This is a genomic window from Pantoea sp. AN62 (assembly GCF_050432985.1).
Classification (GTDB): Bacteria; Pseudomonadota; Gammaproteobacteria; order Enterobacterales; family Enterobacteriaceae; genus Pantoea; species Pantoea brenneri.
Genome location: NZ_JBNPYB010000002.1, coordinates 113,710 through 171,380, shown reverse-complemented (window position 1 = coordinate 171,380; position 57,671 = coordinate 113,710). Strand labels below are relative to the sequence as shown.

General features: G+C 54.8%; 49 protein-coding genes, 1 pseudogene and 1 riboswitch (2 of these 51 only partly in view). Of the genes and pseudogenes, 18 read left to right on the top strand and 32 right to left on the bottom strand.

The features are described from left to right. Window positions 1-1,091 (top strand): annotated as a pseudogene (locus FHW04_RS03765) (MFS transporter) (it extends 78 nt beyond the left edge of the window). 63 nt (window positions 1,092-1,154) lie between these two features. Here the strand turns inward: FHW04_RS03765 and FHW04_RS03760 are convergent. Next, complete coding sequence (locus FHW04_RS03760) at window positions 1,155-1,370, bottom strand: YdgH/BhsA/McbA-like domain containing protein (protein WP_031375549.1); 216 nt, start codon at window positions 1,368-1,370, stop codon at window positions 1,155-1,157. Window positions 1,371-1,476: 106 nt separating this feature from the next. Further along, complete coding sequence (locus FHW04_RS03755; protein ID WP_089561828.1) at window positions 1,477-2,394, bottom strand: LysR substrate-binding domain-containing protein; 918 nt, start codon at window positions 2,392-2,394, stop codon at window positions 1,477-1,479. A gap of 161 nt (window positions 2,395-2,555) precedes the next feature. Between FHW04_RS03755 and FHW04_RS03750 the strand changes: the two genes are divergently transcribed. Then, complete coding sequence (locus tag FHW04_RS03750) at window positions 2,556-3,236, top strand: type 1 glutamine amidotransferase domain-containing protein (RefSeq protein ID WP_069729704.1); 681 nt, start codon at window positions 2,556-2,558, stop codon at window positions 3,234-3,236. Window positions 3,237-5,214: 1,978 nt separating this feature from the next. Next, window positions 5,215-5,394 carry a general stress protein gene (locus tag FHW04_RS03745; protein ID WP_031377499.1) on the top strand — a complete coding sequence of 60 codons (180 nt, stop codon included), beginning with the start codon at window positions 5,215-5,217 and terminating at the stop codon, window positions 5,392-5,394. 324 nt (window positions 5,395-5,718) lie between these two features. On the opposite strand, the gene FHW04_RS03740 is transcribed toward FHW04_RS03745, so the two are convergent. After that, window positions 5,719-6,645, bottom strand: a complete 927-nt coding sequence (locus FHW04_RS03740; RefSeq protein WP_089561827.1) for a LysR family transcriptional regulator — start codon at window positions 6,643-6,645, stop codon at window positions 5,719-5,721. A 168-nt stretch (window positions 6,646-6,813) separates the two neighbouring features. On the opposite strand from FHW04_RS03740, the gene FHW04_RS03735 reads away from it, so the two are divergent. After that, window positions 6,814-7,329, top strand: coding sequence for a polyketide cyclase (locus FHW04_RS03735; RefSeq protein ID WP_089561838.1), 516 nt, complete (start codon window positions 6,814-6,816; stop codon window positions 7,327-7,329). A 59-nt stretch (window positions 7,330-7,388) separates the two neighbouring features. On the opposite strand, the gene FHW04_RS03730 is transcribed toward FHW04_RS03735, so the two are convergent. Further along, window positions 7,389-8,993: a bifunctional aspartate transaminase/aspartate 4-decarboxylase gene (locus tag FHW04_RS03730; RefSeq protein WP_089561826.1), complete on the bottom strand. Its 1,605-nt coding sequence runs from the start codon at window positions 8,991-8,993 to the stop codon at window positions 7,389-7,391. A 45-nt stretch (window positions 8,994-9,038) separates the two neighbouring features. Then, on the bottom strand, window positions 9,039-10,730 hold the full coding sequence (aspT, locus tag FHW04_RS03725) for an aspartate-alanine antiporter (RefSeq protein WP_089561825.1): 1,692 nt from the start codon (window positions 10,728-10,730) through the stop codon (window positions 9,039-9,041). 449 nt (window positions 10,731-11,179) lie between these two features. Here aspT and FHW04_RS03720 point away from each other — a divergent pair, with 449 nt between their 5' ends. Next, window positions 11,180-11,704, top strand: coding sequence for a phenolic acid decarboxylase (locus FHW04_RS03720; protein ID WP_089561824.1), 525 nt, complete (start codon window positions 11,180-11,182; stop codon window positions 11,702-11,704). 9 nt (window positions 11,705-11,713) lie between these two features. On the opposite strand, the gene clcA is transcribed toward FHW04_RS03720, so the two are convergent. Together clcA and FHW04_RS03710 are read right to left on the bottom strand one after the other, a co-directional pair. Then, window positions 11,714-13,114 (bottom strand): H(+)/Cl(-) exchange transporter ClcA, encoded by a 1,401-nt coding sequence (gene clcA / locus FHW04_RS03715; protein WP_031377514.1) that lies wholly within the window; start codon window positions 13,112-13,114, stop codon window positions 11,714-11,716. A gap of 107 nt (window positions 13,115-13,221) precedes the next feature. Further along, complete coding sequence (locus FHW04_RS03710; protein ID WP_181955978.1) at window positions 13,222-13,521, bottom strand: YicS family protein; 300 nt, start codon at window positions 13,519-13,521, stop codon at window positions 13,222-13,224. 165 nt (window positions 13,522-13,686) lie between these two features. Between FHW04_RS03710 and FHW04_RS03705 the strand changes: the two genes are divergently transcribed. Continuing rightward, window positions 13,687-14,898, top strand: coding sequence for an FAD-dependent oxidoreductase (locus FHW04_RS03705; protein ID WP_089561823.1), 1,212 nt, complete (start codon window positions 13,687-13,689; stop codon window positions 14,896-14,898). A 165-nt stretch (window positions 14,899-15,063) separates the two neighbouring features. Then, window positions 15,064-16,836: a sensor domain-containing phosphodiesterase gene (locus tag FHW04_RS03700; RefSeq protein WP_089561822.1), complete on the top strand. Its 1,773-nt coding sequence runs from the start codon at window positions 15,064-15,066 to the stop codon at window positions 16,834-16,836. A 36-nt stretch (window positions 16,837-16,872) separates the two neighbouring features. Here FHW04_RS03700 and FHW04_RS03695 read toward each other — a convergent pair whose 3' ends face one another. From FHW04_RS03695 to ascF, 6 genes are all read right to left on the bottom strand, one after another. Further along, on the bottom strand, window positions 16,873-17,808 hold the full coding sequence (locus FHW04_RS03695; RefSeq protein WP_089561821.1) for an ABC transporter substrate-binding protein: 936 nt from the start codon (window positions 17,806-17,808) through the stop codon (window positions 16,873-16,875). 22 nt (window positions 17,809-17,830) lie between these two features. Next, complete coding sequence (locus FHW04_RS03690; protein WP_089561820.1) at window positions 17,831-18,595, bottom strand: ABC transporter permease; 765 nt, start codon at window positions 18,593-18,595, stop codon at window positions 17,831-17,833. After that, window positions 18,592-19,332 (bottom strand): ABC transporter ATP-binding protein, encoded by a 741-nt coding sequence (locus FHW04_RS03685; RefSeq protein ID WP_089561819.1) that lies wholly within the window; start codon window positions 19,330-19,332, stop codon window positions 18,592-18,594. Before FHW04_RS03685 ends, FHW04_RS03690 begins: the two co-directional genes overlap by 4 nt. Then, complete coding sequence (gene tenA / locus FHW04_RS03680) at window positions 19,329-20,024, bottom strand: thiaminase II (protein ID WP_031377518.1); 696 nt, start codon at window positions 20,022-20,024, stop codon at window positions 19,329-19,331. Before tenA ends, FHW04_RS03685 begins: the two co-directional genes overlap by 4 nt. 81 nt (window positions 20,025-20,105) lie before the next feature. Then, a riboswitch (TPP riboswitch) is annotated at window positions 20,106-20,208 on the bottom strand. 123 nt (window positions 20,209-20,331) lie between these two features. Further along, entirely contained in the window at window positions 20,332-21,762 is a 1,431-nt protein-coding gene (locus FHW04_RS03675; protein WP_089561818.1) for a 6-phospho-beta-glucosidase, read from the bottom strand. Between the two features lie 31 nt (window positions 21,763-21,793). After that, window positions 21,794-23,248 carry a PTS cellobiose/arbutin/salicin transporter subunit IIBC gene (gene ascF, locus FHW04_RS03670; RefSeq protein WP_089561817.1) on the bottom strand — a complete coding sequence of 485 codons (1,455 nt, stop codon included), beginning with the start codon at window positions 23,246-23,248 and terminating at the stop codon, window positions 21,794-21,796. 253 nt (window positions 23,249-23,501) lie between these two features. On the opposite strand from ascF, the gene FHW04_RS03665 reads away from it, so the two are divergent. Beyond that, window positions 23,502-24,515 (top strand): LacI family DNA-binding transcriptional regulator, encoded by a 1,014-nt coding sequence (locus FHW04_RS03665; protein ID WP_089561816.1) that lies wholly within the window; start codon window positions 23,502-23,504, stop codon window positions 24,513-24,515. A gap of 3 nt (window positions 24,516-24,518) precedes the next feature. Here the strand turns inward: FHW04_RS03665 and FHW04_RS03660 are convergent, their stop codons facing one another. Both FHW04_RS03660 and FHW04_RS03655 read right to left on the bottom strand, forming a co-directional pair. After that, entirely contained in the window at window positions 24,519-25,268 is a 750-nt protein-coding gene (locus FHW04_RS03660; RefSeq protein WP_179420062.1) for a DNA-binding transcriptional regulator YciT, read from the bottom strand. Between the two features lie 75 nt (window positions 25,269-25,343). Then, on the bottom strand, window positions 25,344-26,606 hold the full coding sequence (locus FHW04_RS03655; RefSeq protein WP_089561815.1) for a DUF1479 domain-containing protein: 1,263 nt from the start codon (window positions 26,604-26,606) through the stop codon (window positions 25,344-25,346). A gap of 255 nt (window positions 26,607-26,861) precedes the next feature. Between FHW04_RS03655 and FHW04_RS03650 the strand changes: the two genes are divergently transcribed. Further along, a complete protein-coding gene (locus FHW04_RS03650; protein WP_143811584.1) occupies window positions 26,862-27,683 on the top strand; it encodes a Cof-type HAD-IIB family hydrolase in 822 nt (273 codons plus the stop codon). A gap of 78 nt (window positions 27,684-27,761) precedes the next feature. On the opposite strand, the gene FHW04_RS03645 is transcribed toward FHW04_RS03650, so the two are convergent. Beyond that, on the bottom strand, window positions 27,762-28,154 hold the full coding sequence (locus FHW04_RS03645; protein WP_089561813.1) for a winged helix-turn-helix transcriptional regulator: 393 nt from the start codon (window positions 28,152-28,154) through the stop codon (window positions 27,762-27,764). Between the two features lie 110 nt (window positions 28,155-28,264). Between FHW04_RS03645 and FHW04_RS03640 the strand changes: the two genes are divergently transcribed. Beyond that, window positions 28,265-29,314, top strand: a complete 1,050-nt coding sequence (locus tag FHW04_RS03640; RefSeq protein ID WP_089561812.1) for an NAD(P)-dependent alcohol dehydrogenase — start codon at window positions 28,265-28,267, stop codon at window positions 29,312-29,314. Window positions 29,315-29,582: 268 nt separating this feature from the next. Here the strand turns inward: FHW04_RS03640 and FHW04_RS03635 are convergent, their stop codons facing one another. Both FHW04_RS03635 and FHW04_RS03630 read right to left on the bottom strand, forming a co-directional pair. Continuing rightward, the gene (locus tag FHW04_RS03635; RefSeq protein ID WP_031377527.1) at window positions 29,583-30,329 is read right to left on the bottom strand and encodes an SDR family oxidoreductase; all 747 of its coding nucleotides are present in this window, start codon (window positions 30,327-30,329) and stop codon (window positions 29,583-29,585) included. A gap of 109 nt (window positions 30,330-30,438) precedes the next feature. Next, window positions 30,439-31,533: an NADH:flavin oxidoreductase/NADH oxidase gene (locus FHW04_RS03630; RefSeq protein ID WP_089561811.1), complete on the bottom strand. Its 1,095-nt coding sequence runs from the start codon at window positions 31,531-31,533 to the stop codon at window positions 30,439-30,441. Between the two features lie 193 nt (window positions 31,534-31,726). Here FHW04_RS03630 and FHW04_RS03625 point away from each other — a divergent pair, with 193 nt between their 5' ends. After that, window positions 31,727-32,629: an AraC family transcriptional regulator gene (locus FHW04_RS03625; protein ID WP_069729294.1), complete on the top strand. Its 903-nt coding sequence runs from the start codon at window positions 31,727-31,729 to the stop codon at window positions 32,627-32,629. A 92-nt stretch (window positions 32,630-32,721) separates the two neighbouring features. Here FHW04_RS03625 and FHW04_RS03620 read toward each other — a convergent pair whose 3' ends face one another. Together FHW04_RS03620 and FHW04_RS03615 are read right to left on the bottom strand one after the other, a co-directional pair. Beyond that, window positions 32,722-33,420 (bottom strand): hypothetical protein, encoded by a 699-nt coding sequence (locus tag FHW04_RS03620; RefSeq protein ID WP_046289328.1) that lies wholly within the window; start codon window positions 33,418-33,420, stop codon window positions 32,722-32,724. Between the two features lie 210 nt (window positions 33,421-33,630). After that, window positions 33,631-33,852: a hypothetical protein gene (locus FHW04_RS03615; RefSeq protein WP_031377530.1), complete on the bottom strand. Its 222-nt coding sequence runs from the start codon at window positions 33,850-33,852 to the stop codon at window positions 33,631-33,633. 241 nt (window positions 33,853-34,093) lie between these two features. On the opposite strand from FHW04_RS03615, the gene FHW04_RS03610 reads away from it, so the two are divergent. After that, window positions 34,094-34,402, top strand: coding sequence for a hypothetical protein (locus FHW04_RS03610; protein ID WP_031377531.1), 309 nt, complete (start codon window positions 34,094-34,096; stop codon window positions 34,400-34,402). Between the two features lie 58 nt (window positions 34,403-34,460). On the opposite strand, the gene map is transcribed toward FHW04_RS03610, so the two are convergent. Together map and FHW04_RS03600 are read right to left on the bottom strand one after the other, a co-directional pair. Continuing rightward, on the bottom strand, window positions 34,461-35,246 hold the full coding sequence (gene map, locus FHW04_RS03605; RefSeq protein WP_069729297.1) for a type I methionyl aminopeptidase: 786 nt from the start codon (window positions 35,244-35,246) through the stop codon (window positions 34,461-34,463). Then, the gene (locus tag FHW04_RS03600) at window positions 35,243-35,488 is read right to left on the bottom strand and encodes a ParD-like family protein (protein WP_031377533.1); all 246 of its coding nucleotides are present in this window, start codon (window positions 35,486-35,488) and stop codon (window positions 35,243-35,245) included. The genes map and FHW04_RS03600 overlap by 4 nt, the downstream gene beginning before the upstream one ends. A 796-nt stretch (window positions 35,489-36,284) precedes the next feature. Between FHW04_RS03600 and FHW04_RS03595 the strand changes: the two genes are divergently transcribed. Then, window positions 36,285-38,276, top strand: coding sequence for a BCCT family transporter (locus tag FHW04_RS03595; RefSeq protein ID WP_089561810.1), 1,992 nt, complete (start codon window positions 36,285-36,287; stop codon window positions 38,274-38,276). 223 nt (window positions 38,277-38,499) lie between these two features. Here FHW04_RS03595 and FHW04_RS03590 read toward each other — a convergent pair whose 3' ends face one another. Continuing rightward, entirely contained in the window at window positions 38,500-40,677 is a 2,178-nt protein-coding gene (locus tag FHW04_RS03590; protein WP_143811583.1) for a TonB-dependent siderophore receptor, read from the bottom strand. A gap of 432 nt (window positions 40,678-41,109) precedes the next feature. On the opposite strand from FHW04_RS03590, the gene FHW04_RS03585 reads away from it, so the two are divergent. The 4 genes from FHW04_RS03585 to FHW04_RS03570 all read left to right on the top strand — a co-directional run bounded on the left by FHW04_RS03585 (window position 41,110) and on the right by FHW04_RS03570 (window position 45,290). Next, window positions 41,110-42,027, top strand: coding sequence for a LysR family transcriptional regulator (locus FHW04_RS03585; protein ID WP_089561808.1), 918 nt, complete (start codon window positions 41,110-41,112; stop codon window positions 42,025-42,027). Between the two features lie 132 nt (window positions 42,028-42,159). Beyond that, on the top strand, window positions 42,160-43,371 hold the full coding sequence (locus FHW04_RS03580; RefSeq protein ID WP_089561807.1) for an MFS transporter: 1,212 nt from the start codon (window positions 42,160-42,162) through the stop codon (window positions 43,369-43,371). Between the two features lie 443 nt (window positions 43,372-43,814). Continuing rightward, window positions 43,815-44,006: a LysR substrate-binding domain-containing protein gene (locus FHW04_RS03575; protein ID WP_238585850.1), complete on the top strand. Its 192-nt coding sequence runs from the start codon at window positions 43,815-43,817 to the stop codon at window positions 44,004-44,006. A gap of 189 nt (window positions 44,007-44,195) precedes the next feature. Further along, window positions 44,196-45,290, top strand: coding sequence for a tyrosine-type recombinase/integrase (locus FHW04_RS03570; protein WP_240493213.1), 1,095 nt, complete (start codon window positions 44,196-44,198; stop codon window positions 45,288-45,290). Between the two features lie 17 nt (window positions 45,291-45,307). On the opposite strand, the gene pagP is transcribed toward FHW04_RS03570, so the two are convergent. Next, entirely contained in the window at window positions 45,308-45,874 is a 567-nt protein-coding gene (gene pagP / locus FHW04_RS03565; protein ID WP_179420065.1) for a lipid IV(A) palmitoyltransferase PagP, read from the bottom strand. Between the two features lie 458 nt (window positions 45,875-46,332). On the opposite strand from pagP, the gene fhuE reads away from it, so the two are divergent. Continuing rightward, the gene (gene fhuE / locus FHW04_RS03560; RefSeq protein ID WP_089561806.1) at window positions 46,333-48,549 is read left to right on the top strand and encodes a ferric-rhodotorulic acid/ferric-coprogen receptor FhuE; all 2,217 of its coding nucleotides are present in this window, start codon (window positions 46,333-46,335) and stop codon (window positions 48,547-48,549) included. Between the two features lie 73 nt (window positions 48,550-48,622). On the opposite strand, the gene FHW04_RS03555 is transcribed toward fhuE, so the two are convergent. The 8 genes in view from FHW04_RS03555 to FHW04_RS03520 are tightly spaced (at most 20 nt apart) and all read right to left on the bottom strand, a layout consistent with a single transcriptional unit that may run on beyond the window. Continuing rightward, the gene (locus FHW04_RS03555) at window positions 48,623-49,468 is read right to left on the bottom strand and encodes a VOC family protein (RefSeq protein ID WP_179420061.1); all 846 of its coding nucleotides are present in this window, start codon (window positions 49,466-49,468) and stop codon (window positions 48,623-48,625) included. 20 nt (window positions 49,469-49,488) lie between these two features. Next, window positions 49,489-50,628, bottom strand: a complete 1,140-nt coding sequence (locus tag FHW04_RS03550; RefSeq protein ID WP_089561805.1) for an amidohydrolase — start codon at window positions 50,626-50,628, stop codon at window positions 49,489-49,491. Window positions 50,629-50,630: 2 nt separating this feature from the next. Beyond that, complete coding sequence (locus FHW04_RS03545; protein WP_089561804.1) at window positions 50,631-51,740, bottom strand: alkylhydroperoxidase domain protein; 1,110 nt, start codon at window positions 51,738-51,740, stop codon at window positions 50,631-50,633. 12 nt (window positions 51,741-51,752) lie between these two features. Then, entirely contained in the window at window positions 51,753-52,757 is a 1,005-nt protein-coding gene (locus tag FHW04_RS03540; protein ID WP_031378073.1) for a putative FMN-dependent luciferase-like monooxygenase, read from the bottom strand. Next, window positions 52,754-54,388 (bottom strand): dipeptide ABC transporter ATP-binding protein, encoded by a 1,635-nt coding sequence (locus FHW04_RS03535; RefSeq protein WP_089561803.1) that lies wholly within the window; start codon window positions 54,386-54,388, stop codon window positions 52,754-52,756. Before FHW04_RS03535 ends, FHW04_RS03540 begins: the two co-directional genes overlap by 4 nt. Continuing rightward, window positions 54,385-55,236: an ABC transporter permease gene (locus FHW04_RS03530; RefSeq protein ID WP_089561802.1), complete on the bottom strand. Its 852-nt coding sequence runs from the start codon at window positions 55,234-55,236 to the stop codon at window positions 54,385-54,387. Before FHW04_RS03530 ends, FHW04_RS03535 begins: the two co-directional genes overlap by 4 nt. Beyond that, the gene (locus FHW04_RS03525) at window positions 55,233-56,174 is read right to left on the bottom strand and encodes an ABC transporter permease (protein ID WP_089561836.1); all 942 of its coding nucleotides are present in this window, start codon (window positions 56,172-56,174) and stop codon (window positions 55,233-55,235) included. The genes FHW04_RS03530 and FHW04_RS03525 overlap by 4 nt, the downstream gene beginning before the upstream one ends. Window positions 56,175-56,187: 13 nt before the next feature. Beyond that, window positions 56,188-57,671, bottom strand: partial view of a TIGR04028 family ABC transporter substrate-binding protein gene (locus FHW04_RS03520; RefSeq protein ID WP_089561801.1) — the 3' portion only. Its footprint extends 151 nt past the window's final position; only the last 1,484 of its 1,635 coding nucleotides appear in the window; its start codon lies off the right edge, out of view — the gene reads right to left on this strand; its stop codon occupies window positions 56,188-56,190.

The window sequence follows — 57,671 nt, the reverse complement described above, 5'->3', positions numbered from 1 at the left end:
CCGACGAAATCGGGCTGGTGATGACCTGCGGCGGCATTGCCGGGCTGCTGGCCACGTTGCCTGCCGGGATTGCGGCGGATGCCAGCCGGTATAAAAAAACAATCGTGCTGCTGGGATGTCTGGTCATTACGCTCGCCACGCTGCTGCTGTGGTACAGCGATCAGAGCTGGACCGTCATGGTATCGCAAATCGTGGCGGGCATTGCTGCGGCGTTTATCGGCCCTACGGTAGCCGGTATCACTCTGGGACTAAGCGGTCAGGCAGGGTTTAACCGGCAGATGGGCCGTAACGAAGCCTTTAACCATGGCGGTAATACCGTTGCCGCGCTGCTGGCTGGCTTTTCGGCTTGGTACTGGGGAATGGCTGCGGTGTTTATTCTGATGACGATGATGGCAATATTTGCCGCCGTCGCTACGCTGGCGATCCGTGGCGATGAGATCGATCATCAGGTGGCGCGTGGTTTTGAAAAGCATCAACAAGCGTCTCCGGCTCAGGGTTTATGGATGCTGGTGCGGCAACCCGCGCTGTTGATCGCCGGGATTACTCTGCTGCTGTTTCATCTGGCTAATGCCGCGTTATTGCCGATGCTCAGCATGCGTGTCGCGTCTGCGGGCACGCAGGCGGCGGTCAGTCCAGGTCTGTATGCGGCGGCAACGGTGGCGATATCACAACTGGTGATGATTCCGGTTGCGCTATGGGTATCAAAGCGGATTGGGACAGTCGGTTATCGCCCACTGATTATGGCGGCGCTGTTGATTTTGCCGCTGCGCGCGCTGCTGGCCGCCAGCTACTCCGAACCGATATTTGTGATACCGGTGCAGATACTGGACGGCATTGCCGCCGGAATACTGGGCGTGGCGGTGCCGGGCTATATTGTTTCGTTGTTACGCGGTACCGGCCATGTCAACGCCGGCCAGGGCGTGATTATGCTGATGCAGGGAACAGGCGCTTCACTCAGCCCGGCCCTGACTGGCGCCATCGCCGCTCGTTACTCCTACAGCATCGCATTTTACGTACTGGGTGCCATTGCACTCTGCGCATTCATTCTCTGGTGGCGCGGCGGCTCAACCTCTGACACCCGCCTTGCCTGAGCAGACACAAAAAAGGCTGCCCAGTGGGCAGCCGTTTCTGGCAAATCCGTTTGCGACCATCCGTTATTTATACAGTTCAGCGGTCATGTGAACACGATTGTTGGTGTTCGCTTCGGTAATTTTGTACTGCGCGCCCTGTTCCTGAGCCTGTGCGGCGATTTTCGCTTCTGCGCCATCCAGCGTAGAAGAGGTGACAGAGACGCTCTGTGCAAAGCTGCCGAATGAAATCAGCGAAAGAGCGGCAAGCGCAGCGATTGAAGTAGCTTTAATGGTTTTCATGGTCATATTCCTGTTGGTTGTGAGGAGGTTGTTGCCTCCGATGGGAATAATGATAACCATAGTTACCATATCAATAGTGACAATTAGTGCGGTAATTATGATCGCGCTAACTAAGCGACTGACCGGATGAGAGCGTCTGCGCCACTTCCATCATTAAGCTGCGCAACCAGCGGTGAGCCGGATCGTCGCGATAACGTGCGTGCCAGCCCATCTCAACCGGAAAAGTGCCCAGATCGACCGGGGCAGGCAGTACCTTAAGCCGCGGATCTTTTGCCAGTTGCTGACAGATCAGCCGGGGCAGCGTCGCGCAGTAATCGGTTACCACAATCATCTCCGGCACCGCCAGAAAATGCGTCACTGAAACCGCGACCTGGCGGCGTAGTCCGCGCTGTTCCAGTGCCTGGTATAAACCGGCTCGCATCCGGCCGGGCGGCAGTACATTGACATGCCGGAGTTGCTCATACTGTTCCGCGCTCAGCTCGTCAGTAACCTCAGGATGATCGGCCCGGACTACGCATGCCAGACCTTCATCCATCAGATGCTGTACCACCAGATTATCCGGCGGCTCAACGATACGACCCAACACCATGTCCGTGTTACCGGAGATCACCCCGGTTTCGGCAATGTCATTGCCAAACGGCGTCAGTCGCAGGCGAATGCCCGGGGCGGTGGTGCGCAGGCGTGCCACGATGGTCGGCATCATGACGAATTCAACGTAGCTGTTGGGGGCCAGTGTAAAGAGCCGGGTAGCGTGGCGTGGGTCAAAATCCTGCTGACCGAGGATAACTTTATCAATAGCGCCCAGCGAAGCCGCAACCACTTCGGCCAGCTGTTCCGCCATTGGCGTTGGGCGCATACCATAGCGCTCGCGAATAAATAGCGGATCGTTGAGCGTTTCCCGCAGCCGGTTTAACGCATTGGAAAGCGCCGGCTGGGTAATCCCGAGCCGCTCCGCAGCGCGGGTGACGTTGCGCTCCTCCATCATCACCAGCAGGACAGGCAGTAAATTCAGATCGTATTTCATTGAGCTATAATGCTATGTGAATAGCTGAAATTGAAGAAATAAATTTCAGAAATATGTCCAGCCAGGTAATGATGGTCCGGTCAACAGAGAATACGGCTGAACAGCGGCCGGTTCCGAACCCTAAATTTTAGCCTGAACCGATACACAGAGACGGAGCAAATATGAAAATTTTAATGGTACTCACCTCGCATGATGAACTCGGCAACACCGGCAAGAAAACTGGCTTCTGGCTGGAGGAGTTTGCCGCCCCTTATTACGCTTTTACCGATGCGGGCGTTGAGGTCACACTGGCATCACCAAAAGGCGGTCAGCCGCCGCTCGACCCAAAAAGTGATGAGCCTGGTTCACAAACTGAACAGACACGTCGCTTCCATGGTGACCAAGAGACTCAGGCAGTACTGGCTGCTACCGTCCGCCTCGATTCAGTTTCGCAGGATGCGTTTGACGCTGTTTTCTATCCTGGCGGTCACGGTCCGCTGTGGGATCTGGCCAACGACAAAAATTCAATTGCATTGATTGAACAAACTCTGCAGGCGGGTAAACCGGTAGCGCTGGTCTGTCATGCGCCGGGCGTACTGCGCGATGTCAAAAGCGCCGATGGCGAACCACTGGTAAAAGGTAAGAAAGTGACCGGCTTTACTAACACTGAAGAAGAGGGCGTTGGCCTGACCAACGTGGTGCCGTTCCTGGTGGAAGATGTGCTGAAACAGAATGGCGGCATCTACTCTCGCGGTGATGACTGGCAATCTTATGCGGTGCAGGATGGTCTGCTGATTACCGGTCAGAACCCAGGTTCCTCGGTTGAGACAGCTAAACTGCTGATGACCCAGCTGTCGAACTAATTCGCTGATTGTATTACTAAAGATGGACCGCTAAAAGGCACCGATAAGGTGCCTTTTTTCGTGTCTCACAGGTCGCTTATTGTACAGTGCTCTGTGCACTTCGCTGAGCACTAGAATGGCTAAGCGCGCAGTCCCTGAACGGAGAATGTATCGACGGTTCGTACCCGAAGGCAGGGGGGCAATAATGATATAATCACCAGGCTAATTATTCAGTATAAATAGATTAGAATTCTATTTTTAGTCGTAGTGATAATAAAACAGCGGGGGTTCTCATCCTGCCTGAGAATGATTATTAACGCTATTGCTAAGCTACTGAAGATATAAACATGTTTTTAAAAACAGTGTTGACTTTGAAATTTAAAACCGTAAAGTAAGACACATCAGCGGCAAACAAGACGTCACTGATAAAGTAATATGAAGTTGAAGTTTGAGCTAAATTAGTAAGCACTCCTGTTAAATTGAGTTATGTATTAATAGCACTGTTGAATGGAGTAACGTTAGTAACAAAGCAGTAACCTGTAGTCAGTAAAGCATTTTTAGTAAGTTGATGTTATTGCAGTAAAAAGTATTCGCGATGATGTAAGGCCTCGTAGTTCTGAACGTTTACGTTACGACAGGATACGATTGCGGTTTAAACGTCGTAATGAAAGTAAGGCAACGCATCAAAGAGTATATATCGCGATGGGGGTGTGCAGGTTTATCCGGGCCTGACCTGTCTTTGTCTCATAAAAGACTATCAGGTGGTGAAAACCGCTAATGATAATGAGTGACTTCTGGTGTTCATTATTATCCGCAGGACCTGTTCATAAATAGCAGTACCGAAGCAGTAAATCTCAATTAAGTTCCTTAATGGTAAATGTTAAATCGGTAGTAACTTAAAAGCCCTGGCTATCTCAGTCAGGGCTTTTATCATTGCGCGCAGGGCGGAAGTAGCTGGCCAGGCGACATTTTTGCTGGATTACCATCAGGCACAGAAAGGGATAGGCACAGAAAGGATCAGCAAGAGAGGAAAAAATTCTGCTTAATACGGCTAACCAACCCAGCAACCCAACAACCCAACAACCCAACAACCCAACAACCTTCCACTCCAGGGCAACCGCCCGGCAATATCACCAACTTACAAATCAACCGGCAAATCCACTGCTCCTGCCAGGCAATCCCACCCGCTACCTAAGAAATCCGTCACTCTTCTGCTCCCGGCTTGCAATCCTGCATCTAACTGATCAAACCGCCGAATCACAGGAATCAGCCCGGCAGTCCCGCAGCTAACTAATCAAACCGCCAACCCAAAGAACCAGCCCGGCAATCGCACCCCCTAACCAATCAGTCCGGCAACCCAGTCCACCTCAAAACAAGGCCATTCCGCTGACATCAATCCTTTGCTCACAATCGTTTCTCCAGGCGTGTATTCAGCCGAAGCTTCTTATCGCTGCCATACCTCAGAGCCAAAGCTTGTTGAGATGAAGTATCGGAATCGGTCATAGCGCTTAACGAGACATTTAGCGAGACGTTTAACGCGCCCGGGCGCTGTTGCCTGGCGGGGAAAGCGCCTCAGAACGGCGTTTATCATCATCTTGTCAGGTGGGTTCAGACTGATGATCAGCGGGTTAACAGGCTGATGCCGCAGCCGGGCTGCGCGCTGCAAGACTAAGCCAACCGCTGAACATCAGGCCGCTGCGTTTTACATGGCATTTAACTTTTTAATCAAAAGTAAAAAAATGTTAATCGCCAGGCGAGGGGGCGATAATTGATCGCCTTGGGTAAGTGATTAGCCTCAATAAATTTTTCCCGTTTACCGTTTTGCTTATTCATGGCGCTGTCTCGCTTCGGCTAAATATAAATCAGGACCAGAAGGTTGTAATAGACTTGCAGCCCGAAAAGGCCCGGCTAGACTTATCACTGCAACACGAAAACGGCTGGCGTAATAGAATTATGCTGGTTGCCATTAATCAAATGACAATATGTTCAGGAGGAAATTATGGCCGAACATCGTGGTGGTTCCGGTAACTTCGCAGAAGATCGTGAAAAAGCATCTGAAGCAGGTAAAAAAGGCGGACAAAACAGCGGCGGTAACTTCGCTAATGACCGTGAAAAGGCTTCAGAAGCCGGTAAGAAAGGTGGCCAAAACAGCCATGGTGGTGGACGTAAGTCCGAATAGAAAGTCACTGATGCGGACTTTTTAACCATCAGCCCCGGCATTTTGCCGGGGCCTGTTATAACCAATATTAAAAGTTAATGCGCTGTGGTTTCTTCTTTGGTTACGCTGATATCTATTGATTTTCACTCCTGCTATATATTCCCTCTAACCTATCTCTGAATAATATAAATCCGCTGAAAGCAGAATAATGCTGTGCAAATTTTCTTATCTGACTTCCAGATATAAAACGCCTTGCCTGTAGTTTGCATTATCCATTCGCTGATTATTGCCAGCGGCTGCGCGGAGGGACAAAAAATGCGTAACCGGCTCGCTCAGGTAACCCAGTCAGGGCAGAGATGTAACAGGATTTGTCGTCTCATCAGCAATGATGATTAACAACTGACGCAACCATTGATGACCTTTATGCCGATGGGTTCGTTCATGCCAGGCCAGCGTTTTGGTAAAGCCCGGTATGGTCAGCGGCGGCGGAAGTTGAGTCAGGCCCGTGCCAGCAATCGCCAGACGACGTGGTACCACACTGATTAAATCACTCAGGCGCAGGATCTCGGGCAACACCAGGAAGCTGCATATTGACAGAGTGACCCGGCGGCTGCGGCCCAGTGCTGCCAGCGCCGTATCTGTCACACCGCTGAAATTACCGCCAGGATAGGAAACCAGGGCATGCTCCAGCGCACAAAAAGCATCCAGCGTCAGCGGTCCGGTGCTGATCAGCGGATGATCGTCGCGCAGCAAACAGACATACTCCTCATCAAATAAGCGGCGGGTATGCAACTCCTGCGGCGTAGTGTCCGGCGTCAGCAAGGCTAAATCGACCGCTCCGCGTTCAAACTGATCCTGCAAGGTTTCATTATTGACCGGGACCACCGCCACCCGAATGCCTGGAGCCTCACGCCGTAACCGGGCCATAAACGGGACGATCACCGCGCGCAACGCATAATCTGTCGCGGCGATGTGCAACGTCATATTGGCCGTCAACGGATCAAACTGTTGTGGCTGCAGCAACCCCTCCACTTCTGCCAGTATCGCTTTAACCGGTGCAGCCAGTTCAAGCGCCCGCAAAGTCGGCACGATACCGCGCTGCGCCCGGGTAAACAGCGGATCGTCAAAACTCTCACGTAGCCGGGTTAACATGCCGCTCACCGCAGGCTGGGTCAGCGATAAGCGCTCGGCAGCCCGGGTAACGCTGCGCTCATCCAGTAAGGCGTCCAGCGTCTTCAACAGATTCAAGTCTACGTTGTGAAGAGTGCTCATTTTATTCTCGCGGCTGACCAGCAGACAATGCGGTTTTGATATTAGCTGGAATGATATCACGGATAAAATATTGCGATTGGCGTTATTTCAGCAGCGGCATGATACTGCCCCTGTTCGCTGCACAGGCGTGATGTACCACTTAATCAGATAAGGCAGGATAAAATGAAAATGAACGCGATTAACTGGCCGGAAGGTTTTGTACCGGGCTATACCGATAATTTTTGCTCAAATGAAGTGATTGTCGCCGACCTGTCGGTGCAGGAAATCTGGCGCTTGTTGAGTGAACCCGCACGCTGGTCTGACTATTACGCCAACTCAGCCAATGCGCGCTTTTACGACAACAAAGGTCCGGTACTGGAGCAGGGAGTACGCTTCTATTTCGAGACCTTTGGCTTCCCGGTTGAGGCTCAGGTGACAGAGTGTATTGCACCGGCAGAAGGCGAGGCTGCACGCCTGGCCTGGCACGGTTGGGCGGGTGAAGCGGGTGCCGCCGATCGCCTTGATGTTCTGCATGCCTGGCTGATTGAGGCTCTGCCGGGTAACCGGGTACGTATCCTGACTCAGGAGACGCAAAACGGACAACCGGCTCGCGAGCTGGCGGTCACCAAACCGAATCCGATGATCAATGGTCATCAGGACTGGCTGGATGGGCTGGTGGCAGCAGCGAAAGCGGCCAGAGTTTGAGGCGAATGGTCTGGCACTCTGCGCGGTGCCAGACCGTCAGACATTACTCCGTCCAGTCACTACGCGCTGGGCTGATCTTTGCCACGCGCAATGAACTCGTCATGATAATGCTCCATCATTTGCCGTAAGGCTTTACCAATGGCCGCATACTCATATTCGTTGAGGTTAGCCAGTGAGATCCGGCCCGCAGGTTTTTGTGTGCCGAATCCGGTGCCGGGCAACATCACGATGCCGGTCTCTTCCGCAATACGGAACAGCAGGTCGGTGGGATTAAGGGTAGCGTTGACCCAGTTAGCAAACTCATCGCCGTACACCTGACGCGAAATCGCCCCCAGATCCAGCAGGGTATAGTAGTCAACCGCCTCTTCAGTTTCATGATGAGGAATGCCGAGTTCACGATAAAGCACCGCCTGACGACGGCGAATGATCTCTGAGACGGCAGACTTATAGCCATTTTCGCCATCCATCAGGGCAAACAGGCTGAACAGCACCATCTGTACCTGCTGGGGCGTAGAGAGGCCCGCCGTATGATTAAGCGCTACGCTGCGGCTATCCGCGACCACGCGATCGAGGAAGCTCAGGCCCGGCACGTCTGGCGTTAGTGAGCCATAACGCAGCTCAAGACGCTGCTTCTCTTCCGCACTCAGGTCACTCAGTTGCTGCTCCAGAATATTTTGCTGATGGGTAGCGATCACCCCCAGCCGCCAGCCGGTAGCACCAAAATATTTTGAAAAGGAGTAGACCAGAATGGTGTTCTTCGGGCAGGTCGCAAACAGCGATTTGAAATCGTGCGCAAAGGTGCCGTAAACATCGTCGGTCAGAATAATCAAATCGGGCCGCTGCTCGATAGTTTTGACCATCTTGTCCAGCGAACGCTGGTCCATTTTTACCGATGCCGGATTACTCGGATTGACGCAGAAAAAGATCTTAACCGCCGGATCGAGCAGCTTATCCAGTTCGTGGTCCGGATACTGCCAGTTTTCCTCGGGAGAAGCGTTAATCATCACGCTTTCAAGCCGGTAATCCTCCAGATGGGGAATTTCGATGTACGGGGTGAAAATTGGCGCGCCCATTGCCACTTTGTCACCGGCGGTCACCAGGCCGTTGGTGCGTAAGGTGTTAAACAGATAGGTCATTGCCGCCGTGCCGCCCTCCACCGCAAACAGGTCAACATCTTCTGCCGATATCAGGCCGCCAATCATCTCTTTAACAATGTATTCACGGGTGATTTTCTCGCTCAGATGGAGCATGCGTGGGGGAACCGGATAATTGGCGCCAAGGATCCCTTCTACCATCTCATGTAAAAATGCCGAGGCCGAAAGGCCCAACTGATCGCGAACATAGCTCACCGCGCGCGATAAAAAGGCGACGCCAGGCTGCTGATGCTCACGGGAGAGAAAGGCGTCAAAACGTGCCTCAATCCCTTCAATGCGCGGCAGACCACCGATACCGTGCGGCAGGTAGGAATATGAAAGCTCGGCTTCTTCAGTGGCAAACAGTCCCAGCCGCCAGAAGGCACGGCGCGGCAGGGTGGCGAGAAAATTGGGATTGCCGCGTCCGGCATTTAGCATCATGCGGTCTGGTTTGCCTGAAGCCAGCGTAATCAGCGCATCTTTCAGTTCAAACGGACTCAGCGCGGCGTATTTTTCGTAAGGATTCGACATAGGAATAGTTCTCCGGATAAGGACGCATCGATTAGCAGGTCGCTATCAGACCAGCGCGACAATCAGCGGGCCCAGTAGGGTAAGAAATACATTGGCCAGACCGTAGGTCACCGCGAACGGTGCGGTCGGGATGGCATTACCTGCTTTGTCGAGGATTTCCCCAAAGGCAGGGTTCGCACTGCGGGTGCCAGACAGGGCGCCCGCAAAAATAGCGGTGTTGTCGTAACGCAACAGGTAACGTCCAATCAGCAAGGTCAGCATTAAAGGGACCACGGTGACGACGATACCGATCAGGAAAATAGAGAGACCGTTCTGGCGCACCGTTTCGACGGCCTGCAATCCCGACTGCAGACCGACCACGGCGACAAAGCCGGCCAGTCCCAGATCGCGCAGCAGGCCGGAGGCTGCCAGCGGCATGTTTCCACTCAGCGGTTTACGGGCCTGATACCAGCCGAACAGCAGGCCGGAAAGCAGCGCGCCACCGCCGCTGCCAAGCGTCAGTGGGACGGAACCGATACGCAGCACCAGCAGGCCGATCAGCAAACCGAAGGAGAGGCCGAGGCCGTGAAACATCAGGTCGGTTTTAAGGCTTTTAATCAGCACCGGACCGGCCAGCGCGGCTGCTCGCTGGATATCCTGCTCACTGCCGTACAGGGTGACCACATCATTGTGCTGAATGACCGTGTCATCGGTGACGGGCACCGGCAGATCGCCACGCTTCAGGGTGGCGATGTAAATGCCATGACGCACGTCACCTGAAATTTCCTTACGGAGCGCATCAATGCGCTTACCGACCAGCGCCGGGTTGGTTAGCAGCACCTCGGTGGTCTGCATCGTCATTTCCGGCCCTTCCGCAGCATCAAGTTCCTTACCGAGTGATGCGGCCAGCGCGATGATGCCCTTACGACGACCAACCAGCAGCAGCGCATCGTTTTCGTTAAGCTGCATCTCCGGGGTGACGGCGATCACTTTGTCGTCACGTTTAAGCCGCTCGACGGTGACCGGGAAATGCGGATCGGCACCGGCTTCAACCTCGGCAACGCGTTTACCGGCCGCCGGTCCGGCCAGAAACACCCGCCCGACCAGACCCGGCAGCGCGGGTTGCTGTCCTGGCGCCAGCACCGGCGCGCCCCGCATCTGCTCCAGCTCAGCTTTAATCGCATCTTCACGAATCGAACGGCCCATGATTTTAGGCAGGATATTGACGCAGATGATGATGGCGCCGAGTGAACCAAAAATGTAGGTCACGGCGTAACCAACGGCGACGTTCCCCTGCATTTGCTGTAATTGGGCGGGATCAAGGTTGAGTTTGGCGATCGCCGCGCTGGCAGTACCGATTATCGCCGACTGGGTCAGCGCACCCGCGGCGATCCCGGCCGCTATTCCCTTATCCAGCGAGAACAGCCGCGCCATCACCAACAGCGTTGCCAGCGAAGTAACCACCAGAATCAGCGCCAGGGCGATCTCGCGCAACGTGCGCCGCCCCAGCGAGGAGAAAAATTTAGGTCCGCTTTCAAAACCAACTGCATAAATAAATACTGCGAACAGCACGTTTTTAATTCCGCTGTCAATTGTAACGCCGACCTGACTAATAATGACGGCAATCAGCAGCGCGCCTGCGACACCGCCAAGCTGGAACGCACCCAGTTTGAATTTACCAATCCAGGTCCCTATCGCGAGAGAAAGAAACAGAGCCAGTTCAGGCGAGAGTCGGAAAAGTTCATGAAGCAAATCCATAGAAACGTATCCTGAAGTCAGGTTGAACGGACAGCAACAGCAAAGGCAGCTGCATCAGAGTAAAAAAATATGGCGGAGCCCGTTATGGAAAAAGCATAAAAAAGTCTGGTCGCAATCAGGATTAATGCAAATTATATTTTTATCTCTATGATTTATAATAATTAATTATGTAGTAGGGTGGCGAAGATGGTCAGCAATGTAAAATCGTTGTTAACAGTAAAAATATTACACAACTCTTAAAAAACAAGAGGTTGTAAATGTATTGCGCATTGCAGAGTGTGTGTGAAGAAATAATCTGACAACTGTATTTTTACGCTTTTATCGGTTTCGAATGGCAAAAAAAAATTCCTGGTCCATATTAATTACTCCGGTCCGGACAGCCCGTTTTATGATTTATGCCTGTTTCTTTCCTGTTATTTTCTAAATACCTGATGATGTAAAGGACTAATATGACCACTGAATCTGTCAACGATATATCCAACGATTTATCACAGTTTGTCGGCACACATTTTGTCTATACCTACGATAATGGCTGGAAATATGAATGGTATGCGCGCAATGAAACCACCTGCGATTATCGCATTCATCAGGGGCTGGTAGGAGGACGCTGGGTCACTAACCAGAAAATGAATGCGGTTCAGTTTGCACCGGGAATTTATAAGGTCGACTGGCACGAACCCACCGGAACCTGCGTCAGCCTGCTATTTGATCTGTCACGGAAGATCGTCCACGGCACCATTTTCTTCCCGCAGTGGATTGCCGGTGAAGGCCAGCATCCGGAGAAGACGATTTGCTACCAGAACGATTTTATCGAGGATATGCATCGCTTCCGCGATGAAGGCCCCGCCTATCCTTATGTAATTATTCCTGAATTTGCTCAGGTGACTTACATGAAAAATGAGGGCGCGGATAACGACGCGGTCATCGATAAAGCGCCGGGCCAGTTGCCCAGCGACTTTTTTAACGGGAAATAGCCGATCAGGTTATCCGCCTTGTTGCGGGCGGGTAACCTGTTGCTGACGAGCCAGCGTTCGGGCCAGAATCGAGGAATAAAGCGGTTTGCCGCCCAGAAACTGGGCCAGCAGCGTGGCACCGAGACAGGTGATAATCATGGGCAGGATCAGCTGATAGTTATCGGTCATCTCCAGCACCAGTACAATGCCGGTCAGTGGCGCACGCACCGATGCAGCAAACAGCGCGCCCATACCGGCGATAGCGAAGGTGCCCGGATCGAGTTGGTAGAGTGGAAAAACCTGCGTCATTGCCACGCCAAATGCGGTACCGAGCAGCGTGCCGAGTGCCAGCATCGGCGCAAATATGCCACCGGGCGCACCGGAGCCGAAGCAAAGCAGGGTGGTTATCAGCCGGACGATAAAGATCAGCAGCAGCAGGGCGAGAGGGAACATCCCGTGTACCGCCTGCGGTATCAGTTCTGACCCGCCGCCCGCGCCAGGTGCAAACAACAGCGACATCACCCCACATCCGCCGCCGAGCAGAGCGCCTGCCAGCACTACACGAGCCGTTTTACCGGCATACAGACGGGCAAACAGATCCTGGGTCAGGAATATCAGGCGGTTGAATAATACGCCCACCAGGCCGATGATCATCCCCAGCACCAGATAGAGCCACAGCGTCTGAACCGGCGCATTAGCCAGTTTGCCGACCGAGATTACCGCCTGCTCACCGTTGAAACAGCGATAAACAATACTCGCCATGATCACCCCGGTGAACACCGCTTTTATGGAAATCAGGTTGTAACGGAACTGGGGACGCATCTCTTCAATAATGAACAGAATGCCAGCCAGTGGCGCGTTGAATGCCGCAGCCAGCCCGGCGGCCGCCCCGGTCGCCAGCAGCGTATGGCGCGACTCGTTGCTGCGTAAGCCGATGATATCAATCACCATACGACCAATATTTCCGCCTAACTGAACGGTAGGACCTTCCCGTCCCAGCACCATACCGGCGCCGAGCGTGCCCATGCCGCCAAAAAACTTAACCGGAATCACCCGCCACCAGCGCACCGGCCTGAGTTCTTCCAATGCCCCTTCGATTTCAGGGATCCCTGAGCCACCTGCTTCAGGCGCGAACCGCTTCACCAGCAGATAGCCAACCATTGCCAGCAGGGCAGAGACAGCAAACGCAGCAGCATAAAGCGGCCAGCCCTGAATCAACGCCGGAGAAATTGTGACGGCACGCCACTGCTGGATCGCCTCAACGGCGCGGGCAAACGCCACGCCAGCCAGGCCCACCAGCGTACCGACCAGTGCAGCACAGAACAGCACCGCCAGCGGGGTTTTATCGCGATAGAGTAGAGCGCGGAACATCCGGCTGCGAGCAGCCAGCGTGCGGGGAACATACACCGTTTGCGGTGTTTCTTCATTCATGCGGGAGAGTTCTTGTTTGAATCGGACCAGGCCACACAGTGTACTGAGGGATGTCCGTAAAGCAAAACCTCAGATCAATGAATATCTCAACTCTTCGGGTTTGATGATTAGCCCGCCTGCGGTGGACATACCACTTGCGCCATCCGTTCGCGGTAGGCTGAGTTATCGTTATTTTTGAGCGCCTGCGCCGCTGCAATCAAGGGCGCTTTATCGTTTTTATCGTTCAGAAAGGTCTGGCGCAGCGCTTCATCCGACAGCGACGGCGGCAGCTGGCATTTTTCACGGAGATCGTTGGTGATCTGCTGCTCTCTCAGAGCAAATTGCAGCGTTTCGTAAGCGGAGTCTGCCTGGGCCAGTGGGCTTAACAGCAGCGAAATGACCAGGGCATTGCGGACAACGTTAATCATGATGATCTCCAGCGACGGTCGACCTACAGCGGGTCCTGCGTCGTTTTCAGTTAGAATTAATCGCGATGAGTGCGTAGCCTGACAGCTGAATCGTTGAGGGCTGACGGCCAACGCGCCACGAATGACTCACTAATCATAGCAATACTGGTGCCAGAGGGAGCTGAGATGCAGCCACATTCCACTGAAATTCTCGCCGCAGACTGTTGTATTGTCGGCGGCGGCCCAGCCGGACTGATGCTGGGATATCTGTTCGCCCGGTCTGGCCTGCGGGTGGTCGTCATTGAAAAGCACGGCGATTTTCTGCACGATTTTCGCGGCGACACTATTCATCCCTCCACGCTGGAGATCATGCATCAGCTTGGTCTGCTGGACGGATTGCTGAAACTGCCGCACCAGCGCGCGGAAAAACTGGAAGCGGAGATCGCCGGTCAGAGCATTACCATGGCAGATTTTTCGCGGCTGCCGGTGCAGTGCCGGTTTATTGCCTTTATGCCACAGTGGGACTTCCTTAATTTCCTCGCCGGTCAAAGCGCCCGCTATCCGGGCTTCACGCTGCTGCAATCGACGGCGTTTGAGGACTTTCTCTACGATAACAACAGCGTCAGCGGCGTGATTGCCAGCCGCGGCGACCAGCGACTCCATATCCGCTGCAAAGTGGTGATTGGCGCGGATGGCCGTCACTCGCAGGTCCGGGCGCGAGCCAACCTCACCAGCCAGACTTTCGGCGTAGCGCGTGATGTCATCTGGTTCCGGCTGAGCAAACAGCCAGACGATCCGGTCTCAGGCATGGGCCACAAAGGACCGCGGCAAAACTTCATCGTGATTGACCGGGGTGACTACTGGCAGTGCGGCCTGACGATCCCGAAAGGCGAATTTGAGGCGCAGAAAGCGGCAGGGCTTAAGGCCTTCATTGCGCAGGTGGCCGCCGTCTCGCCGTTTGGCGCGCAGCGTCTGGACGAAATCAGCAGCTGGGAGCAGTTCAGGCTGCTGTCGATACGCATCGACCGGCTGGATAAATGGGCGAAACCGGGCGTGTTGTGTATCGGTGATGCTGCCCATGCGATGTCGCCGATTGGCGGGGTCGGGGTCAATCTGGCGATTCAGGATGCGGTAGCGACCGCCAACCTTCTCACGGCACCTTTGCTGGCCGGTGAGCTGAGCCTCGGCGATCTGGAAAAGGTTCAGCAGCGCCGTCAATTCCCGACGGTTGCCACGCAGTTCCTGCAAATCAAAATGAGCAGCAACAAAGCCAGACGAAAATCCACTCGCGGCAGCAAAATTCCGTCCATCATCCGCCGCCTTCCGTTTCTGCGTTTTGTCTTTGGCCGGCTGATTGGGCTGGGCTTCCGCCCCGAATCGCCGATGTTGCACAAGTAAAGGAAAGACGTAAATGATTTCGACAGCGATCAGATATCATGCGACACTGTTTCACGCTGAAATTAATGTCAGCCAGTGTCGCTACTTATCTGAAATTTGGGCGCTAATTAAGTCTTATTAAACTAAATTATTTTCAGTTTTTGCGCCTGTAGAGGGGAGATTTCAGTGCATAACGAACAAAATGGCAGTGACGAAAAACGTCTCAATGCGATTAAAGCACTTCTGACGCCTGATGAAGCCAGGGATGAAGTGCTGGAGAAGTTTGTTCATCTTGCCAGCCAGGTGTTAGGGATCTCGGGCAGTTTTATTTCGATTATTGACGACCACAATCAATATATTAAGGCGTCACGTAACTTCGATCTTAAGCAGTCGACCCGCGATGAATCCCTGTGCCGCCACGTCATTGATGGTGAGGGGCAGCTGGTGGTGGTTGATACGCTGCTGGATCCACGCTTTGCCGTGCACCCGTTTGTCGAAGGCGAACCGCATATTCGCTTTTATGCGGGTGTGTCTCTGGAGAATCTCGACGGTGCCGTACTGGGCACACTCTGCGTGACCGACACCCAGCCACACACTTTTTGCTCAGAAAAACTCGACACCCTGAAGTTGCTGGGCAGACTGGTCACGTCGTTTCTGGATGCCTGGAACCATGCTGGTTTCGCCGATGTGATTACCCATCTGCCCAATCGCCCACGGTTAATTCGTGATATCCAGCAGCTGTCGGTTACTGCGCCGCACAGCCGTTTCCGCCTGATTCTGATCGACTGCATCGATATTCCACGCGCTTATGAACTCTCCCGCACCGTCGGCATTGCGCCGATGGAAAAACTGCTGCGGCAGATGGCTGAGCAGGTAGCCGCCCGACTCAACCTGCCCGCCGGGGATACGCTTTATTCCTTTGCCCCCGGTCGTTTTGCGCTGATTCAGCCGTGGTCGGGCCGCTATACGGCACACAATATGATCGACGTGCTGCAGGGAATGAAAGCCGATCTGTCGGAAAACATTACCCTCGATCTGGATATCTTTACCGGCGAAACCGGGTTCGTGCCCGGCCAGATTAACGCCAATGAGATGGTCCGTCAGGCGGTCAGCGCGCTGCATGAAGCGATAGATGAAAACATCAGCGCGATGTCTTTTGATGAAAGTTACGACACCCGCCGTACCGACGACTTTATGATCATGAACGATCTGGCGCAGGCGCTGAAAAAGGATGAAGGCCTCTATCTGGCGTATCAGCCGAAAGTCTGCCTTAAAACCGGTAAAACTGTCGGGCTGGAAGCGCTGATTCGCTGGCATCATGCCGAACGTGGCGAGCTGTTCCCGTCTGAGTTTGTGCCTTTAGCCGGCAAAACCAATCTGATCTCCGACCTGACTAACTGGGTCATCGATCATCTTATCGAGCAACTCGCGCGCTGGAACCGCGAGTACAGCCTGATTCCGGTGTCGATTAACGTCAGTGAGCGGGACTTCTCTAAAGTGGAGTTTGCCGATTCGCTGCTGGCGAAACTGCAGGCGGCACAACTGCCAGCTTCGGTGATTGGCATTGAGTGTCTGGAAAATGAGCTGATCACCGAGAGCAACGTCGCTATCCGCGGTCTGGAAGCGCTGAAATCGCACGGGTTTGTTATTTCGCTCGACGATTTTGGTACCGGCTACAGTAACATCAGCTATCTGCAGGATATCCCGCTGGACGTGATCAAAATCGACATGTCGCTGATATCCCGTATGGCTGAAGATGACTCATCAAAAATCATCGTTAAACGGATTATTCAGATGCTGAAAGAGCTGAATTATACCGTGCTGGCGGAAGGGGTGGAGACCGAGGCGACGCTGTCATTACTGAAAGAGTACGGATGCGATCAAATTCAGGGCTACTTCTTCTCTAAACCGCTGCCTGCCAGCGACATCGAACACTGGCTCTATCAGAAACCGTTGTGATACTAAGCCCGCAGCAATCGCTGCGGGCTTAGCCGATCACTGCCCGTCGATAGCGTAACGCTCAACCGGTGTAATCTTTTTAATCAGCCGGGTATCAAACAAAAACTGCTCATAGGCCTGATAACGGGCACGGTCCAGCTTCGCCGGATCGGCAGCAAACAGCGGCAGCGAAGCCTGCCACGCCTGATGGTTCAGCGGCGTATTCAGTTCAGGATGCCGGGCGGCAAAAGTCTGCCAGCTGGCTTCAGGATGAGCCTGCAATTCCGCGTTGCCGCGTTTAAGCGCCCGCAGGAACTTTTTGATTTTCTCTGCGTGCGCTTCATCGCGGTTAGCGACAATAATCAGCTCGTCATAGGCCGGCACGCCATAATCCTCGACCTTAAACACCACCGGAACTTTACCCTGCAGCCTGATTTCCAGCGCTTCAATATTCCGATAGCCGCCAATTACCGCATCCACCTGGCCGGTCAGCAGGGCACTGGTCAGCTGGAAATTGACGTTAATCAGCTTTACCTCGCTGGCCTTCACCCCGTCATGCTGCAGCATCGCCTCCAGCGTGGCCTGCTCAATCCCGCTGACCGAATAGCCGATCCGTTTACCCTTTAAGTCTGCCGGTTTTTTTACCGTCTTATCCAGCGTAATCAGGGTATTCAGAGGCGTGTTTATCAGGGTGCCGACCCGCATCAGCGGTAATCCCTGGTCAGCAAAGAAATGCAGCTGCGGTTGATAGGTAATGGCTAAATCTGCCTGTTTCGCCGCCACCAGCCGTGGAGGTAGCGCCGGGTCGGACGGTGGAACCAGGGTGACATCCAGTCCTTCCGCTTTAAATGCGCCGATTTGCTGCGCCACCATAATCGGCGCATGGTCTGGGTTGATATACCAGTCGAGCATCAGCGTCAGTTTTTCTGCTGCATGAAGCGGGCTGGTGAGTGCGGCGCTGATGATCAGCGTCGACAGAACAGGTTTAAGCATCAGTTTTCTCGCAGGGTAGAGGTCATGAGGAACTCTCCGGCGCCCAGTCGATCAGGCGGCGAAGCAGGGCATCGACGGCCAGCCACAGCGCCAGCGTCATCAGCACCAGAATAAACAGCGCGGCAAAACAGATATCACTCTGCATCCGGGCGTTGGCGTTAAGCATTACGTAACCCAGACCTTCGGCCGAACCGACCCATTCGCCAATGATCGCGCCAATCGGTGCCACGGCCGCCGCCATTCGCAGACCAGAGCCGAGCGCCGGCAGGGCGGCCAGCAACCGGACATGACGCAGTTGCGATCCGCGCGAGGCACCCAGCGTGCGAGCCAGATCGAGATAACCCGGACTGACGCGGCGCAGGCCATCGTAAAATGCCGAGGTCACCGGGAAGAAAATCACCAGTACCGCCATCGCCACTTTGGCGCTCATGCCGAAGCCAAACCACAGTACTAACAGCGGTGCCAGCGCAAATACCGGGATCGCCTGACTGGTGAGCACCAGCGGCATCATCCAGCGCTGCAGACGCGACGAAAAAGTCATGCCGAGCGCCAGCAGGCAACCCAGCGCCACGCCAATCATCATACCGCTCAGAATTTCAGTGAAGGTAATCAGGCTGTGATAGCCGAGCCAGCTCTTACTGGTCCATAACGCCTGCGCGACCGCTGCTGGCGAAGGCAGCAAAAACGCCGGCACCGGCAGCAACGTCACCAGCCACCACAGCGCAATCAGGCCGCAGAACAGAGTGATACCACGCCACAGCGGGGCAAAGCGGCTGAGGTATTTCATAGCGCCACCTTAGCCAGCTGTTGCAGCAAAGCGGCCTGGCTGCGCATCACGCCAGCATCATCAGGCGCGCGCGGCGGCTGACCCGCTAATGGCGGGCAGGGTTCAATGCCTGAGCCGGTAAGCACCCGCATATGATGGCTGAGTCGGCAGGCTTCCGCCGCGTCGTGGGTAATCAGCAACACGGTATGCTGCGCCAGCACCCCGGCGGCGAGGGTCTGAATCTGGCTGCGGGTCAGCGCGTCGAGCGCGGAAAAGGGCTCGTCCATCAGGACGATCGGCTTTCGTGCATATAAGGTGCGCGCCAGCGCAGCCCGCTGCCGCATGCCGCCAGATAGCGTGGCGGGCCGCGCCGTTGCGTAGCGAGTCAGACCGACCCGTGCCAGCAGATGATGCGCCCAGTCGCTGTCCGGTTTTTCGCCATGCAGACGGCTGGCGAGGCAAACATTCTGCTCCACGTTCAGCCACGGATAGAGCAAATCCTGCTGGCCCATCCAGGCGATCCGACCGGCCAGCGGCAGGCCATCACTGCCGCTGATCTGCCCGGAAGTCGGCGGCGTCAGGCCAGCAATGACCCGCATCAGGCTACTTTTCCCGACGCCGCTGGCACCCAGCAGCGCAGTGCAGGCCGCCGCAGGGATCTCCAGGTTGAGTGAGTCGAATAGCCGATGCGATCCCAAATCCAGCCTGAGCTGACGGACAGAGATGCCCGGCGGTGATAACAGCGTTGAACGGCTCATTGGGATGACGTCAGTTGCGGGTCGAGGCCCATCTGCCAGAAGGCAGATTCCAGTCGGGTGGCGGTGGTAAATATCGTCGCCAGCTGATCGAATCGTTCAGCCCCGGCGCGCTGGTGGGCCAGGGTTTCAAACAGATTCAGCGCGGCGCTGACGCCGGCCAGATAATCGGCATCGCCGTAATTGCGGATCCAGTCGGCGTAAGGATTGTCTGCGAGCACCGTCGCGGGATGATGTAACAGCGTCAGGCCGATTTCAGCATAGCCGGCAACGCATGGCATTAACGCGGTCATCAATTCAAGTGCATCTCCGCTGTGGCCGACATCCAGCACGTAACGGGTGTAGTTGATTGTTTCAACGGCTTCGGCCTGGCGAGCCAGCGCAGCTTCGCTGATTCCCCACTGCTGGCAGTAAGCCACATGCAGCGGCAGTTCATTGACGATGGCGTTGAGAGAAGCCGTAGCCGCGCGCAGTGCTGCCGGGTCCTGCAGTTTACTGACCAGCAGTCCATAGGCGCGGGCAAAGTGCAGCAGAAACAGATAATCCTGGGTGAGGTAATGACGAAAAGCGGCGGGAGGCAACTGGCCCTGACCGAGTTGCTGCACAAAATCGTGCGACACGTAGGCGTGCCAGTGATCGCCAGCCTGTTGACGCAGGCGGCCATAAAAGCCGGTTTCGAAAAGTGCAAGTGACATAGGATCTCCATTAACGGTTCGTTAACATAAGGAGATCCGGGCATACGATGAAGAACAGGCAAAAACGCAGAAGATGGTGCAGAAACGCTGCCGACCCGTCCCTTCGCTGGCATGACCCAGATCAGGTTCAAAGGGTTCGGCTTGCGCCATCTCAGCCCATTACAGGACACCCCTCGGAGACGTTTGTTATACGATAATTGTTAGCTGAATACAACGGCAGGCCGCAGGCCAGCTCAACCAGCAGCCCGCTTGTTGCTGCGGGTCGGCTGACCAGAATAGCCTGTTCTGTCGATACAAGGTGACAGTGTCACTCCAGGTCTTCACCATTGCTGGCGATGACTTTTTTATACCACCAGAACGATTTTTTCCGGCTGCGCGCCAGCGTACCGTTGCCCAGATCGTCACGATCGACATAAACAAATCCGTAACGTTTACTCATTTCGCCGGTCGAGGCGGCAACCAGATCGATGCAGCCCCAACTGGTGTAACCCATCACCGGTACTCCGTCGGCAATCGCATCGCCCATCGCCCGGATATGTTCACGCAGATAGCTGATGCGGTAATCATCTTCAATCTCACCGGCATCATTGAAGGTATCGCGTGCGCCCAGACCATTTTCGACCAGAAACAGCGGCTTCTGGTAGCGGTCATACATCATATTCATGGTGATGCGTAAGCCAAGAGGGTCAATGCCCCAGCCCCATTCACTGCGCGTCAGATGCGGGTTGGTCAGTGATTTCACTACGTTGGCGGCGCTGCTGTTAAGCTCGTTCATCTCCGCCGACGCGCAACGCGAGGCGTAGTAGCTGAACGAAACAAAATCGACGCTGTTTTTCAGGATCTCCGCATCGCCGTCATCAATCTGCAGGCTGACTCCTTTTTCACGAAACAGGCGGGCCGCGTAGGCGGGATAGTACCCGCGCGCCTGCACATCAATGAAGAACAGGTTTTCCCGGTCTTTTTCCAGCGCCGCCCAGACATCTTCCGGTTTGCTTGACCACGGATAGAAGTTGCCGCCTGCCAGCATGCAACCGACCTGATTGGCCGGATTTATTTCATGGGCGATTCTGGTCACCAGCGCGCTTGCCACCAGCTCATGATGGGCTGCCTGATACTTAACCTGCTCATGATTTTCACCTTCTTCAAACACCAGCCCGGCGCCCGAGAACGGACTGTGCAGCAGAATATTGATCTCATTAAAGGTCAGCCAGTACTTCACCAGACCGTCAAACGCTTCAAAGCAGCTGCGAGCATAGCGGGCAAAAAAGTCGATCATCTTGCGGTTGCGCCACGAGCCATATTCAGTAACCAGATGCATCGGTACATCAAAGTGACAGAGCGTAACCAGCGGTTCGATATTGTATTTCCGGCACTCTTCAAACACCGCGCGGTAAAAAGCGATCCCCTGCGGATTAGGCGTCAGCTCATCCCCATTCGGATAGAGACGGCTCCACGCGATGGAGGTACGAAATACGCTGAATCCCATTTCCGCCATCAGTGCGATGTCTTCCGGATAGCGATGATAGAAATCAATTGCGTCGTGGCTGGGGTAAAACTCATCGTCACGCAGGGTGAAGCGCTGCTCCAGGCCTAACTTTACCGGCATCCGGTGCGGACCGTGGGGGATCATGTCAACGGTGGTTAAGCCCTTTCCGCCTTCACGATAGCCCCCCTCAGCCTGATTGGCGGCTAACGCGCCGCCCCATAAAAATCCTTGCGGGAATCTTGATTCAGACATGAAATCCTCTGTTTCGGGTCAGCATTGCCCGTTAGTTGGCGTTAATCGCGTTGGTTCGCTCGGTCACCGCAGCCGGTGCTGGTGCAGCCGCTGTGGCCGGCTCGGTTTCAGGAATGTCCTCGAAACCTAAAATCAGCGTCAGCACAAATGACAGCACGACCGACAGCACCATCACCGCCGCGACCCAGACGATAGTCATCGGATTAGCGGGATCAAAAAATTGTACGCTGGTAAACAGGCCGGGCGAGGCCATCGAATGGCTGGCCAGGCCGCCAATACCGGCTACTGCGCCACAGATAAAGCCGCTGATTAAACAGGCGATCAGCGGACGTTTCAGCCGGACCGCCACGCCATACAGCGCCGGTTCTGAAATGCCAGCGATAATCGCCGACGCCGCCGCGGCCAGCGCGGTCTGACGCAGTTCACGGTTTTTGGTTTTGAACGCCACCGCCAGCGACGAGCCACCCAGTGACAGGTTGGCACCGATTTCGGACGGCATCACCATTCCCTCTTTGCCAGTTTCAGCAATGGTCTGGATGATGGTCGGCGTAAACACCCGGTGCATTCCGGTCATCACCAGCAGCGGCCAGATGGCACCCATAATTGCCACCGACAGCCAGCCGAGATAGCCGTGAACGGTATACACCAGCGCCGAAATCCCGCTGCCGATCCAGATACCAATCGGCCCGATCAGGACGATGGCGATCGGTGCAGCAATCAGCACAATCAGCATCGGTTTAAGGAAGTTTTTTGTCACCGCCGGGGTGATGCGATCGACGCCGCGTTCAATGTGCGACAGGATCCAGGTCATCACCAGCGCCGGAATAACCGTGTAGGTATATTTCACCGCGGTGACCGGAATGAAGGCAAATTCTACCGGCTGGCCCTGCGCCGCTTTAGCCATCAGCTCGATGAAATTGGGGTGCACCAGCACCCCGGCAATGGCAATCGCCAGCGACATGTTGGTTTTAAATTTCAGCGCCGCCGACGCCGCCACCATCACCGGCAGGAAGAAGAACGCCCCGTCGCCAATCACATTCAGGATCACCAGGGTTGATGAGCCTTTTTCAAAGACTCCAGCCATGTCGAGGATCATCGCCAGCAGTTTGACCATCGATCCGCCGATAATGGCCGGAATTAACGGTGACATGGTGCCCACCAGCGCATCGAGAATCCCTGCGCCAATCCCTTTTAAGGTCAGCTTACGCTTCACCGGCGCAGAGGCACCGCCGCCAGGCGAACCCAGCTGCATTATCGCCTGATAAGCCTGTGACACATTGTTGCCAATAATCACCTGGCACTGGCTGTCGTTGTGCACCACGCCCATCACGCCATCAATGGCTTTTAATCGCACAAGATCGACCTGTGTCTGATCTTTAACCACAAAGCGCAGGCGAGTCATGCAGTGGGTGAGCGCGTCAATATTGGTGAGGCCACCTAACGCGTCGACGATAGCGCGTGAAACCTCGGCATAGTTTCTGGGCATGATGGATCTTCTCTGTAGGGTAATCGGTCAGTGTTATGTTTTATGCCCTGACTAAGCGGCGAATAGGAAACCGGTTTCACAAAATCATGAAGATCTTTATTGGATGCGACAAGCGCTAAAAACACTCAAATTTTGGTTTTGTGATGGATGTCACCACGCGAGTGGATGAAAAGCGGCGGCGTGCCGGTGAAAATATTTCCAATAATGAGAGGCTTAGGTAGACTGGAAACCGACGCAGTGAAGGAGCAGTGAAATGGCAACGATTCAGGAAGTAGCCGCGCGGGCAGGCGTTTCAAAAGCCACGGTGTCGCGGGTGTTGTCCGGCAACGGTTATGTCGGGCAGGAGAAGCGCGAACGGGTACTGCAGGCGATAGCCGAAACCGACTACCGGCCGAATCTGCTGGCGCGTAACCTGGCGACCAAATCCAGCCAGACGATTGGCCTGGTGATTACCAACACGCTCTACAGCGGCAGTTACTTCACTGAACTGATGGCCCACTCGGCGCGGATGATGGAGCAGCAGGGGCGTCAGCTTATTCTGGCCGACGGCAAGCATACTGCGGAGCAGGAGCGGGCGGCGATCCAGTTCCTGCTCGATCTGCGCTGTGACGGGATTATTATCTATCCGCGCTTTCTCTCTATCGATGCGCTTGATGCCATCATCTCCCAGCATCGCCAGCCGATCCTGGTGATCAATCGCCGCCTGCGCGTTAACGACAGCTACTGCATTTACATCGACCAGCACGCCACCAGCGCCGATGCTGTCAGCCAGTTGCTGGCCCGTGGACATCGTGAGATCGCCTTTATAACCGGATCGCTGGATTCACCGACCGGTATGGAACGCTTGTCGGGTTATCAGGCCGCGCTGAAAGATGCGAAGATTGCGCTTGATTCGCAGCGGATCGTGCAAGGGAAGTGGACAGCACAGAGCGGCATGGCGGCGGTCGATAGCCTGCTGGCGCGCAAGGTGGCGTTTACTGCGATTGTTGCCAGCAACGATGAGATGGCGATCGGTGCTATCAAGCGGCTGACCGAATGCGGTATTGCCGTTCCGCAGCAGGTGTCGGTGCTGGGTTTTGATGATATTCCGCTGGCACCCTACATCACGCCTTCGCTGTCGAGCATCAAACTGCCGGTCACCGAAATGATCAACGAAACCATTGGCCGGCTGGTCACCATGCTGGATGGCGGTGAGTGGCGACCGCGGCCGCCGTTTAACGGCAGCCTGATACTGCGTGATTCGGTTGCTGACGGCCCTGCGGCGTAGGGCTTAGCCCGTGCTGACCTGAATCACCTCAATCTGCTGCTCCTGCAGTTGCAACAGGATGGCGGCATCAAGCTGATCGTCGGTAATGACCTGACGGACCTGGTAACCCGGCGACAGCGGATAGGGCTGAATCTGACCAAATTTCGAGCTGTCGGTCAGTGCATAGCTTTCAACACCTTTTGCCAGCACCGCATCAACCACATCGCAGCGCAGCATATTGCGACCGGTAAAGCCGCTTTCCGGGTGCCAGCCATCGACCCCAACAAACGCCTTATGAAAATGCGTCTGCTGAATACAGTAACGGGTCAGCGGACCGACCATCGACTCACTGCTTTTTTGTAGCAGGCCGCCCAGCACTATCACTTCGCAGGTGGCATCGCGCAGTAACTGGGCGATGTAGTGACTGACGGTAATCAGGGTGATATCACTGCGGTCCGCCAGCGCGCGCGCCAGCAAAGCATTTGTACTGCCACCTTCAATAAACACCGACTCGCCCGCCTTCACCAGGCTGGCGGCACGATCGGCCAGCGCCTGTTTAATCGGGTAGCGGGTATTCATCCGGGTTCCCACATTGTCACTGTCGATCGCCAGCGCAGAGCCGTGGATCCGCCGCAATAAGCGATCGCGTTCCAGCAGGGTCAGATCCTGACGCACCGTGACTTCTGAGACGCCCGTTAGCTGCGCCAGTTCGCTGACAGCGATGGTGCCCCGGGTATTAACCAGTTGAATAATCTGATGATGACGTGGATTCATAAGCCCGCTTCGCAGAATAATAATCGCCGCAGTTTAACAGGGAAAGGACCGCGCCGGAGCCGACGCGGTGATAAATCAGGCTAAATCCAGCGCCCGGCGGCCATTCTGATTCAGATCGGCCAGCGTGAAGCGCTGCTGCCAGTTCGCTTCGTAATCTTCAGGTGGAAAATCAGCGGGCGAACGACCCTGTTCCAGCGCCTCGGCAACCTGCCGGGCATAAGCCCGATTCTTGTCGCACATCGGCGCGGCCGGGATGTACATCACATTGCCCCAGCCCCGTTGATTCTCAACCGGCGCCACCGCGTGAATCACATCGCAATGCCACCAGACGGAATCGCCCGCCTCTAAAGCGGGGATGGAACTGAGTCCGGCAATCAGGTGTGGGTGCCATTTCTCATTGATCGGCAAAACCCGACCTGGCTCTACGCCGCACAGCTCATCTTCCGGGACATCGGATAACAGCGGACGCAGCAGCACATAAGCCATCGCTTCTGGTACCGGCACCACATGCAGCAGACCCTGGCCCGGAATCATATCTGACAGGGCGGTCCAGCCCTGGAAGGTGCGGAACACCGAGCATTTGGTGGTATCTGGCACGTCATATTCATCCACTTCAGTACGATGCGCGGCATCCCACGGATCGTATGCAGCGAAATCACCGCTGAACAGTCTGGCAAAGACCTGCTGATAAGCGGGCAGCAGCCAGCGTTCAAGCGCGCCGGAATCAGTATGCGCACCCAGCCCTTTTGAGGTGGTGCCCGGCAGCCGGCGACGGATACGGTCGGGATAGATCACGCTGACATCCGGATCAAACCACTGCTGTCCCTGCGAATCGAAGGTCCACAGGCGATTGAGGAAGGATTGCGCCTGGATCATCGCATCACTCTGACGCGCCTGCATCTGCGCCTGCGACCAGTAAATCGGATAGATTTCTGGCCGGGATGCTTCCAGGCTGCCAAAAAAATTGTCGCCAGGACCGCGATACTGCTGGTCGAAGTGGTTCAGCTCGAGGTAATCGAGCATCGACTTATCCCACGCCAGAGCCTGCTCGCGGGCAAAATGCTGTTTGATGACCACGCAGCCACGTCGTTTGATCTGCGCCCGGGTTTCATCTGAAACCTCGCCTCTGGCCAGAGTCTGCATCTCCACCATGGGCCAGGCACTGCCTGTTCGCTGCTCATCAGCCTTAGCGTCGGCAATTGCCGCTTCAATTTTGTCACACACCTGGCGGAACAGCGCTTCCACATCACCAATCTGGCTGCGCAACTGCTGTTTCATCTGGCGAATCGCTGCTTTTACGTCAGCAGGCAGAGGGGTAGCCCGGGAATTAGCCTTCATCTCATGCTCCTTAACTTGTCAGGGTTGAGTTACGAGTGAAAATTATTTAACCTTCATTCGTAAATTACGGCTGAGATTAACATCCTTGTAACCATTAAAAACGTGCGCTGTAACACAAGTTCCAAACCGGAACGCTCTGAAAGCCGTTAACAAACTCACTATTAGCATTCTCAATAATCCACACAGCGAGTAAGCTTTATGAATCAATTCAATCAGCCGAAAGGATACGACGGCGCAGGTATAGGGGCAGGCAAGATGGCGGTTAAGATGATTGCGGTGGATATGGATGGCACCTTTCTGGATGACAACAAGCAGTACAATGTCCAGCGGTTCTCACGTCAGTATGCATTGCTGAAGCAGAAGGGGATCCGCTTTGTGGTCGCAAGCGGGAATCAGTATTACCAGTTGCAGCGCTATTTTCCCGACATTAAAGACGAAATTGCCTTTGTGGCGGAAAACGGGGCGTGGGTCTCTGACTGCAACGAAGAGATTTTTTGTGGCGAATTAGCCAAAGAAAAAGTCCATCAGATCCTCGATATCCTGGCGCACGAACCGGATATTGCAGTAGTGGTCTGCGGCCGTAACGGTGCCTATGTGCATTCATCCGCCTCGGATGAGGTGCTGGCGATGCTGGCGAATCATTATCACCGGCTGGAAAAGCGTGATGATTTATATGACATCGACGACACCATTTTCAAATTCTCCCTTAACCTGGCGCATGAAGATGTGGATGCGCTGCTGCAACGGCTGCACAACCAGCTGGGCGAACTGGAGAACATCATGCATCCGGTTTCGAGTGGCTTTGGTTTTATCGACCTGATTATTCCCGGCTGTCACAAGGCGCACGGCATTGCGCTGCTGCAGGAAAAATGGGGCATCAGCGATTGCGAAGTGCTGGCGATTGGTGACAGCGCTAACGACATTGAGATGTTGCGACAGGCCTGCTTCAGTTTTTCAATGGCGAATGCGGTTGATTCGGTGGCTGCCGTCGCACGCTATCAGACCCAGAGCAACAATGACGAAGGCGCGCTGAACGTCATTTCCCGGGTACTGGCTCGCGAATTCCCCTTCGACTGATTCTCATCAGTGCGAAGAATCAACGCGTGGCATCTGGTCGTGATTCTTTGCACTAACGGCAGGGTAGCGGCGATATCGTTACCCTGCGGTATCCTGACTTTCTCGCGCATGGCGCTCCATCTCATCCAGCGCTGCCTGATTTTCCAGTCCCCACTGATACATCTGTTCAATCGGTTCCGCGAACCGGCGACCCAGCGCAGTCAGGCTATATTCGACCTTTGGCGGTACCACCTGATACACCTGACGTGAAACCAGCCCTCGTTGCTCCAGTTCCCGCAGCGTCTGAATCAGCATCTTCTTCGAAATACCCTGCAGGCTGCGTTCCAGTTCACCCGTCCTGGCACGGTTTTCTGGCCAGTGATAAAGCGCGTGCAGCACCATGGTGCTCCATTTTACCGCAAACAATTCCAGCAGGCGGCGCGGCGGTGAATCGGCATAAAAGCAGAGTTTTCCATCAACCCAGACCGGCATAACCTTTCTCCATTAGCATGGTTACCAAAGGGTAACTACTACCAAAATGGTAACCTGGTGTCTATAGTGTGCCGCTTTCTTTAGCGCTATAAGCCACCAGGAGGCGACAGATGAAAATTAATGCACTGGTTGCATCACAGGCCAGCCAGCCGTTACGAGCAGGGCAGGTTGAGATTCGCGATTTACAGCCGAACGACGTCATGATTGAGGTACTTTACTGTGGCGTTTGTCACTCAGACCTGCACATGGCACGCAACGAATGGGGCGTCAGCCGCTATCCATTAGTTGCTGGCCATGAAATTGTCGGTCGGGTAGCCGCAGTGGGTGACAATGTGACACAGTTTGCGATGGGGCAGACTGTCGGGGTTGGTGTGATGGTTGACGCCTGCGGGCAATGTCATTTTTGTCAGCAGCAGGAAGAGCAGTATTGTGAGGCGGGCTTCACGCCGACATATAACGGCATCGATAAATATACCGGCGCGTCTACCTTTGGCGGTTATGCCGGACAGGTGATCGCTGACCAGAATTTTGTGGTTTCGGTGCCCGATAACCTGGCATTGAACGCGGTGGCTCCGTTACTTTGCGCCGGCGTTACCGTCTGGTCGCCGCTGCGTCATTTCAATGTCAAAGCCGGCGATCGGGTTGGCGTGGTCGGTCTGGGTGGGTTAGGGCATATGGCGGTTAAACTGGCCAGCGCGCTGGGCGCAGAGGTCACTTTATTTACCACTTCGCCTGAGAAAGGAGCTGATGCGCGTCGTCTTGGCGCCAGCCAGGTCGTCGTTTCACGTGATGCCGCGCAGATGGCAGAGTGCCAGACTTCACTGGATATCATTCTGGATTGTGTTGCGGCTCCGCACGATCTTGATCCGTATCTGGCGACGTTAAAAACCAATGGTCAGCTGGTGCTGGTCGGCATTCCCGATCAACCGCATCCCTCACCGAACGTCACACCGATGGTATTTCGTCGGCTTAGCATCAGCGGCACCTCGATTGGCAGCATTAAAGAGACGCAGGAGATGCTCGATTTCTGTGGCCAGCACAATATTACCGCTGAGGTTGAGATGATTACCGGCGAGGAGGTTGAAACCGCCTTCGCGCGTATGCTGACCAGCGATGTGAAATATCGCTTTGTGATTGATATGCAGAAAACCGGCTGGTAACGGCAATACGGTCTGCCTGTGGGCAGGCCGTAAGTTTTGGGTAGGCAGCTCGCATAGTGGGTCACAGACAATCACCACTGAAGGAAAGGGCAGATGATGGGTTTAAATGGTTAGTGCTCATAGTTACAACATACTTTTAGTCGATTCAGTAACTCAAACTTCAGCTACAGTGCTGACATCATTTCAGCAGTACAACAGGCCGCTCAATGTTATTTATTCAGCACATCAACTGCGGGCGAAATCATACCTGACTTGCCCGCTCCGCTGCTTACAGGTCCTGAGCGGTGGGCCGAAATATAATTTCGTTCACGCCGACATCTTCAGGCTCGTTTATCGCAAATGCGACCATTCGGGCAAAAGTCTCGGCGGGAATGCCGACTTTACCCACGTAGGCCTGATTTGCCGACTGGACGTCTTTGTCGCTGATATGGTCAAGCAGCTCTGTTGAAACAGCGCCCGGAGAGATGAGGGTTGCTCTGACGTTATACTCACTGGCTTCTTTACGTAATCCTTCAGTCAGCGCACGAACGGCATATTTAGTCGCCGAGTAAACTGCCGATGCCGGAAACACCAGATGGGCGGCGACAGAAGCGGTATTGATAATCTGACCCGATTTTTGCGCTTTCATATAAGGCAACGCGGCCGCAATGCCATGTAAAACACCGCGAAGGTTAACATCAATCATCTGATTCCATTCACTGACCTTAGCCTGATCAAGCGTAGATAGAGGCATTACACCGGCATTATTAATCAGCACATCAATACGGCCCCATTGCTTAACGGCGGCATCAACCAGAGCCTTAACATCTTCTTCAAGAGTGACGTCGGTGGCCATCGCTATCGCCGATCCGCCGAGCTCATTAATTTCATTCGCTACAGCATCGATGCGATCAGACCGACGGGCAGCCAGTACCACCCGAGCCCCTTTTTGCGCAAGGTGACGCGCGGCAGCTTCACCCATGCCACTTGACGCACCGGTGATAACGATAACTTTATCTTTAATATTGTCAGTCATGGAATTTCCTCTTCTGCAGATTAAACAGGGCACATTGGCTGGCGCAGTTTAAAGAGCAGGTGTTTTGCGCTGTCACTTCCTGGTTATAACCAGGTTTAGCGGCAATCACTTATTCTGCCCACTCCTTTAACCAGTAAGCGTAAGGCTCAGGTAAAACTGATTCCGGTGCAGTGAGTTTCAGTTCACGAGCGGCCTCAAAGACCCAATGAGGGTTACTTAGCAGTCGGCGGGCAAAAAATACCAGGTCTAGTTTTCCCTCCTGAATAAAATGGCTGGCCTGAGTAGCGCTGTTGATCATCCAGCTGGACGAAACGGCGATACCTGTTTCACTGCGTACCCGTTCTGCGTAAGGAACCATAAAGTCAGGTGCCCATGGAATTTGCTCATCGGGGGTGGAGAGCGCCAGACTGACGTCAATCAAATCAACGCCCGCCTCTTTCAACCAGCGAATCACTTCAAGAGATTCACCAAAATGGTTTTCTGCACAGGTATCAAACTCAACAACGCCCAGCCGGACAGTAAGCGGCAGAGCAACTGGCCAGACAGTTTTCACCGCTTCTACCACTTCCAGCATAAAGCGGGCGCGATTTTGCAGGGAGCCACCGTACTGATCCTGACGACGGTTAGTCTTCGCCGAAAGGAACGACTGCGCCAGGAAACCGTGTGCAAAATGTAATTCGAGCCACTCGAATCCGGCCGTTACAGCGCGAAGGGCAGCATCTCTGAAAGCATTTATCGTTTGGCGGATGTCAGCCAATGACATTTCATCAGGAATATAGTCACTGTCAGGCAGGTAAGGAATGGCACTGGCCGCAACCGGCGTCCAGGCCTGGGGATCCTGTCGATCCAGCGGCGCACCCCCTTGCCACGGCGGCGTACATCCCGCCTTTCTGCCCGCATGGCCAAGCTGTATCCCGGCAACCGCGCCCGCTTGCCTGATTGAAGTAGCAATAGCGGAAAACCCTTCGATTTGGTCATCATTCCACAGGCCCAGATCGCCCGGTGTGATACGTCCTTCCGGGGTAACGGCCGTCGCTTCCACAATCAGCAGGCCAACGCCGCCGCGGGCCAGCATTGCATAATGTGACCGGTGCCAGTCATTAACCAGACCTTTCTTAGCCTGATACTGACACATGGGCGATGCGACAATCCGGTTACGCAAAGTGATATCTTTAATATTGTAGCTTTCAATTAAATCAGCCATTTGTCCTCTCATTTATTAACAATGGGCAGATACTGATTATTCGCCTTTCAGACTCTGATGTGCTTGCCAGATCTGCTGAAATGTTTGCACGAAATGATTTCTGTGGCTTGAATAAAGCAAATGGGTTGCTGCGAGGCTGGGTTAGTCTTATCTTTGCTTACCTGTACTGCTGCAGCGAATAAAGGGCATTTACGTGGCACAAAACTCACTTTCACAACCAGTGTCTCTAGCTGACCTGATTAAGGGAATTGCCCAAAACGATGGCGATTTCTCAACTGCAATCGAAGGCCTCACCCTACATCGCCGCAGTAGTCCGACCTCGCCAGTGCATTGCATTTATCAGATGGGACTGGGAGTGGTGGTGCAGGGCTCAAAAACTATTATGCTGGCGGGTAAATCCACTCACTATGGTGCCGGTGAATCGTTGCTCACGACTATCGATCTGCCGGTGGTATCCCATGTCACTCAGGCAAGTCCTGAGCAACCGTTTCTCGGGCTGATGCTGACGCTCGATCCGCAGACAGTGGTTCAGACGGCTGCCTTGATGACACCAGGTAAACCTGTCAGAGACATCCCGTTTAATCCGCTTTCTGTTGATTCGCTCGACGAGGCGCTGACTGATGCGTTATGTCGTCTGATCAAACTCACTGATGAGCCAGCGTTGGCGGGCCAGCTGGCGCCTCTGATCCTGCAGGAGATTATTATTCGCTTATTAGCCAGTTATCATGGGCCGCAACTCCGTCATCTGGCCACGGCCGGATCGCCCGGGCAGCATATTTCAAGAGTTGTGGGCTGGCTTAAGCAGAATTTTGCCCGCCCCGTCTGTATTGATGAATTAGCGGCGAATGCCTACATGAGTCCTTCCACCTTTCGCCAGCATTTCCGGGCTGTTACCGGCTTGAGCCCACTACAGTACCAGAAGAAACTCCGCTTACAGGAAGCCCGGCAGCAGATGTTAAGTCACAATCTGGATGCCAGCAGCGCGGCGTTAAGCGTCGGTTATGAAAGTGCCTCACAGTTTAGCCGCGAATATAGCCGGGAGTTTGGAGAAGCACCGCAGCGTGATATCAAACGTCTGCGTTTACAGGGTGAGTAAGCTGTCGCGATCTAATCAGCCACCCTAAGGGCAAAAAAAAACTATCCGGCAAAGCTGCCGGATAGTCTGTAGTCAGTCAGCCTGAGCAGGCATTACTCTTCGGATTTGTGCTCTTTTTCCTTCTCCGCATCCGCTTTATCGGCTTCATCATTATCTGCAACGTGGCTGAACGGCTTAAGTAACTGGATATCCAGAATGACGTACACCATGGTACTGATAAACAGCGAGATCACACTGCCAAACACGCCGCTGGTGGTGAAGGTAAGATAGTTGTAGATCACCAGCCAGGTGAGGCAAATAAACAGCGCCAGTGAAATGGTCAGGTTAGCGACAGAATAGTTACTGGTGCCTGCGCCCTGGGTGTGCGTCACTTTAAACAGGTTGCCGATGGAATATTTTTCCAGCACCAGAATAGTTTTTTCCCAGTTACGCTGCTTACGGGCGCTGGCGCGGGTCAGAAATACAAACAGAATCGATATAAAGAAGCCGGAGAAGGCGATCAATACCGGAATCGCCTCAAGGGCATATTCAATACTTTTATGACCACTGCTGCTGCTGAGATCCAGGGTTAACGAGGCACCCAGCGCGGCATAGAGAAAGATAAACAGTAACAGAAAGGTCAGGCTACGCTTCCAGTCACCTTCGGCTTCGATGTTTTTTTGTTGGATGGCTAACTGCAGCGACTGCTGGATTTGCCCGGCCTGCGGCGAATCAGCGTCCAGAGTCTGGCAGGGCGCAGCAAAGAAGTCGTTCATGAACCGCTCATCTTCTTTGTGGATAGAGATTTTCATCGGATACCTGTATCAGAAAGGATGTCCGGTTATTCTAATCAGCCTCGCCTGAAATAACAGAAACTTTATGACGAAACCCTTTCGCCGATTTTTATCTATCAAGCCAGGCCAGCAGAGCAGGTGGATGTCCACTGATTATCAGCTCGCAGGCCGATCGTTGCTACTGCCCGCGATGCGGTTCAGCAGCCCGGCTGAGCGGAGGCGTAACCCTTATTCCGCCGACAAACTGCGTAATTTGAACTGCTTTATAGCATCATTAATGTTGTTGGTGTCGAGAGTGGCAATGCATTGATTACCATTGAACACCTCGTAATGGGCGTTATGTAACTGAAACAGCAAATCTTTGCCGCGAAAATGGATGCGTTTCTGCTTTACGCCTATCCCATGCCGTCGCAATAAAGCCTGCGACAGTCGGTCGGTCTCTTGTGCCATAGCCTCAGCTCCCCGGCAGTACGTGGTCACTGCTATTAAACCTGATAAAGATGAGTTTTATATTAAGAGATGTCCTTATTTTTAACAGGGGCAAAGCGCGAATTTTCGGTGAGAATCGTGCTGATGTTAACGATGTCAGCAGCTATTACCTGACTTATGCCGGATTAATGCTAAACAGCCCACTGAAGCGGCCGCGGATGCGGTACACTTGCCCGGTGAATTCACCACTGGACACGATGCTATGAACGACAAGAAGATGATCTCGATTGATCAGTTCAACGCTGATGAACGACTGGCTGTAGAGGAAACGTTCAACGGGCTGGTGCAGAAGTATCGCCAACGGACCGGCAAAGAGCCTGATAGTAAAAAAGAGAAAGAATTCAATACGGAAGCGCGACAGCTCATCATGTCAAACAAGCTTGAGAAAGAGAGAGCACAGGCAGAAAAGGAAAAGAAAAAACCCCTGCGCCGCAAGAAACCTTCTTCGCTGGCGGCGAGTGAAGTGGGTGATTTCAACTGGGCAGCCTCAGTGGTTAAAGGCCGCAGATAGCCACTCTCTGCGTTATCAGGTCAGAACGAGCCTGAGGTATTACCCTCAGGCTGCAGGTTCAGATTGGCGCATAGTCGCCAGTGCCCTCGGGCCACGGCGTCAACAAATCAAATCCCTCCTCGGTCACCGCCACGGTATGCTCCCACTGCGCTGATAAAGACCGATCTTTGGTCACCACCGTCCAGCCATCCGATAGCACGCTGGTGCCCGCTTTACCGGCATTAATCATCGGCTCGATGGTAAATATCATCCCGGCTTTAAGCGGCATCCCTTCTCCCGGCGTACCGTAATGCAGCACCTGCGGATCGGTATGATAGATTTCGCCCACGCCGTGACCGCAATATTCACGCACCACCGAGAAGCCAGCCGATTCCGCCACACGCTGAATCGCCGCACCGATGTCGCCCAGCGTTGCGCCCGGACGAACCGTTTTAATGCCGGCCACCATCGACTGATAGGTGATATCAACCAGGCGTTTAGCGCGTACTGACGGCGTACCGACGAAATACATCCGGCTGGTATCGCCGTACCAGCCATCTTTGATGATCGCCACATCGATATTCACGATATCGCCATCTTTCAACTTCTTGCTGGCAGGGATACCGTGGCAAACCACGTGGTTAACCGAGGTACAGGTGGTACGGGTATAACCGTGATAGCCGATATTGGCCGGAATCACCTTCAGCTCATTCACAATGAAATCGTGGCAGATATCATCAAGCTCTTCGGTAGTGATACCGGGCCGAACGTGCGGGGTAATCATCGCCAGCACCTGTGCGGCGGCGTGTCCGGCCGCGCGTGCCTTTTCGATCTCTTCGGCAGTATGAATTTTAACGGTGTTCATGACACATCTCCTTGTGAAGTGAGACTTTCTTTATGAAGTAAATGTCGGATATCAGAACTGCCTTCCAGTTCTAATCGAATCAGCATCTGTGCAAGCTGCTGTTGAGTGAGTTGCGGATAGAACTCCGCCAGCATCCCCAGCTTTAGCCAGTGCTCTGCCTGTGCATTGATCGATCGACTCATCGCCTGGCTGGCAATGCGCAGATTTTCATGCATCAGGTCGGAAATTTTAACGATGCCCATGTAAGCCCTATATGAAACGTATATGTTTTATATATAGCTTAATGAGAACGATATGATTTGCAAGGAGACTTTCTCACCGATGTGAAAAGGTATGAAATTTGTCCGAACATCACCGACATGACTTATATCAGCTGATATTCATCTGCGCATGAATCGGGATACTTTTTGGACATCGAAATGTTTCTGATTTCATAGAAGGTCAGCGGGTTCGCCTCCTCACTTAAACCGTACTGCGCCTAAACCCGTTTAAATGCCGGCGTCAGTTTTTCCGGACGCACAGGGCCGGGATAACGCCCGTGACGGTGGATAGCTGAATAAAGGGGGCGCTGAGAAAGGTAGTCCTGGCGACAGATTCCGATGACGTCACTCAGCGTCATAGCGATTAGAATATCATCATCTCATCGATGCGTTTGGTGAGGCTATTTGCCACTGTTTCAGCAGGCAAAAGTAGACTGGTTCCGAACATTCGGTGATTCTGGCGTGTCGAGGTGTCAATACAGGGGCCATTATGACCTGAGACGACCCCGCTAAACACTTCAGGGCCATTCTGGTTTAATTCTTATTGTTTCACCTTTTACTCTGTGACGCCTGAATCAGTAATGGTTTTTTTTATGGCGCATGACGATATGACAATGCCCATCATTCCGTGTGCATAAAAATACATTTTAATAAACGTTGTCAGGAAGTTATGTCAGGCGCGGAAAAAAATCCTATAAAATCCGTTCGTTTCCTGAAATTTTCATATGCTCTGTCATAATGGCTGTTACATTCAGAAATGGTCCAGCAGAGAGGTTATATGTCTCAACTAAAAATAACAGAGCAGACTCAGCGAAGTAAAATCAATCCTCCGGTGTTTTACAGCTCCGCCATACTGATATTTATTATCGTTGCTTTTGCCGCAATTTTTCCTGAACAAGCTGACAAGCAGCTCAGCGCGCTGCAAAGCGGCATCTTCGCCAATGCCAGTTGGTTTTATATACTGACTGTTGCCCTGATACTCATGAGCGTCGCCTATCTGGGCATGTCGCGGTTTGGTGACATCAAGCTGGGCCCCGACCATTCTGAACCCGATTTCAGCTATGTCTCGTGGTTTGCCATGCTGTTTTCAGCGGGTATGGGCATAGGGCTGATGTTCTTTGGCGTGGCGGAGCCGGTAATGCACTACATGGCACCGCCGTCAGGCACACCGGAGAGTGTTGAGGCCGCTAAGGAAGCTCTGCGCATTACCTTCTTTCACTGGGGGCTGCATGCCTGGTCAATCTACGCCATCGTTGCATTGATACTGGCCTTCTTCAGTTATCGCCACGGCCTGCCGCTGACGCTGCGCTCAGCACTCTATCCGATTATTGGCGAAAAAATTTATGGGCCGATAGGGCATGCCGTGGATGTTTTTGCCGTTATCGGTACCGTGCTCGGTGTAGCAACCTCGCTGGGTTATGGTGTCCTGCAGGTCAATGCCGGACTCAACCATCTCTTCGGAATTCCGGTTAACCAAACCATACAGGTGATACTGATTGTTGTTATTACCGGCCTCGCCACCTTGTCAGTGGTATCGGGACTGGATAAAGGGATCCGTATCCTTTCAGAAATTAATCTGACGCTGGCGGTGCTGTTGCTGGTTCTGGTTGGTGCGATGGGGCCAACGGTTCTGCTGCTGAAATCGTTTGTTGAGAATACCGGCGGTTACCTTTCAGAAATAGTAAACAAGACCTTTAATCTGTATGCCTATGAGCCTAAATCCAGCAAGTGGCTGGGAGGCTGGACCCTGTTTTACTGGGGTTGGTGGCTGGCCTGGTCGCCCTTCGTCGGGATGTTTATTGCCCGCGTTTCGCGTGGACGAACCATCCGTGAGTTCGTTACCGGTGTATTGTTTGTGCCAGCCGGTTTCACATTGCTGTGGATGACGTTTTTCGGTAACAGCGCTATCTGGCTGATCATGAGGAAAGGCGCTCGCGACCTGGCAGAGACCGTACAGTCCGATCAGACCCTCGCATTGTTTAACTTTCTTGAGCACTTCCCCTTCAGCTCAGTTCTGTCGTTTATTGCTATGGCCATGGTTGTCGTCTTTTTCGTGACGTCAGCTGATTCCGGCGCGATGGTGGTTGATACCTTAGCGTCAGGAGGCACCGATAATACGCCGGTCTGGCAGCGTATTTTCTGGGCATCGATGATGGGTGTTGTTGCCATCGTGCTGTTACTGGCAGGCGGCATGAAAGCGCTGCAAACGGTCACCATCGCCAGTGCGTTGCCCTTTGCGATTATTCTTCTGGCGTCGATTTACGGGCTTTTTAAAGCGTTGCGAATTGATTATTACAAACGTGAGAGTAAGCAGATCACCACCATAGCCTCACCGGCTTCACGAAATCCTATTTCCTGGCAACGCCGGTTGAGGAACATTGCCTATTTTCCCAAGCGTTCAAACGTAAAACGATTTATGAATGAAGTTATTCAGCCTGCCATGCATATGGTCAGCGGCGAACTGCTCAAGCAAGGCACCGTTTCTCATCTCAATGATAGTGCAGACGACCGGGTACATTTTGAAGTGGATTTGGGAAATGAACTCAACTTTGTTTATGAAGTTCGCCTCCGCTCGTATATCCAGCCAACTTTTGCTCTTGCTGCATTAGGCGATGAGAAAAAAGAAGAGCATCGCTATTACCGTGCAGAGGTATACCTGAAGGAAGGCGGGCAGGATTACGATGTGATGAGCTGGACGCAGGAGCAGATTATCAACGATATTCTGGATCAGTACGAAAAACACCTGCATTTCCTGCATCTGGTACGTTAATTATCGGGGCCTGGCTCACTGCGTCAGGCCCCGATTATGATGCATAATGTGTCGATTCAGCCCAGGCTTCTTTGCCCGGGCTTTTTTATGGTCAGATGTCTCGTCTCTGTATCCTGCTCAATCCCCCGTTTCACATTTCAACGCTGCGCGCAGGCGCGATAGGACGGAAGGGGTTGATCCGTAATGATGAAAAAGCGCTTCCAGCCGGAAGCGCCTGTCACAATCAGAAGGACATGGTCAGGCCAGCATAATAAGCCCGGCCTGGCTCATTATAGGTTGAGGCACCTTCGGCTTCACGGTAGATACGCTTATCCAGCAGGTTGTTAATACCGGCATTGGCGCGCAGATTTTTAGTGATGTCGTAATTGAGATTCAGCCCAAAGACGGAATAGGCACCGACTTCACGCGTCGACATCGGCGAACTTGCTTCGGTTCGTGACTCTGCATTTTCGCGCGGTTTCTGGCGGCCATACATCGTCCAGTTCAGGTTGGTTGAAAAGTCCTGAGTCACCTGCCAGTCGAGCATAGTATTAATGGTGTATTCCGGGATGATCGACAGCGGATTACCGGTCTTCTTATCCTTCGACTCAATCATATAAGTCGCGTTGGTACGCCATTCCAGCGTGTCGCGCACCAGCGGAATGGTCATATTACCTTCCAGCCCCTCGACCACGGCTTTACCACCGTTGGACCATTGCAGAATATTGTTGCCGTTAGAGGCAAAACCAATACGCTCGGTACCGGCGACGATCTTGTTCTTATAATCGTTGCGGAACCAGGTAAGCCCTGCGATATAACCGTTCTGGCTATACTCAATGCCCAGCTCTTTATTTACGCTGACTTCCGGATCAAGATTTTCATTACCGAGCAAATAGCAGCTGCCGGTCGTCACCCCAACCGGGCAACCGTTACCGCGGGTAGCCAGTAAATAGCCTTCAGTTGACTGGTAGAGGTTAGGGGCTTTAAACGCTCGCGCAATACCGGCTTTTAGCGTGAAGTTATCGCCTAATCCCTGTGAAATATTGAGTGATGGGCTCCAGTTTGCACCGAAACTATCATGATAATCAAAACGCAGACCGGGGATCACTTCTGTGCTGTCAGTAGCCGCAATGTTGTCTTCAAAATAGAGCGAACTCAGGGTAGCGCTGTTTTTACTGTTGCGCGCACCTGGGTTGCCGCTCATATCGCCAATGGTCACATTCGGCGCGCTGGTGCCATTCATTGAGTTGGGATCGTTCAGTTCATCGCGGTTCCACTCAGCCCCCAGCGTGACGGTCTGTTCCCGCACCAGCTCCAGCGGGAAACTGACTTCACCACCGGCCCGGTAACTCTCGAAGCGACTGGTTGAAAAGGTGTTGTTGTTAATTCGTCCTTCACCGCTGCCGGCGGTCCCTTCGTTCAGGCGGGTATTGTTGGTTTTTTCATAATTGAAGGTCAGCTTCGACTGTCCCCAGTCCCAGATACCGTTGTGGGCGATGCCGTAGGTCTGACGGTAGAGGCGGTTGGTTTCTGATCCATCCAGTGATTCAATCAGGGCATTGCCGGCACCGTTGCTGTATTGGGTATCGCCAGCGTAGATATTCCCCTGACGACTGTAACCGTAGCTGAAATCAATCACCTGTAACGGAGTCAGTTTCCACGACAGCACGCCGTTAATATCTTTGTTGCGCACCCCTTCGCGGCCAGCCGCAGCGGAACCGTTCTGCGACTGGTTAATATCGAATGCATCACTGTCGGTTTTGTTAATGTTGCCATATAACCGCATGGTCAGCGCGTCACCGGCCAGCGGGCCACTGAGGTTAAAGTTAGCGCGGCGGGTAGCACCTTCTTTGTCATCTTCCGGCTGATTGGTGAACAGCGACAGTGAACCGTGCCAGTCATTGGTCGGACGCTTAGTAATAATATTGACCACGCCGCCCGCAGCGCCAGAGCCGTAGCGGGCAGCCGCCGGACCGCGGATCACTTCGATACGTTCAACCATTTCGGCCGGAACCCAGTTAGAGTCGCCACGGGAATCGCGCTCGCCACGCCAGCTGTAACGTACTGAATTTCGCGAGGTAGTGGGTACGCCATCAATCAGGATCAGGGTATTTTCTGGCCCCATGCCGCGAATGTCGATCTGACGATTATTACCGCGTACCCCGTTAGCGCTGTTACCGGTCAGGTTAACGCCCGGCATTTTGCGAATGATGTCGGAAAGGTCATTGACCGGCGGATTTTTTTCAATATCCTGCGCGGAAATCACCGAAACGCCCGGCTGTTGCTTTAACTCCTGTTCAGCAGTGACCAGCATCGTTTGGTCATCAGCCAGCTTTTCTGTCTCAGCCTCGTTGGCGGCGGAGGCGGAGGTACTCAATATTCCCGCCAGCAGCAGCGCAATAGGGCGCTTCCGGACATGCATAGTTACATTCACTTAGAAAATCTCCCTGAATCGTTAAGGTATGTAAGCAAATGCGTATGATAATGAGAATAGTTATCATTGTATATGCGATCTGCGTAACTTTACATTCCTTCACATTAGGCCGTTTAATGTACGTTGCGGGTTGCTGACAGGCAGATGACTGAGCAGAGCAGGTCGTCAGTTCCTTTTGTTCAGGAGGGAATGGCACTAAAGATCGTCGCGAAACACAGGCGGCGAAAGCTGCCGGAAAACAACAGAGATCGGTGGGCTGGCTGCAACAGACAAGCCTCTGCGTCAGTCGGGCAGCAAAGCGATCCGGCGGTGAACGCTGGCGGTTTCATTCAGTCAGCGCCGCGGTAGTCCTTTTCGCACCGGGTTATTTAGGTAATATCACGCGTCCCCACATTTTCACGACAGTTCACCAGGAACAGAATGGATAATTACAATCAGCTACTGGCTTTCATCTGGGCCTATGAATATGGCAACTTCTCTGCTGCCGCACGGGCTAAGGGATTAACGCCTTCCGCGATGAGTAAACTGATTGGTCGGCTGGAGGCCAGACTGCAGGTCAGGCTGTTCGTTCGCGGAACGCGCGCGTTAAAGCTGACGGAAGAAGGGCATGTCTATCTCAAAAGCGCCCGTGCGGTGGTGGATGCGATGGCCGAAGCTGATTCACTGGCCGAAGATATGCCTAATCAGATCAGCGGGCAGCTAAAGATACGGACCATGACCACCTTTGCTCGCTACCAGATTCTGCCCTGGCTGCCTGCTTTTATTGCGGCTTATCCCGCGCTGAAAGTGGATATTGAAACCGGGCCGCTCTATCAGGATCAGTTCGACAAAGGTCTGGACCTGGCCATCTATGGTGGCGTGCTGGCCAGCTCATCACGTATTGCCCGTCGTATCGGCGAAAGCCAGTGGATTACCTGTGCTTCACCGGCATACCTCAGCCGGTACGGCATCCCGTCCCATCCGCGTGATCTGATTGAACATCGCTGTTTTCATTTCAACTTTGAAAGCCACTGGAACCAGTGGGTTTATGCTGAAGACGGTCAGAGCCGGATTTACCCGGTAACGCCGGTGGCTTCTCTGTCGCAGGGTGATTTACTGCGCGATCTGGCTATTCAGGGCGAGGGCATTGTCCGGCTGGCTGATTTTCATATCCACCGCGATATCAAGCAGGGAAAACTGGTGCCGCTATTGACCGATTTCCAGTCGCCGATCAGAGAGCCGCTCTATCTGATCTACGCCAAAAGGCAGCATCTCAGCCCACGCATCCGCTGTTTTATCGACTTCATGGAACAGCAACTTGCCCTGCATCCGTGGCACATTGAGACCACCGCCGGTTAACCTTCGCGCTCCTCTTCAAAGACCACTGTGAATCCTGGTCACAGTGGGTTTGCCTGCGGATCGAATCCCATCCAGAAGGGGCTGTGATAACGTTCTGTCGACGTTTCACGACTTTCCTGGATAGCAAAACTGATGATCCCGACGACAAAATCCTCACAGGCAGGACTGGCCCTGGCGCTGGCCTTTTTTTCAGGCATGCTCAGCAGCAGTCTGCCAACGCCGCTGTATCCGGTTTATGTCAGCTTATACCGGTTCAGCGCCTCACAGATCATGGCAGTATTTGGCGTTTACGCCGCCGGTGTTCTGCTCGCACTGCTGTTTACCGCGAAAGTTAACGTCCGGCCGGAAGCTTATACCCGACCTGTTTATACTGGACTGGGATGCGTATTGATTTCATCACTGCTGATGATGTTTGCCGATAATATTACGCTGCTGCTGATTGCCCGATTAATAACGGGTTTAGGTTCAGGTATATTAATGGCCTATATTAACCGCTCGCTGATAAAAATATTCGCAACGGAGGTCAGTAATCATGCTGCGCTGATTGCCTCCGCCGCCTTAATTCTGGGTCAGGCCATCGGCCCGTTTATTACCGGCAATATCGTACAGCATAATTTTTACAGTTTAAAAGCGCCGTTCATTATTTTACTGGTGCTGGTTTTACTCTCCCTTTTCGCCATCTGGCGTTGCCGTGAATGGGTGAATAAACCAATCCAGCCGGTTGCTGAGCCGCAGCAAAACCTGACGCTCCACCGCCATCGTCCGCTCACTCTCAGAGATGTTTACCTCTGCTGCATGGCGATCTTTCTTTCGTGGGCAATGGCATCAACCCTGATGTCACAGGGTCCGACGCTGGCCCACAACGGGTATGCGATCGGCAGCGTGCAGATCGTCAGTTATTGCCTGTCGCTATTCCTGCTTACGGCGGGCATCACCCAGTGGCTGATGAGAAAAAGGCACCATTACTCTTCACTAAAAATCGGGGTGAGCACTCAACTGGCGGCGATATTACTCGCCCTGGTCAGCGTGCAGCTTATCAGTCCCGCCCTGGTTCTGGTTGCAGTGATTGCAGAAGGCTTTGCTTATGGGGCGATACTGGTCGGTGCGGCAACCATTGTGAATCAGGTTGCCCGCCAGAAACAGCGGACACACCTTATCAACCTGCTGTATATCACCGGCTATGTGGGTAACTGGCTGCCCTTTGCGCTGAGCATTATGATGGATCACTATCCGCTGCTAAGAGCCCTGAGCGATTACTTAATAGTCTGTAGCCTGCTAGCATTTTGTATTGCTTTAGCCGCGCAGGTTTCAGCGCGAAAATTATATCAATCACCGATGGTTTGACTGGCCGATACCGTGAAAGTGATAACCACAATCTCCGATAAGAGAATGATAAAATAATTGCTGCTAAGCCATTTAATAATGATTAACACCCTATAAGACAACAGGTGTTATCGTGCTAATAACACCTGCCATAAGCCTGTTGAAAAAGATTATATGTTGATATTGCCGTGCGCATCGGCGAGCCACGAGATGATGCACCTATTCTGACCCGAACCATTGCCACCCAGAAAATTGTCACTTGTGCCTCACCGGAATATCTCAGCTCGCGGGGGGAACCTGAGACGCCGCAGGCGTTAAACGAGCATGACACCCTCTTTCTGCTGAGCGCGGAAAAAAGGCGTAGCTGGCGGTTTGGAACGCCGCAGGGCACTTTTATCTATGAGGGAGCCGGCCGATAAATCTCGATAGTTCTGAAGCAATAAGAGCCCCGGCGTTATCATATTGTGCATTTGCCAACCTATCTGATCGGTGAGGCCCTCCGCAAAGGAAGACGGGTCCCCATTCTTCAGCACTATCCCTTTACTGCCGAACCGATTCGCCTTATCTATCCCAGTAAACGCCATTTATCACCGCGGATACGCGCTTTTATCGATTTGCTGGTTGAGCGCTGGCAGCACCAATTACCCTGGGAGTAGCGGGTTCCGTGGTCACATTTAACGGCAATTTTTGTTAAAACAGCGACCGGGATAAAACCCCGCCAGAAGTCGCAGATTTCACCAGAACGCGTCACTGTGACTCCAGACTTATTAGGTCTGGAGTCACACAACAATACACGTTAGAATTTGCCGCCTTGCAGCGCAGAAGAGAACAGGTAAAGGATCATTGTGACGGTAGCAGAATTACGTTCGCCCCATGTTGGCCGCCATGTGTTGATCTGGCTGGACCAGGTCAGAGCAGCCTCTTTGGGTGAGCTGGATAACTTTGGCGATGAAGGCTCGGTCGAGCAGGTGATGAAAGTCTGGGTCAAATTATCGTTGCTGGTCAGTCGGCGCCGCCCCGAAATTGCCGTGTCATCGCTGCTGAAACATGTCCTGCCGAATATCGGATCGCAGCCGCTTAAATCGATCAACCGTTTACGGCTCAACCGCCTGTATAACATTTTGATTGCCGACGGTAAGAAAGAAGAGGCGCGGCGGGTATTTGCCCTGACTAAACAGTTCCTCGCCTGGGCTGAGATGCAGGGCTATCTGGATCATTCTCCGATCGCCTCAATGAAAAAACGTGATGTCGCCGGACGCGCGACGCCGCCCCGCAGTCGCCAGCTGAGCGATGCTGAAATCTGGGTGTTCTGGCACGGACTGGATAACTGGGCTTTGTCTGACCAGGCGCGCTGGGCGCTGCGCTTGTGCCTGGTCAGCGCACGACGGCCCGATGAAATTGTACAGGCGCAAAAAGCGGAATTTGATCTGTCACTCGGCCTGTGGAAGCAGGGCACCCGCAACAAATCACAGCGGGAACATATCCTGCCGATTTCGCCACTGATGCGTCAGTGCATCGATGCGCTGATGCGCGCCGCCGATGCTGACTCACCCTGGCTGGTACCGGCACCGCGCGATCCGCAGTTACCCCTGTCAAAAGGTGCGCTGAATCAGGCATTACGTCGCATGATCCGCGCCCCGCGTGGGCTGGGACTCGACGCCTTTACCCCGCGCGATTTACGCCGCACCGCGCGTTCCAAACTTTCCGCGCTGGATACCCCGAACGACGTCGCCAGAAAAATCATGAACCACGCGCTGGAAGGGATAGATAAGGTGTATGACACGCACGATTATCTGACGCAAATGCGCAGCGCAATGGATGCTTATTCGGCGGCGGTAGAACAGATCATCGGTTGCGAAAGTTACCTGGCGTTACGCCATCGCTTCGACGGCGAAACGCTGATTCTGAATGAAAGTTCAATTATGGCCATGTCAGCCTAATCGTTCTTGCCTTATTTTCAGAAATGGTAGCGTAGCCAGGCGAAATAGACGTTGCCATTATTGTGCGTGCCGGGAATATAGGTCATTTGAAAGTCGAGCTTACCGTATCCGACAGACGCCAGCGGCAATATTGCCGGTAGCGGAATATATTGCCAGTTATGCCTGGCGGTAACACCAGCGGTATATCCGGCCCCCCAGTGGAATTTTTCATCCGATAATGGCCGCCAGGTCGCTAGCCAGCCATAACCACCAAAGGGTTCCCACTGATTAAAAGAATCCCTGAAGGTCATAACATAGAGGCCATGCCAGTTACCTTTTTGGTCATAACGGGATATCCCTCCGCCGGCACCCCACGGCCTTTCATTATACTTATCAATGTGTTCACGATCGTAGGTTGCCCGGTTATGCCAGGTAATCGCCGGCAGATAAAAGTCGATGCCGTCTGGCTGCTGCCATGTGGTGGCGACGTTGTTACTGAAATTCTCCCAACCGGCACTGACACTGTGCGCAACAGAAGCCGCACCCGCCGGGAGAGCACTGCAAACGATAATAATAGCTGACAGAGTGCGCAAATTTTTATTCATGCGCATAAATAAAGTCCCATTTAAAGCCAGGCTCATGGCGGTTAATGCCAAATGTAATGGCGGGGATTCTGTCATTCAAACAGACAACTTCAGTTAAATGAAAAGTTATTGGCGACGGGTTTTCGCTCCGGTTTGATAATGAATGTTTCTGTTACCAACCCCGACGGATAATTTACACACCCATCATCAGCCAATACCACCGATCTCTGATCCAGCCAGCGTTACTCGCCGACACTCACCAAGTCCTGAATAAATTCGCATCATTTGCTAACAAATTCTTGCAATGATAATCGCAATGCGTATATTTCTCATTTGTTTTAAATAAACATCACACCCGCGCCCAGGCGCTCAGGGAAGGGTTTTGGTTCCTCAAACCATCAGCAGGGCAGAGATGCCAGCAGGAAGCATGGTCGTGAACAGTGGCAGCATAAAAATCATAATAATTTGAGGAATAAACGATGTCTTTTGATGTTCAGCACGCCAGGGAAACGGGCGTGTCAGCCCCGCTGCGCTACTCTCTGCTTGCCGCCATGATTGCCACCTCGCTGGCGCATAATGTCGCCAGTGCCGCAGAAACGTCTCCGCCGGCCGCCAGCGATAACCAGACCATGACCGTCAGCGCATCAGCACCGGCAGAGGGCGTGGAAGCGTCGTCTCCGGCTAGCGATTACAGCGTTCCGGTGACCCGCGCGGGCACAAAAATGCTCGGTACGGTGCGTGATGTGCCGCAGTCGGTCAGCATTGTCAGCAAGCAACGAATGGAAGATCAGCAACTTCAGTCGCTGAATGATGTGCTCTCTAACACCACCGGCATTCGCGGGATCAGTGGTGACATGGACCGCACCAACTACTATTCGCGCGGCTTCATGATCGACAACTACATGGTTGACGGCATCCCGACCGCATTCGCCGCCCGCTGGAACCTGGGTGACGCCCAGACCGACATGGCGCTGTACCAACGGGTAGAAGTGGTGCGCGGCGCAACCGGCCTGCTGACCGGGCCAGGCAACCCCTCCGCTGCGATCAACATGGTGCGTAAGCACGCCGACAGCAAAGAATTCGGCGGCACCGTCTCCGCCAGTTACGGCAGCTGGAACAAGCAGCGTTACGTGGCCGATCTCTCTGCGCCGCTGAGCGATTCGGGCAACGTGCGTGGCCGACTGATTGCCGGCTGGCAGGATAACAACAGTTTCATTGAGCGCTACGGTGCGAAAAAGCAGTTTGTCTATGGCGTGGTTGATGCCGATCTGACCGATTCGGCCACGCTATCGGTCGGCTATGAGTTCAGCCAGGTGAATACAGACTCCACCATGTGGGGCGGTGCGCCACGCTGGTATACCGACGGCAGTCAGATTCACAGCCGTCGCGGCTACAACACCGCGCCGGACTGGGCCTACAACGATAAAGAGAACCGTAAACTGTTTGTGAATCTGAAACAGGACTTTGATAACGGCTGGAATATCACGCTGAACGGCGCGCACAACGAGATGCGACTTGACAGTAAACAGCTCTATCTGGATGGATTCTTTGATAAGAATACCGGCGTCGGATACTCCTCCTACGCCAATTATCCGGTGGTCGGCGGCACCGGCTACAACACCGGCAAACGTAAGGTGGATGCGGTTGATGCCTTCGCCAGCGGTCCCTATGAACTGTTTGGCCGCCAGCATGAACTGATGGTCGGCGTGAACTACAGCCGTCAGGACAACAAATACTTCAGCACCTTCGAAAACATCTCTTCCGAATCGCTGGGTAATTTTAATGATTTCAACGGTCAGTATCCGGAATCCGACTGGACGCCACGTTTGCCTGCCAGCGATACCCAACTGGTTCGCCAGAAATCAACCTACATGGCGACCCGCCTCTCTCTCGCCGATCCATTGCATTTGATCGTTGGTGCCCGTTACACCAACTGGAATCGCGAAACCCCGACCGGTGAGATGGAGAAGAATAACACCACGCCTTACGGCGGGCTGATCTTTGATTTCGCTGAAAACTGGTCCGCTTATGCCAGCTACACCTCGGTGTTCCAGCCGCAGGATTATCGCGACGTCAATGGCGCATATCTGGCCCCGGTGATCGGTAAAAACTACGAAGCGGGCCTGAAATCTGACTGGATGAACAGCCGTTTTACCACCTCACTGTCGGTGTTCCGTACCGAACTGGATAACGTCGGCGAAGCCACGACCCAGACGGTAAAAGGCTCGGGTGATGTGGCCTACATTGGCCGTAAAGGCGTGGTCAGCCGCGGCGTAGAGTTTGAAGTCAACGGCGCACTGACCGATTACTGGCAGATGACTTTCGGCGGCACGCGTTACATTGCGGAAAACCGCGACGGCAGCACCTTTAATCCGCAACTGCCGCAGACCAGCTTCAACCTGTTCACCAGTTATCGCCTGCCTGCGCTGCAACAGCTGACGCTGGGCGGCGGAGTAAACTGGCAGACCCACGTCTGGAACGACGTCGGTGCACCGGAAGGCAACGGCACCTGGCGCGCCCGTCAGGGGAGCTATGCGCTGGTTGACTTGTTTGCCCGCTATCAGGTCAGTAAAAACCTGACGCTGCAGGGCAATCTGAATAACCTGTTCGATAAAGAGTACGACACTAACGTCGCCAGCTCGGTGGTTTATGGCGAGCCGCGCAACGTCTCGGTTACCGCCAGCTACACCTTCTGATCATCGCTGGTCATCAACGATAAAACGCCTCAGCAGAGGCGTTTTTTTTGCGATGTTCCGCTGGCTGCCGCCCTCAGGTAAAGCGTAAGGCCAGATTAAAACCCTGTCCCGATTCAACCAGAATCGCCTCCGACTGTTGTTCGAAGCTGACGTCGCCGGCCAGCAGCGCGGTTTTGACTTTGGTCAGATCGTCGGTAACAAAGCCCAGCGCCACCATCCGCGCACTGCCATCATAATCTTCCGGCAGCGGCCCAAAGCGCTGCTGCGCATAGTCTGCCGAGGCAAAACGCACCGTGGCAGCACCGGCGCGTAACACAAAAGCGCCTTCCGGACAGGCGATAATTTTTCCGCTACCAAACAGGTGGCTGTAGACCTGCGCCGACAGGGCCGGGTCCTGCGCCACAATCACGAACTCACTGATATTGCGCACACCGTTCGGATGCGCCTGCCACGCCGGTTGCCACACCGCTTCCGGCGTCAGATGCTGACAAAAAAAACTGCGGCCGTTGGGGATTAAAGATGGACGCAGTCGCACGGTGCGAAAACGCGCTTCAGTCACCGCGCCATCGGGCAGGGTAACCGGCCGGTGAAAGCTGGCGGGGGGATCGCCATCCAGATCCTGCCGCTGCAGATGCTGATATTCACTATCGGCCTCGCTGCTCTTCCACACCAGCCCGCTCAGCCCGAGTGGCGCTTGCCACAGATCGGCACGGCGGGCGGCCTTGCCCGGCTCATAGCCTAATAACTCCAGATAGTTTTCGCCAAAAACAGCCAGATGGTTACTGGACCCCAGCGAGTGATGACCCCGTTCGGTCAGCTGGAACCCGAGGCGACGAAACAGCGCGCTGGCCGCATCCAGCTGATCGGCGACATTGATCACAGCGTGATCGAGAATCGGTTGTGGGACAGGGACAGACATAAGCAGATTCCTTCTTTTGGTCATTGTGCCGCCACAATCTGCAACGCGCGTGGCGCCAGGCGGGTGAAGTAGTTCACCGCAGGCTCGATCAGCGCTTCATCAGGATCGAAACCCGCATGATGCAATCCATACGTGCTGGCGCTTCCGATACTGACAAATGCCCCAGGCACCTGTTGCAGATAGAAAGCAAAATCTTCGCCGCCCATCTGCGGGGTGGCGGCGCGCTCGGCCAGATAGCCCGTTTCCTGCGCCAGTTCCAGTGCCACATCTACCCAGGCTGGCGTATTGATCAGTGCCGGTGGGCCTTCCGTCCATTCCAGTTCGGCGGTGGCACCAAAGCCGGCGGCGATGCCCTGAATTAATGCGCTAATCCGCTGCGGGATCTGCGCCCGAATCTCGCTGTTATGGGTTCGCACCGTGCCTTCCAGCTCGACGCTTTCTGGCAGCACATTCCAGGTGTTGCCGGCGGTAAAGCGCGTCACGCTCAGCACTACCGTCTCGAGCGAACTGAATACCCGGCTCGGCAGCGTCTGCAAAGCGGTCACAATGTGGCTGGCAATCACAATAGAATCGATGCCTTCCTGCGGCCGCGCGGCGTGTGCGCCTTTGCCCTTAACCCGGATGACAAAGCGATCAACGTTAGCGTAGAACGCGCCCGGGCGGGTCCGCAGCGTTCCCAACGGCAGATCAGGCGCATTGTGCAGGCCAAAGATGGCCTGCACGCCCTCCAGCGCACCGGCATCGATCAGCTGTCGTGCGCCGGTAAAGGTCTCTTCCGCCGGCTGAAACAGGATCCGCACCCGGCCAGGCAGCGTGGCTTCACGCTGTTTCAGTTGCAGGGCAACACCCATCATCACCGCCGTATGCAGATCGTGACCGCAGGCGTGCATCACGCCCGGTTGCTGTGAGCGCCACGGCCGGTCAGTAATTTCATCAATCGGCAGCGCATCGATATCGGCACGCAGTGCGATCAGCGCCGGTCCGTCGCCCATCTCCGCCACCACGCCGGTTTTCAGTCCCAGCGGCAGCAGGCGGATGCCCGCCTGTTCCAGCCAGCGGGTAATGCGTTCGGTGGTAGCGAATTCGTGACTGGATAATTCCGGATGCTGATGCAATTCGCGACGCCACTGCACCAGTTGTTCAGTTGAAAACGATGTCATGGTTATCCCTGTTGTTGCGGCAGAAAAGGTTCACCCAGCGTCAGCATCAGGCGGTTCGCCCAGGCAAAAAAGGCACTGGACTGGATCAGATCGAGCAGGGCAAGCGTGTCCAGCCCCTGATCACGCACCGCATCGATATGCTGTTGCGTCAGCCGCGCCGGTGTGACCGATAGCGCCGCCGCGAAAGCGATCAGTGCCTGCCAGCGCGGGCTTTGACCGTGGGACAACACCGCACCCGGCGCCACGTTCAGCAGTTTCTGAATCGCATCATCCTGCTTCGCTAACTGACTGGCTTTGCGCGCATGGACCGACGCGCAATAGATACAGCCGTTAACCTTACTTACTACCGTTGCCGCCAGTTCCCGTTCAGCACGTGGCAGACCGCCCGCGGTGTAGAAAATGCCTTTATCGGTCAGGGTGCGCTGTTCCAGCAGCGGCAGGTTACGCGCCAGCAGACGGAAATAATCGGAGTCGCTATGACCAAATTTAGCCAGCGTAGCCTGTTCATCCGCACTGAACTCCGCCAGCGGTTTCGCCGCCAGCCAGGGTTCCCAGCCCAGTTCACGCTGGGTAAAGGCGGTAACGGCCGTCTTGCCGCTGGCGGTGTGCGGCGCATCGTGCCAGTGACCAGCCACCACCGGCGGCGCGTCAGCCTGTGCCACATCGCCCTGTAATACACGCAGACCGGCCAGCAACCGGCTCTGGAAACTGATAAAAGCCACCAGCTGCGCCAGCGTGACAATGCCGCGTGGGCTCCAGCCCGCCTGCTGCAATTCGGCAATGTGTGCCGGTGCCGCGCTGACCGGTTCGAAGGTCAGGCGTCGGGCAAACGCTTCGGCGGCCCGATCGCGCTCAGAGACGCCGCCCGGCTGCGACGATCGCAGGTGTAAATAGTGTGCCTGCAGGCCCGGCTGGTCATGCCACTCCGCCAGCTGCGCGGCCAATGCCAGCCGTTCAGGCAGCGGAAAATCATCCTCCTGCTGGCCGAACAGCACCGCATAACTGCCCTGGGTATGCTGGGTGGCGGCGTGGCGGACCTGGCGCGCTTGTGCCAGGTCAGAATCGGGGGCGATATCGGCCAGTGCGTTTAGCAGATCGTCAGCTTGAGTCATAACGTGCTCCTGTTAGCGAGGTTCGCCAGCCGCACGAAGCGCTGGCGCAAGATGTTCGGCAATCAGTTCGATCGAGCGCAGCGTGTCAGCATGCGACGGCTCAACGGAGTGCACCTGAAAAGAGATATCGGTGACGCGCAATAGCGTGCTGTCCTGTGCCAGCGAGCGCTGAACCGTCGCGACATCCCCGACGTGGGCATCAAACTGCGCCAGCAGATCGTCGAAGCGTTCGCCGCGCAATTGATGTCCGCCCGCGCGATACTGTTGCGCCTGCTGGCGAATGCCCGGCTCGGCCACCTGGCGTGCATACGCCGTTGAGTCCGCGACAAAAGCGGTGCGGGAGGCGAGAATGCGGGGCGTCACGCCCGCCGGTAGCGCAGCCAGATAGGCATCAATCAGTGGGTTTTGCAGCGCATCAAGCGGTAACGCCGGTTGGTCGGCCGGGCGCGGCTGGGTGCGGGACAGCATCAGACCGTGTCCGCCCTGTGCCGCGCGTACCGCACCTTCCACGGAGAATGTGGCGATCCAGACGCGATCGGCCAGTTGTGTCGCTGCCGGATAGAGATGGTTATCAGGATGGCCGAGCGAATCGCCACGCCAGGCGCTGAGCAGGGTATGCAGATGCTCTGCAAACGCCACGCCTCGCGCTTCAAAACGCTGACCAAATGAGTGAAACGACGACGGCGTACCGCCCGATCCCAGCCCGATTTCCAGCCGGCCATCCGCCAGCTGATCCAGCACCGCAGCGTCTTCGGCGACCCGCAGCGCATTCTCCATCGGCAGGGTGATAATGGCGGTACCGAGCCGGATATGGCGGGTGAGCGCTGCAACGTGCGCCAGAAACAGCAGCGGTGACGGCAGCCCGCCTTCATCCTGATGAAAATGGTGCTGCGCCACCCAGGCGTTATCAAAACCACATCGCTCCGCGTGCTGAATCTGTTCAGTTGCCAGCCGGTAACGCTGCTTCGCAGGCACCTTATCCAGCAGGCGGGTAAAAAAGCCGAGGCGACGGGTCATGCTGACTCCTTAGTCTTCAGGGGAAGCGTGTTCAATGGAATAAGAGGAGGAATGGCGTCGATTAATTCACGGGTGTAGGGATGGCGTGGGGATGAAAATAGCGTGACAACGTCACCTTGCTCTGCCACCTGTCCCGCTTTTAACACCGTTACGCTGTCGGCAATCTGCCGCACCGTGGCTAAATCGTGGGTAATAAACAGATAGGTCAGCCCCAGATCCGCCTGTAACTGCTGCAACAGGTCGAGGATTTGCGCCTGTACCGTGACGTCGAGCGCCGAGGTCGCTTCATCCAGCACCAGTATCTGCGGTTCGGCGATCAGCGCGCGCGCCAGCGCTACCCGCTGACGCTGGCCACCGGAGAGCTGATGCGGCCGACGCGACAACAGGCTCAGCGGCAGCGCCACTCTGTCGGTCACCGCTTCGACCCGCTGCCGACGCACTTCGCGGCTCAGGCGCCCAAAGTTACGTAACGGCTCTTCAATGATCTCAAACAGCGTCTGACGCGGATCGAGCGAGGCAAACGGATTCTGATAAACAAACTGGATTTTGCGTCGCAGCTGACGCAGTGCTTCACCGCGCAGTCCGTTGACAATATCGCCGTCCAGCGTCACCGTACCGCTGTCCGCCGTTTCAAATCCCATGACGATGCGCGCCAGCGTGGTTTTCCCCGATCCGGATTCCCCGACCAGCGCATGCGTGGTGCCGCGTGCCACCTGAAAACTGACCTGATCCAGCGCCTGTAACCGCTGTTGTTTACCAAGGGAAAAACTCTTTGCGATAGCGGTGACCTGAATCGCCGGGGCGGAAAAATGCGCGCGCTGACTCTGAGGGCGGGTACGCCGTTGCGGGGTGGCGTCCTGCAGCAACTGACGGGTATAGGGATGTGCCGGCGCGCTGATCAGACGGGCCGCCGGGGCGGATTCCTGAATTTCACCGTGGCGGAATACCATAATGCGGTCAGCCCGCTGGGCCGCCAGCGCCAGGTCATGCGTTACAAACAACACGGCGGTTCCCGACTCACGCCGCAGTTGATCCAGCAGGTCAAGAATGCGCTTTTGCACCGTTACATCCAGCGCGCTGGTTGGCTCATCAGCGATAATCAACGCCGGTTGCAGGGCAAGCGCAATGGCGATCAATACCCGCTGCTTCATCCCGCCCGACAGCTGATGTGGATACTGGTGAACGCGCTGTTCCGGATGGCTAAGCCCGACGCGGGTCAGCAACTCAATCACCCGCTGCTGACGCTGGGCGGTGGAACTTGCCCGGTGCAGGCGCAGAATTTCTGATACCTGCTCACCGATGGTTTTCACCGGATTAAGGGAATTGCCGGGGTCCTGAGGCACCAGACTAATCTGCGCACCGCGCAGCGAATCGAAACGCTTCTGCGACCACTGACTGATATCGACGCCGTTGAGTCGGATTTCCCCGCGATCGCGGCGGCCGTTATCCGCCATCAGCCCGATAATTGCCTGCGCCGTGGTGGTTTTACCCGATCCGGATTCACCCACCAGCGCCACCATCTCACCGGCGTTAAGCGTAAAACTGACATTGTGCACCACCGGTTGCCACAGATTGCCGCTGCGATAACTCAGGGTAAGTTGATCGACAGCGAGTAACGGTTGCCTGCTCATCGCTGGCCTCCTGACAGTTGCTGACTGATACGGTTAGCGGCGAGCACGACAGCCACCACCACCACGCCAGGAAAAGTGGTCAGCCACCAGGCGGTGGCCAGATAATTACGGCCTTCGGCGATCAGTAATCCCCATTCCGGGATCGGCGGCGGCGTGCCGTAGCCAAGAAAACTCAGGGTTGAGAGCGCCAGAATGGCCTGCCCAAACTGCAGTGCGGCATAGGCGATGACCGGGCTGAGCGCATTCGGCAGAATGTGACGCCACAGCACGGTGAAAAAGCGGCCGCCGCTGCCATAGGCCGCTTCGACATAGTCACTGTGACGGATGCGCACCACTTCAGCGCGCGCCAGCCGGGCGAAGCTGGCGATCGAGGCGGTGCCCACCGCCAGCGCCGCGTTCACCGTGCCGAAACCGAGCAGAATCAACAGGCTCAGCGAGAGTAACAGCGCCGGAATTGAGAGCAGCACATCGACCAGCCGCATCAGTACCGATTCGGTTTTGCCGCCTGTCGCACCGGCGATCAGGCCGAGCGCGGTGCCGATAACCAGCCCAATCGCCACCGCAATAAACGCCGCTGACAGCGAGTGTGACGCGCCGTAAACGATGCGGGCAAACAGGTCGCGTCCCAGCTGATCGGTGCCCAGCCAGTGACCGGCCTGCGGCGCCAGACGCTGGGCGCCGGCCACGCCTTCAACCGGGCTGGCGTCTGTAAACAGGCCAGGAAACAGCGCCGCCAGCAGTGCCAGCAGCATCACCAGCGCCGCCAGCCATAAGCCGGGCTGCACGCTGACTGCACCTCTCTTCGCCCGTGCCGGGCGTCGCGCCGCGGCATAATCAACCAGACTCATGGTGTGCCTCTCAACAGTTGTAAGCGCGGATCAAGCAGCGGCATCAGCAAATCCACCACCAGGTTAATCACCACAAAGCCCAGCGCTGAAATCACCACCACCGCCTGCAGCACCGCCACGTCCTGATTATTAACCGCCTGCTGCGTGAGCTGGCCAAGGCCGCCCAGACCAAACACCGTCTCGGTAATCAGCGCACCGGCGATCAGTTCGCCCAGCAGTAAACCGGCCACCGTCAGCACCGGCAGCAGGGCGTTACGCAGCACGTGTCGCCACAGCACGTAGCCTTCGCTGGCACCTTTGGCTCTGACTACCGCCACAAACGGACGGGTTGAGACCTCATCAATACTGCGCAACAGAATCTGCGCCAGCGGCGCGGAGATCGGGATCGCCACGGTGATAATCGGCAGAATCAGTCCCTGCCACGGCGAGGGATTGATCACCGGTATCCAGCGCAGCTGAAATGAGAACAGCTGTATTAAGGCGATCCCCAGCCAGAAGGTCGGGACCGAGATAAACAGCGCCGGCAGCGATTGCAGCAGATTACGCAGGCCGCGCAGCGCCGGATGGCGGGAGAGCGCCGCCAGCGCAAACGCCAGCAGCGTCGCCAGTAAAAATCCGCACAACGCCAGACGCAGGGTACCCGGCAGATTAGCGACCAGCAGCTGGCTGACCGGCACGCCCGCCTGAACCGAATAGCCAAAGTCACCGTGCAGCATGGCGGCCAGCGTATGCAGATATTGCTGCCACAGCGGATTGTCCGCGCCATAAGCCTGACGCATCTCAGCAATCTGCTGCGGGCTGAGACCGAGATCCGGATTCTGGAACTTAATCAGTACCGCATCGCCCGGCAGCACCTGCAACAGGAAAAATGACAGGGTAAAAGCGGCCCACAGGACCAGCAGTCCCAGTCCTGCCCGATGCAACAAGTAGTGGCGCATCATCAACTCCGGTTTAATGTTTTTCCAGCCATGCGCCATAAAGCGCCGGACGGCCTACCGCTTCAAACTTCACCCCTTTCAGCCAGGGTGCACCGGCATAAACCTGGGGCTCTTCGAAGATAGGAATGACGTAAGCCTGATCGAGCAGATAACGCTGCACATCAACGGTCAGCTGGAGTCGTTTGGCCGGATCGACCTCGGCTGAGATCGCCACCAGCAGCTGATTAAGCCGGTCGTCACGGAAGTTTTTGACTTTGTCGCTGGAGCCGCCTTTCTGCAGCAGGTTGTCGCGGTTAGCCGGATAGAAGCTGCTCTTAATCACGTCAGGATCGGCACGGCCAACTTCGGTGACGTTAAGCGGGGTTTTAAGCGGATCGAGATTATCCAGTGTTTTACTGCCGGCATCACCGGCCTTCACCGTCAGCGCGACACCCACCTGACGCCACTGCTGCGCCACCAGTTGCAGCACCTCTTTGTTCTGCGGCTGGGGTAAGGATTCATACACGGTGAGCGCCAGCCGCTGACCCGCTTTCTGACGAATGCCGTCGGCACCCGGCTGCCAGCCTGCCTGATCCAGCAATGCCCTGGCTTTCGCCAGATCGAACGTCAGTTTGTCAGCCAGATTGACGTAACCCGCCGCGCTTTTCGCTACCACCGAGGTGGCCTGCGGATAGTTGGCTGAGAACAGCGTATCCACCACCTGCTTCGCGTTGGTGGCGTGCAATAACGCCTGACGAACCCGGATATCGCTGACCAGCGGATTATCCGGGCGGAAGCTCAGGCTATCGTTGACGCCACGGGTCGGTGCGGCATAGATCGGGAAATTCTGTTCGCTAGCCTGTTTCTCATCATAGGCCTGAACCTGGCGGATAAAATCGGCCTGACCGGCCAGCAGCGCACCAATGCGCACGCTATCTTCCGGCGTGACCAGCACTTTAATGCCGTCCAGATTAGCCGGACCCTGCTGCTGACCGTTTACGGGTCCCCAGCGGTAATCCTTACGCGCCACCAGGTCGACTTCGCGCCCCAGCTTTTCATCGCTGACCACAAAGGGTCCCGAGCCGATAATATGGCGGGCATCGCCCAGCTGATCGAAGCTGCGCGCCAGCGTGCTGAGTGAAACCAGCCCGGAGCCGATAGTTGCAGTGCCCTGCAGGAACCCCGGAGACGGCTGTTTAAAATAGAACTTCACTGTCAGCGGATCGATGACTTCGCTGTGATCGTAATTATTGATCACCTCAGACACCGGCAGGCGCAGGGCTTTGTTACCCAGCCCGTAGGTATCGAAGTTTTTCGCCACCGCATTGGCATCCAGCGGCGTGCCATCGGAGAAGGTGACGCCGGGACGGAGTTTAAAGGTGTACTGGGTTTTATCGGCGTTGGTGGTCCAGCTCTCGGCAATCCAGGGTTCCACCTGCAGGGTTTCCGGGTTCTGCCAGGTTAACTTGTCGGTGATCTGATTCAGAATACCGCCATTCGGATAAAATCCGCCGGCAG

Bases quoted from the DNA above. Each gene is read 5' to 3' on its own strand.
- FHW04_RS03760 (WP_031375549.1), bottom strand. From the start codon at position 1,370: ATGAAAACCATTAAAGCTACTTCAATCGCTGCGCTTGCCGCTCTTTCG.
- FHW04_RS03755 (WP_089561828.1), bottom strand. From the start codon at position 2,394: ATGAAATACGATCTGAATTTACTGCCTGTCCTGCTGGTGATGATGGAG.
- FHW04_RS03750 (WP_069729704.1), top strand. From the start codon at position 2,556: ATGAAAATTTTAATGGTACTCACCTCGCATGATGAACTCGGCAACACC.
- FHW04_RS03745 (WP_031377499.1), top strand. From the start codon at position 5,215: ATGGCCGAACATCGTGGTGGTTCCGGTAACTTCGCAGAAGATCGTGAA.
- FHW04_RS03740 (WP_089561827.1), bottom strand. From the start codon at position 6,645: ATGAGCACTCTTCACAACGTAGACTTGAATCTGTTGAAGACGCTGGAC.
- FHW04_RS03735 (WP_089561838.1), top strand. From the start codon at position 6,814: ATGAACGCGATTAACTGGCCGGAAGGTTTTGTACCGGGCTATACCGAT.
- FHW04_RS03730 (WP_089561826.1), bottom strand. From the start codon at position 8,993: ATGTCGAATCCTTACGAAAAATACGCCGCGCTGAGTCCGTTTGAACTG.
- aspT (WP_089561825.1), bottom strand. From the start codon at position 10,730: ATGGATTTGCTTCATGAACTTTTCCGACTCTCGCCTGAACTGGCTCTG.
- FHW04_RS03720 (WP_089561824.1), top strand. From the start codon at position 11,180: ATGACCACTGAATCTGTCAACGATATATCCAACGATTTATCACAGTTT.
- clcA (WP_031377514.1), bottom strand. From the start codon at position 13,114: ATGAATGAAGAAACACCGCAAACGGTGTATGTTCCCCGCACGCTGGCT.
- FHW04_RS03710 (WP_181955978.1), bottom strand. From the start codon at position 13,521: ATGATTAACGTTGTCCGCAATGCCCTGGTCATTTCGCTGCTGTTAAGC.
- FHW04_RS03705 (WP_089561823.1), top strand. From the start codon at position 13,687: ATGCAGCCACATTCCACTGAAATTCTCGCCGCAGACTGTTGTATTGTC.
- FHW04_RS03695 (WP_089561821.1), bottom strand. From the start codon at position 17,808: ATGCTTAAACCTGTTCTGTCGACGCTGATCATCAGCGCCGCACTCACC.
- FHW04_RS03690 (WP_089561820.1), bottom strand. From the start codon at position 18,595: ATGAAATACCTCAGCCGCTTTGCCCCGCTGTGGCGTGGTATCACTCTG.
- FHW04_RS03685 (WP_089561819.1), bottom strand. From the start codon at position 19,332: ATGAGCCGTTCAACGCTGTTATCACCGCCGGGCATCTCTGTCCGTCAG.
- tenA (WP_031377518.1), bottom strand. From the start codon at position 20,024: ATGTCACTTGCACTTTTCGAAACCGGCTTTTATGGCCGCCTGCGTCAA.
- FHW04_RS03675 (WP_089561818.1), bottom strand. From the start codon at position 21,762: ATGTCTGAATCAAGATTCCCGCAAGGATTTTTATGGGGCGGCGCGTTA.
- ascF (WP_089561817.1), bottom strand. From the start codon at position 23,248: ATGCCCAGAAACTATGCCGAGGTTTCACGCGCTATCGTCGACGCGTTA.
- FHW04_RS03665 (WP_089561816.1), top strand. From the start codon at position 23,502: ATGGCAACGATTCAGGAAGTAGCCGCGCGGGCAGGCGTTTCAAAAGCC.
- FHW04_RS03660 (WP_179420062.1), bottom strand. From the start codon at position 25,268: ATGAATCCACGTCATCATCAGATTATTCAACTGGTTAATACCCGGGGC.
- FHW04_RS03655 (WP_089561815.1), bottom strand. From the start codon at position 26,606: ATGAAGGCTAATTCCCGGGCTACCCCTCTGCCTGCTGACGTAAAAGCA.
- FHW04_RS03650 (WP_143811584.1), top strand. From the start codon at position 26,862: ATGGCGGTTAAGATGATTGCGGTGGATATGGATGGCACCTTTCTGGAT.
- FHW04_RS03645 (WP_089561813.1), bottom strand. From the start codon at position 28,154: ATGCCGGTCTGGGTTGATGGAAAACTCTGCTTTTATGCCGATTCACCG.
- FHW04_RS03640 (WP_089561812.1), top strand. From the start codon at position 28,265: ATGAAAATTAATGCACTGGTTGCATCACAGGCCAGCCAGCCGTTACGA.
- FHW04_RS03635 (WP_031377527.1), bottom strand. From the start codon at position 30,329: ATGACTGACAATATTAAAGATAAAGTTATCGTTATCACCGGTGCGTCA.
- FHW04_RS03630 (WP_089561811.1), bottom strand. From the start codon at position 31,533: ATGGCTGATTTAATTGAAAGCTACAATATTAAAGATATCACTTTGCGT.
- FHW04_RS03620 (WP_046289328.1), bottom strand. From the start codon at position 33,420: ATGAAAATCTCTATCCACAAAGAAGATGAGCGGTTCATGAACGACTTC.
- FHW04_RS03615 (WP_031377530.1), bottom strand. From the start codon at position 33,852: ATGGCACAAGAGACCGACCGACTGTCGCAGGCTTTATTGCGACGGCAT.
- FHW04_RS03610 (WP_031377531.1), top strand. From the start codon at position 34,094: ATGAACGACAAGAAGATGATCTCGATTGATCAGTTCAACGCTGATGAA.
- map (WP_069729297.1), bottom strand. From the start codon at position 35,246: ATGAACACCGTTAAAATTCATACTGCCGAAGAGATCGAAAAGGCACGC.
- FHW04_RS03600 (WP_031377533.1), bottom strand. From the start codon at position 35,488: ATGGGCATCGTTAAAATTTCCGACCTGATGCATGAAAATCTGCGCATT.
- FHW04_RS03595 (WP_089561810.1), top strand. From the start codon at position 36,285: ATGTCTCAACTAAAAATAACAGAGCAGACTCAGCGAAGTAAAATCAAT.
- FHW04_RS03590 (WP_143811583.1), bottom strand. From the start codon at position 40,677: ATGCATGTCCGGAAGCGCCCTATTGCGCTGCTGCTGGCGGGAATATTG.
- FHW04_RS03585 (WP_089561808.1), top strand. From the start codon at position 41,110: ATGGATAATTACAATCAGCTACTGGCTTTCATCTGGGCCTATGAATAT.
- FHW04_RS03580 (WP_089561807.1), top strand. From the start codon at position 42,160: ATGATCCCGACGACAAAATCCTCACAGGCAGGACTGGCCCTGGCGCTG.
- pagP (WP_179420065.1), bottom strand. From the start codon at position 45,874: ATGAATAAAAATTTGCGCACTCTGTCAGCTATTATTATCGTTTGCAGT.
- fhuE (WP_089561806.1), top strand. From the start codon at position 46,333: ATGTCTTTTGATGTTCAGCACGCCAGGGAAACGGGCGTGTCAGCCCCG.
- FHW04_RS03555 (WP_179420061.1), bottom strand. From the start codon at position 49,468: ATGTCTGTCCCTGTCCCACAACCGATTCTCGATCACGCTGTGATCAAT.
- FHW04_RS03550 (WP_089561805.1), bottom strand. From the start codon at position 50,628: ATGACATCGTTTTCAACTGAACAACTGGTGCAGTGGCGTCGCGAATTG.
- FHW04_RS03545 (WP_089561804.1), bottom strand. From the start codon at position 51,740: ATGACTCAAGCTGACGATCTGCTAAACGCACTGGCCGATATCGCCCCC.
- FHW04_RS03540 (WP_031378073.1), bottom strand. From the start codon at position 52,757: ATGACCCGTCGCCTCGGCTTTTTTACCCGCCTGCTGGATAAGGTGCCT.
- FHW04_RS03535 (WP_089561803.1), bottom strand. From the start codon at position 54,388: ATGAGCAGGCAACCGTTACTCGCTGTCGATCAACTTACCCTGAGTTAT.
- FHW04_RS03530 (WP_089561802.1), bottom strand. From the start codon at position 55,236: ATGAGTCTGGTTGATTATGCCGCGGCGCGACGCCCGGCACGGGCGAAG.
- FHW04_RS03525 (WP_089561836.1), bottom strand. From the start codon at position 56,174: ATGCGCCACTACTTGTTGCATCGGGCAGGACTGGGACTGCTGGTCCTG.